This is a genomic window from Chitinophaga sedimenti (assembly GCF_023156195.1).
GTDB classification, from domain to species: domain Bacteria; phylum Bacteroidota; class Bacteroidia; order Chitinophagales; family Chitinophagaceae; genus Chitinophaga; species Chitinophaga sedimenti.
Map to the genome: position 1 here is coordinate 393867 of NZ_JAKUKA010000001.1, position 57671 is coordinate 451537.

Here is a 57671-nt window from a genome sequence, read left to right on the forward strand (position 1 = left end):
AATGAGATTGGCAGCTATACTGGTTTGCATTCAAAGGCGCACATTTCATTGTTCCGGTCGGAGTTTCCTGACCGCTACGAAGAGACCTTTACGCGTATGCTGGATAAGTTATCAAACGAGCTTTCTGCGTTCACGATCTATACCTCAAGAGTAGATCATTTTAAACATGGCGATCATAAGCGCACCATTTACGTTAACGTGGCGAACCCCAGGCCTGTAGAGGAGTTGCATCGCCGGATCGTGCAGTTGTTTGAATTGAAAGTGAACAGTTTTAAGCCGCATATTACCCTGGCGCGGGCAATTCCTACGGAGGCTTTTAACCAGGTATATCCGCAGTTTGAGAACAAGCTGTTTGTGCGGAGTTTCCACTGTCACAGTTTCCTGTTGTTGAAACGTCCGGCAGCGGGCGGTTCATATGAAATTGCGAAGGAGTTTGTGTTTGGCAATCATGAAATGGCGGACGGTCCGTTGTTCCATCATGGTAGCGGGCATTCACAACATGCGGCTTAGCGGTACGATAGAAATAATAACAGCCATACACATATACATTGATGCAAGTTGAAGTAGGTTAACCTGGATGTAATTGTTACTTGCTCGTTTTGTAATTGTTCAATAATGAATTTATGTAGATGAAATAACTGTTATCGCAGTAGCAATGGAAACAGCAGCAACGGCGATAGTGGAGATGGGAGAGGTGTGCCCGTGGTACATCCGGCAATCCAGCGCCTATCCACCACTCATGCCGCCGAAAAGCGCCCTGTGGCCATGTATACACCGATAACAGCAAATAACCCCATGAACCAATTTAACTATTAAAAGACACAAACTATTAAACATCGTGCTGTATGGAATGGGTGTCAATTAAACCTGCGTACAACCGGGATCAAACAGCCCCCGACCCGGAAGTAACCATCTTTGCCAGGCTTGCCCAGGCAGGCTTTCACCTGGAAATGATGAGAAGAAATGTAGCCCCTGTTTCCATCGAATACTTTTACTTTCATCCAGTTCTACATATACAGGTTCATGAAGTTCAGGAGCCCGAAGGGGGAACTTCCCGGTTCTTTATCTTTTACGCGGATGGCCGCACGGATTTCCTCAAGGATACCGCGCAGCTGTACGAAAAGTTATCTGCCCTCACGCATTGAATAGGCTGTTTTCTCTGCGCACAAAGGCAGTAAGGAGAAAGCTTGTAATGGCCGGCACGGCGCGCCGTCCGGTCATTGCAAACTCCTTCCGGCGCCTGGCTTTTAAACCTGCTTTATCAATATTTTCTCCATCCATATATGTCCTTACCCTATACCTCCCATGATTGGTGAGCCGAGCATGTTTTTTCATTCCTTGATGGCCCTTCCCAATTAAAGCTGTGGCTCTTCCCCAAGGCCGTTTGCTTGATAGCCGGATGAACATTGTTTCGTCCGGCTATGTTTTTTCTTTTAGTTTTGATCCTATATGAATATCCTCCACCGCGAAATTTTGGTAAAAGGCCGTGTGCAGGGCGTCTATTTCCGGGCCTCCGCCAAATCCGCCGCCGATAAGCTCAATGTTAAAGGCCGTGTTCGCAATACGCCCGAAGGCCACGTATGGATCGCCGCCGAAGCCACGCCCGGGGCCATGTCCGCCTTCATCGAATGGTGTAAGCAAGGTCCGCCTATGGCCAACGTTACTGCCTGCGAAGTAACAGAAGGAGCACCCGAACACTACACCGATTTTGTTATCCAGCGATAGCAACAAAAAACGCCGGCCCTGCAAAGGACCGGCGCCGCAAATATGCTTTACCCTCTTATTTAAGACCCAGCTTGCTGATCAAAGCCTTGTCCAGCGAAGATTTAGGTACCACTACCGTGATCGTATTGATCGCGAAGTAAGGCTCGGAAACATAGATGTATCCGCCTTTAGGACCGGTGGTCGCTCCCCAGGAATTCTTCACAATAAAGAAATCTTTCCCCTGTTGATCTTTACCTAAACCGGTAATGTGCATCAGGTGGTCGTCCTGCGTTACCGGGCGTCGAATAATTGCTGCCTGTATGCCGGTGTCGCCTGCACTTCCACCATGCCCGGCTTAAAGCCCGTTGCTGCCGGAATGCTGTCGCCCAATGGCGAAAGCGCATAACCATCCTGTATCCGGAAGCCTTTGTTGCTGACGTCTGCGTCCCAGGTAACGGTATAACCCTTGTTCACCGACTGTTTCACTGCGCTGATAAACTCGTTCAGCGGCAGGTTGTAATAGGCACCGTTGGAAAAATTATCGGGTACTTCCACTACGAATGACTGGTAAAAGGGATGATGCGTAAAAGAAGTCAGGTTCACATAGTCGCTTTCCGCAAACTTCAATACCTCTTTTGCATAGGTTTGCGGCGTATAGGTTTTGCCTGCAAACTCGAAGTTCGCGGGAGCTTTGCCCAGCGACTCGTCCATGATTTCCTCTACATGCGCTTCCCAATTGGAAGGGAGGGGCTTTTTAAGCTTTAGAACGCTATCGAGATAAACTTTGAGCTCAGCTACCATGCGGCCATGATTATGTCCGCGCTGGCCTTCTTTTAAGCCTGAATAAGCGCTTTCCGGCATGGCGCCATAGCGGGCAATGGACCGGATCACGTCGTGCGCCAGGCCGCCTTCGTCGAAACGGGCATAACCCTGCCGTAAAACATAATTCTCCGCTTTCTCACGGTAAATATTGCGCACAGTATACATCTCTGAAATATCGGCCTGATCGGCGCCTTTACGCAAACATTCAGACTCTACCATCGAAGTAGTGGAAAAACACCAGCAGGTGCCCGTGTTTCCCTGGCTTTTTACAGCCGTGGCTTTGTTGCTTTTAACAATATTGACCGGGTCGCTTACCGGATATTCACTGGCCGCTCCTGCGCCATCGCCTGGCTTATACCGCCCAGGCACAGCGCCAGTATTATTTCTTTTCTCATAGCTGGCAATTAACTGTTTATGGATAAAGATACGGAAATACGCGGATTAGGCAGTGGGGTGCGGCACAATCACAGTACCGGGCAAAAGAAAACGCCGCATCCTTTACTGGCGCGGCGTTTCAGAATGGCGGAAGTTAAAAGTTATTGTCCGTCTCCTTTGAGGGTGATTTTATCTCCTGTCAGGTATTTGCTATATTTTTTCAGCACCTCGTCCGGCTGTTTTACGTTATTGATGTACAGCGCACCGTCTTTCTTTTCAACGAGATAGCCTTTTTTCGTATCCAGCAGCTTGTCTGCTTCCATCGCTTTCAGCATTTCATCGAGCCGTGCGCGCTGGCCCATGCTGCGGTTCATTTCGGCACGGGATTCCGAGGCGCGGCGATTGCTTTCTTCGCGGCTTTTCATGGCGCGGTCGTGGGCATCGCGGAATGCCCTGGTCACGTTTTTCACGATCACGTTCCAGCGCTTTCCGTTCCATTTCGCTAATTTTGCGATTGGCCTCATTTTCTCTTCTGGCAAGTGCGTTAGTATAGGCTTGTATGTCCGCATTTGAATGGTCTGCGAACACTTTGTACGCATCGGCCATGTTTTTATTCACTTCGGCCCAGTCCACGTTTTTGTAGGCGTCTACCATTTCTTTGTTCACTTTTTCCCAGTCAACATTTTTATAGGCGTCGGCAAGTTCTTTCTGCATCTTGCTCCAGTCCACTTTTTCAAACTCCCTTTTCATCTCGTCCTGCATTTTGGCCCAGTCTACCTGGCTGTATGCTTTCTTCATATCTTCCTGCACTTTGGCCCAGTCTACCTGGCTATAAGCCTGCTGCATTTTCGACCAGTCGATATTTTTCATGGCGGCTATTGCATTTTGCTGCGACAGCGACATGGCCTCCCGCATATGCCTCATCTGCTCGCCGTTCACTTTGAACTGCTCGCGTTGTTTTGCCAGTTGCAATTCCAGTTGTTTGGATTGCTCCTGTAATTTCACGAACTGCTCCTGCATGCGTACCCGGTCTTCTTCCGGCATTTCAGCTATGCTGTTGTATTCTTTACTTCACCCTTATCATTTATGATGGTGATTTTACCGGGTGTAGTATCAATCGCAGGTGTGACCGCAGCACCGGGCAAACAAGTTACGGATGCCAGTGTGGTAGGTGCGCAGCCTGGTGTTGCAACAGCGGGAGCGGGGGCGCAATCTTCGGTCAGCGTGGTTTGCCACAGCGAAGGTTTTGTCACCACCGGAAGGCATTCCTCTTTGGCGGCTTCTTTTTCTTTAGGATCTTTTTTGCCGGGTTCAGCCATGCAATAGAGGCTACGCCGGTGAGTATGATGAGCACGGCCAGGAATTGCTGGCTGTAGCTGCGATGGCTTGTTTTCATTTCCATGATACGTTTGATGCGGTGAAAGAGGTATTGTTTGTTGTCCGCAATCGCCATGGCCATGGGGTTGGTGGTAAGTCTGTATTCTTCCAGCGCCACCGGGGCTTTGGCGTAATGCAGCGGCTGTACGGTACTGGCAATTACCAGGTCGTCACAGCAATGTTCCCTTTCAATTCGAATGTTTTTAGAGATCCACCAGATGAAAGGATTAAAGAACAGGATGGCCTCTACGATAGATTGGAAGATATTCAACAGGTAATCATGGCGTTTGATGTGTGCCAGCTCGTGCAGCAGGATTGCTTCGAGCTGGTCGGTGTGCAGGTTGTTGACCATCGCCGCGGGTAGCAGGATCAGTGGTTTTACAAAGCCGATCATCACCGGCACCTGTATCGACGCACAAACGTGCAGCGCAACTTTTTACGGATGCCGAGGCGACCGCAAAGTGTCTTCAATTGTGTATCCCAGGCACCGCTCAGCTGCGGCAGTGCAGCTTTCCGGATGTGCTGTAATTGCGCAAGGTCCAGTACCAGTTTAATGGTCATTACTGTTACGCCCACGATATAAATGCCTACCACTACAGGAAAATAAACTTCCATACCGGGCATAATATCCGCGCTGTCTGCAACTCCCAATGCTGCCGGCGGCGCCGCCGGAACAGCCGTAAGTTGCGCATTGAGGACTAATTGCACGCTTTCGCCCGTTTCGCGTAAGGCCGACAACTGCCGCCAGAAAGTGGCGACAAACCAGGTGAAGATACCCGCCAACGACAGGAACGACAAATGATATTTGGCTGCGGAACTGGCAGCCGGCCATATTTTGAGTACGATACGCAGACAGGCAAATACGACAAATGCCTGCCAGAAAGAATGCATCAAGGTCCATCCAAAAGCGCGGATCACGTCCGAGGTAAAAGGAAGCAGCGAGGTCATGGCAAAAAGTTTAAAGGGTAGCTATTTCTGCTTTTGCTCCATGTCTGAAAGATAACGCCTGATGGCGTCCAGCTCTTCCGGTGACGAGCGATGGTTACCCAACGCCTGCATCACCAGCTGACTGGCGGATCCATTAAAAACGGTATCGATCATCTTGTTCAATAATTGTTGCTGTGTTTTTTCCTGCGAAACAAGCGCCTCGTACACATGCGTCTTGCTACTGGTGTCGCGGCTTAGGAGCCCCTTATCGTGCATGATCTGCATCAGTTTAAGGGTAGTGGTGTAACCCGCTTCCTTGCGCTGCTCCAGTATTTCATGCACCTCACGCACCGTACTGGGGCCCTTTTCCCAAAGTATGCCCAGTATATCCAATTCACTTTCCGTTGGTCTGATCGTCTTTGCAGCGTCCATGTTGTTTGTTTTTTAGTGATCCGTTCCTGCCCGGATTACTGATGTACGAATATCTTCGTAAACAAATGTACGATAGTTTTCGTAATTGCAAAATCCTGTCACATATTTTTTTGCCTTTCATCCTGTTCGAAGGGGGAAATCATCCACCATGCTATGTTCACTCCCCTTTAGCCGCCGTAAAAAAACGGCGCGTACACCTTTATTGGTATACACGCCGCTGATGCTTATCTAAATTGAAGTAATCTTAAAACCTGCCTGCCTTAATCGTTACGTGCGCCGCGGGGCCGCTCATATCGCCGTCCGAAATGCCCGGTGTATTCGATCCCCGGATAAAGCGGTAGGAGGCGCCAACGCCTACCCGCAAAAACTTGGCGATATTAATCTCCAGGTTGGCATAGGGCTCCGCTGCAAAAAAGCTGCTTTCATCTACCCAGGTATGGTTTTCTGTATCGGGTTTCCAGCGGGTGTTTTTGCCCACCATGCCGCCGCCTATCAATGCGCCGGCGCCCCAATGCAGCAGTTTGTTCGAGTTAAACGTGTATTCCGCCACAAAACCGGTATACCACATGTTCCAGTAACGGGTAGGATCGTCAATATTCGTGCGGGGTGCTTCAATGTCGTTTACCAGCGCATAAGCGCCTGCCCCGAGCATTATTTTGCTGTTCAGCATTACGCCGGCATTGCCGCCTGTCATTACCGCAAATTTGTCCGCAAAAGGAGTGAAGTGAACGGTGGGCGCACCATAACCGCCTACGCGTATTTTATTGCCGCTTTTAGGTTTGGCCAGCGTTTCCATCTGCTCCTGCGCAAAGGCATTACCAGTGCACGTAATGATGGCAAGCGCTAATATGAGTTTTTTCATATTGATTAGATTAAGTAGTTAGTGTATTTCCTTTTCTGCGATGCTTACTCCGGATACGCCGAACCAGCCCAGTAACTTGCCATCGCCGCCACTTGTATTCTTCAGGTTCGTACCCACATTTTCCAGTACCCTGGCGAACAGGCCGCCATTGTTGATCTGGCTTTCCACATGCGTCAGCCACTGGTGACTGGCCTTGGTGCATGAGGCAATGCGGACAATTACTTTTTCGCCCTTTTTAAACGGTTTATCGCCAAGGGTAATGCCTTCGCTGATCGGTGGAATGAACTTGATGCCATCTGCAATGTCTTCACCAAAACTCGCGTTGATCGGGAAGTTGTCCGTCAGTCGGGTATCGGTGTTGTTCCTGTAAGAGCGGATCCAATAGTAATCGTTCTGGCCTTCCGGTCACGGGCATGCATTTTTGCGTAGTATCCTTCTTCATTCCCGAACTCTGCCTCTTTAAATTCATAGGTGAGGGAGTCAATGACAGGCACCGGTTTAATGGTGTCTATCGCTTCGTACGCCTGTCCCGCCAGCTCCACACGCAATTTGTATGCATGTCCCACAACCGCCAGGTTTATACCGCCGGGCACCGCCAGGTTGTAATAGCCATCTGAAAATGTTGCAGGGTACACCGCGCCGGCCGTTAAATCGGTCAGCGTCACGTTTGCAGAACTAATCACATTGGCAGGTGCCGTGCCGGTATAAGGCGTGGTTTCGGTGATGCGGATCCGCTGTCCGCCAGGCCCGCCATGTATCCAGGCATCTACCACCGGGATGGTCTTGCCCTTTGGTACGTCCAGGTCAAACGTGGTTTCGCAGGCTGTGAATGATAAAGCGCCGGCAATCACCAGCAGGCTGAATATCTTGTTCATGTTCATTAGAATTTAAAGTTGTAAGTAATACCGGGAATAATGGTGCCGATGATCGACAGGCGAATCGCTTCTTTCTTCGAAGCATCGTCTTCGTTCTGGCGGAAGTAAACAGAGTAAGCGTTTTTACGCGCGTACACGTTGTACAGCGAGAACACCCATTCTCCATGCCAGCGTTTGCGCTCCTTGCCCTGCAGCGTGTAGCTCAGGTCCGGCGGTGGAAGTCAGGCAGGCGGTAGTTGTTACGTTTTCCGGTAGTGTTGTAGGGAATGTCCCATCCCTGGTATTCGAGGCGTGAGTCAGCGAAGGTAGACGGCGCACCGGAAGCGTATACGAAGTTGGCGGACAGGCTGCTCTTTTTATTGAGCTCATGCGTTACCACCACGTTTAAGTTATGTGGACGGTCGTACCTGTTTTTAAACCATTCTCCGTCACTAATGCCGGGCGTTTTACGTTCGCTGCGGCTCAGGGTGTAGCTGATCCATCCCGTTGTTTTACCCACTTCTTTTTCGCGTACAGTTCAATACCATAAGCGCGTCCGGTCGCGGCGAGCAGGTCGGCTTCAATGTACTTGTTCAGCTCCAGTTGAGCGTTGTCGATGTAGTCCAGCTGGTTGTCCATCTGTTTGTAAAATGCTTCGGCCGACACCTCGAACGTACCACCCGGTGCATTATAGAAGTAACCCAGTGCAAACTGGTCGGCCACCTGTGGTTTCACATTGTTGGAAGAAGGCGTCCAGATGTCCAGCGGGGTAGGCGAAGCCGTGTTTGACAGCTGGTGCATGTACTGTGAAGCGCGGGTATACGATGCTTTCACGGCGCTGGTGCTGTTCATTTTGTATCTCACAGACAGGCGTGGCTCCAGGTTGTAGTAGTTTTTGATGCTTTCGCCTGCGCCGAAGTGTTTTTCTGAAACAACGCGGCGGCGTACGTTTGGCGTGGTATCATTATAGTAATAAGCTGTACCCTCGCCCATATAGTTGAAGCCCGATACGCGCAAACCATATTGGATACCGAATTTATCGCCCAATTTCAGTTCATGATCGAGGTATACTGCGCTTTCCAGTGCGTGTTTGTTGTCGAGTGTAATAGCGCTAGAATTGTTTTCCTCTTTCGCCACGGTGGTGCCGGGTTTGAAGGTGTAGTATACACCCTGTACGCCAAAGTGCAGGGTATTGTTCGTATTCAGGTACCAGGTAAAGGAAGGTTTAAAACCGTAGTTGATGATGTTCGATTTCCAGCTGAAAGTCTGGTTCTCGTTGCTGTCTTCGGCGCTGGTGAACTTCAGGCTGTAGTCGTATTTGCTGTAATACGCGGTGGTATTCATGAACAGTTTGCTGTTAAATACGTGGTTCCAGCGAATGGAAGTGGTCGTATTACCCCAGTTGATGTTCGCTTCTTTCCCGAAACCGAATACATCGCGGCCAAAGTAACCACTTACAAACAGGGTGTTTTTAGGGTTCAGTTTAAAGTTTGCTTTGGCAGTAAGGTCATAAAAGTAAACCTTGCTATCCTTCATATCGCCTTTCAAAAATGGCTTCATCAGCACATCGATATAAGACCGGCGACCGGCTACGATGAAAGACGATTTATCTTTCTGAATAGGCGCTTCTACAGACAGGCGGCTGAAGATGTTGCTGATGCCGCCATTTACCTGCAATTTCTGGTTGTTCCCGTCTTTCATGCGGATGTCCAGCACCGAAGCCGTACGACCGCCAAATTCAGCCGGAAAACTGCCTTTATACAGGTTGATATTTTTTACCGCATCAGGATTGAACACGGAGAAGAAACCCATGAGGTGCGTAGAGTTGTACACCGGTGCTTCGTCCATCAGGATGAGGTTTTCATCGCTGTTGCCACCGCGTACATTAAAGCCGGAGGCGCCTTCGCCGACCGTGGTTACGCCAGGCAGGGTCTGGATAGCGCGCAGTACGTCCACTTCTCCCATCAGTGTGGGCAGCTTTTTCAGCTCCCGGATGTCCAATTTGGCCACGCTGGTGCTGATGGTGTTGATCGCTTTCTGCTGCTCTTTACCGGTGATCACCACTTCCTGCAGCTGTGCATCCGTACGTTTCATTTTTACGTCGATCGTTTTGTTGCCGGTGAGCGTGATCGTCATTTTTTGTTGGGTGTAGCCCATGTAGGAAAATTGCAGCTCGTGCGTGCCGGCGGGCAGCGTGAGAGAATAAAACCCATATTCGTTGGTCAGGGCGCCAATAGTAGTGCCGGTTTTGCCGATGGAGATGCCGATCAGGGTTTCGCCCGACTGGTCATCTTTAACATACCCGCTTACTGTGTAGCGTTGTTGCTGTGCGTTTACGAACTGGCTCTTTAATAGCAGCAGCGTAAAGAGCGCCAGCATAACTGCTTTCATTTTCATTGGTTTCAGGTTTAACTAATTTCTTGTTTGAATATATGACGTACGTAAAAGAAATCCCCCATGCGGGAGGAAATTTTATATCAATAATATTTAAAAAAAGGAGGAGCGGGTTAAGATAAACGGAGCGGAACGGCGGTTATTCGAGGGGAATGCAATGATAGCCAAGTTGTTGCACGAAGTCAGAGATCGTTTCCTCCGGCACCTCCCGGCATTCTATCCGCAATACTTTATCGCAGTCTTCCAGGTCTACAGAGCAGGCCATGGCGTCAAAACGGATCGTTAACGCCTCCAAAACCTGATTTTTATCATGTAGTGAATCTATATTTGTTTTGAATACGCCAATCATGTGTTTTAGTTATATTTTTGCAAAGTTGGTTGCATTCCTCTAAGTGAACTTGCATTTAAGGGATTAATATTTACACAAAACGGATTTTTATGGCGATCGTTATTCGAAATGCCGCCCATGATGTCATTTACCAGGATGACAAAGTTTTCCCCACACAGTCTCTCCGGTCCCCTTCACTGGTAGAGGAAGATATTTCCGTTAATGAATCTTTTGGCCGCGCTAATATGAAAGACATCTACTTCGATGGCATGTTGTTCGGCTATGGTAATATCGATGTGCATGAGGATATACACGTGGAGTCAGAAGATGAGACCCCGTCTGTCGGGTTGTTTTATACGTTGCGGGGTGGATTCAATATTCAGCTGCAAAGCGGCGAAGTCATTGCTTTCCCGGTTTTGAGCAATAACCTGATGTTTAATCCCGGCAGTATAGATACGATCAGCCTGCGCAAAACCCAGGGGATCGAATTGATCGGAATTAATTTTGATGAGGATAAGTTCGTAGAGCTGGCCGCCAACAGCAGCAGTGCGCTGGACCGGTATGTGAATGCCGTGCTGAACAAACGTGCAATCTACGATCGTAACCCGGGACAGTTGACGGACCGCATGTTGCAGGTGATACATGATATTAAAAACTGCAAATTTACGGGCGGTACTAAAAAGTTGTTCCTGCAGTCGAAAGGCATAGAACTGCTGGCGCTGCAAAGTGAACAGATGGAAGAGAAGGCGGGACGCGGAACTAAAGAAAATAAACTGTCGTCCGCCGATCGCGAGCGCATTCAACATGCCCGCGAATTGTTATTGCAACACGCGCAGGAGCCTTTGTCGCTGCACGAATTGTCGCGCCGGGCAGGTATCAACGAATTCAAATTAAAAAGTGGTTTTAAGTCGATGTTCAATAATACGGTATTCGGTTATTTGAACGACTATCGTTTAACGCAGGCCCAGCAACTGTTACAGGGAGATGTGTCGCTTACTTCCATTGCCGATGAACTGGGCTATTCATCACTGCAACATTTCAGTCACGCCTTCAGAAAGAAATTCGGCGTTAGTCCGACGAAGATGCGCAAAGCATAAAAAAGGCCTTCCGGACTGGAAGGCCTTTTCTCTTATCTTATGTCGATCTGTTTATTTGTCGGAGGCAGGAGCTTCATTCACAGGCACTGCTTGTGTAACTACGGCCACCTGCTCCTGCGCTGCTTTTGGCTTCGCATTCGCATGCTGACCGTTACCGTGTATGCCCGCCAGGGTAGGCGCAATTACAAGCGATACGATAGACATCAATTTGATGAGGATGTTCATGGACGGACCGGAAGTATCTTTAAACGGATCACCTACGGTGTCGCCGGTTACAGATGCTTTGTGCGGCTCAGATTTTTTGTAGTATACTTCGCCGTTGATTTCCACGCCTTTTTCAAATGACTTTTTCGCATTGTCCCATGCGCCACCGGCGTTATTCTGGAACATCCCCATCAGCACACCTGAAACCGTAGCACCGGCCAGGAAGCCGCCCAGTACTTCGGGGCCGAGCACAAAGCCGATGATTATAGGCGACAGGATTGCGATAGCGCCGGGCACCATCATTTTGCGGATAGAGGCTTCTGTAGAAATCGCCACGCATTTATCATATTCCGGTTTGCCGGTACCTTCCATGATACCCGGAATGGTGCGGAATTGGCGTCTTACTTCTTCCACCATGGCCATCGCCGCTTCGCCTACCGCACGAATGGCGAGGGAAGAGAAGATGAAGGGGATCATACCGCCAATAAAGAGGCCGGCGAGTACATCCGCTTTATAAATGTTGATGCCGTCCATTGCGTAACCATTTGCGCCTACAACACCAACGTATGCGGCAAACAAAGCCAGTGCCGTTAACGCAGCAGACGCGATCGCGAAACCTTTACCGGTAGCGGCAGTAGTATTACCTACCGCATCCGGGATATCTGTTTTTTCGCGTACATCTTTCGGCAGTTCGCTCATTTCGGCAATACCACCTGCATTATCCGCAATAGGACCAAAAGCATCGATAGCAAGCTGCATGGCCGTGGTTGCCATCATACCGGCAGCCGCGATAGCCACGCCATACAAACCAGCGAAGTGGTAAGAACCATAAATACCACCTGCCAGCACGAGGATCGGTAATAATGTAGATTCCATGCCTACCGCAAGGCCGCCAATAATGTTGGTGGCGTGGCCGGTAGCAGACTGACGGATGATCGACATCACCGGACGTTTGCCCATGGCGGTATAGTATTCTGTAATAATGCTCATGAGTGTACCCACTACGAGTCCCACGATAATCGCGCCGAATGCGCCTCCTTTGGTGAAGGGCAGGCCACGTAGCATCAGGGTGTCGGGCAGGATCCAGTCTACAGCAAACCAGGCTACGATGGCAGTGAGCACGATAGAGCCCCAGTTACCCAGGTTCAGCGCTTTCTGCACCGCGCTGGTGCTCAATCCGGCGCTTTCGCTGATGCGCACAAAGAAGGTACCGATAATAGATAAGATGATACCAACGCCTGCAATGAACATTGGCAGGATCACAGGGGCCAGGCCGCCGAAATTATCAGTGGATACTGTTTCAACGCCCAGTACCATCGTAGCGAGTACGGTGGCCACATAAGAACCAAAAAGATCGGCGCCCATGCCTGCCACGTCGCCCACGTTATCACCTACGTTATCGGCGATAGTTGCAGGGTTACGCGGATCATCTTCAGGAATGCCGGCTTCTACTTTACCAACGAGGTCAGCGCCTACGTCGGCCGCCTTGGTATAAATGCCGCCGCCTACGCGTGCAAACAGCGCAATGCTTTCCGCACCAAGCGAGAAGCCTGTCAGTACTTCAATTGTTTTAATCATTTCGGCGGTACCGGCTTCCGCGCCAAACATCGTTTTAAGCACGATGAAAAGGCCACCCAGGCCCAGTACGGCCAGTCCCGCTACGCCCATGCCCATTACCGAACCACCGGTAAAAGACACTTTCAGTGCTTTGGCAAGGCTGGTACGCGCTGCCTGAGCGGTACGCACATTCGCTTTGGTCGCGATGCGCATGCCAATAAAACCCGCAAGGGCCGAGAAAATAGCGCCAATCACGAAAGCTACGGCGATGGTCCAGTCGGAGTTAGCATGGCTGGCGCCCATATATCCGAGCAGCAGGGCTGCAATAATCACGAAGTAAGTGAGGATCTTGTATTCGGCTTTCAGAAAAGCCATGGCGCCATCTGCAATGTGCTTCGCAATGTCGGTCATTTTTCGTTGCCGGCATCCTGTCGGCTTACCCAGGCGCTTTGTACAGCAGTAAATAACAGTGCAATCAGTCCGAAAAGTGGAATCAAATAGACAATACTCATTTTGGTTCTTTTATTAAAAATTAGGGTATCGACTAAAAATAATGTATTAAAATTATTTTTACTAGTGGACGAATATATTGATTTTAAATGGGATTTTTCGGCTGATTTGCAACAGGTTGTATAGGGGTATTGAAGCGTTTTAAATACGCTTATCGGGGCTTAGTGTGAGAAATACGCCACCAAGGCTCCCAATGATGTCTTCGGGCGACAAGGCTTCCTGCGACAGCCGGGCGGCTGCATAATCGCCGGCGGCACCGTGCAGCCATACGCCGAAAAGCATCGCGGCTTTGGGACTGTAGTCCTGCGCCAGCAGCGAGGTTAGTATACCGGTAAGCACATCGCCGGAGCCTCCTGTAGCCATGCCAGGATTGCCGGTGGTGTTGAAATAGATGGCGCCGTCCGGGCAGGCGATTGCCGTATAACGACCCTTTAGCAGGATGTACAACTGCAGGCTGCGGGCCTTTTGGGAGAGCAGCGATAAGCGCTCAAAGTCGTTGGCGGTTGGACCGAACAGTCGTTCAAATTCTTTTGGATGCGGCGTAAGCAGCGAATGTTTGGGCACCTTTTGCAATAACGCCGGGTACGTGCCCAGGATGTTCAGGGCATCCGCGTCCAACACCATCGGTGTTTTAGCGGCGTCCAGCAGGCGTTCCAGGCTGCGCGCGGTGGCGGTTTCGGTACCAATGCCCGGACCGATGCCCATGCATTTGTAGTTGGGGTTGAGTCCTTCGTGAAAGTGAATGCTGTGCTGCTCTTCTACCTCCGCAATACACATGGCCGATGGCACGGTGGTTTGAATGATGTTATACCCGCAACGTGGTACATGCACCGTCAGTAAGCCCACGCCCGTACGCAAACACGCCCTGGCGGCCAATACAGCGGCGCCCATTTTACCATAACTGCCCGCCACCAGCAACGCGTGCCCATAGGTGCCTTTGTGCGAGAAGGCTTTACGCGGCTGGTAAATGGTGTGTATAATGTCTTTGTCGATGATGTGGTTTTCCGTGATGGTGTTCGCGATATACGCGGGATGCAGGCCTATGGGCAGGATGTGTACCTCACCGCAGCGGTCCGCATTTTCGGGCATCAGGAAAGCGAGTTTATAGCACTCGAAACTGAGCGTGTAATGGGCATGCACACCCGGCGCATGCCCAGAAGAAGCATCGGCCATGAGGCCTGAAGGCATGTCGATGGCCACGATCGTGTGGCGGTCCTTGTTATCGCTGATGCGGTGCAGGATGCCGGCTACCCAGCCCTCTACCGGGCGGGAGAGACCGGTGCCGAAAATGGCGTCGATCAATATGGCGCCCGTCGGTAGTTCCGGAAAGTCTTGTTGGGCGTGGATGTGGTGGATAACATCCGGGTGTTCCTTTTCGAGGATGGCGTAGTTCGCAGCGTGATCGGCAGAGGGTTTATCGTTGTGATGCACGATGTACACATCTACAGTATAGCCCCGGAGTAATAGTAGCCGGGCGATAACGAGGCCGTCGCCGCCGTTGTTGCCTTTTCCGCAGAAGATGCACAGTGGCGTCGCCGGCATAAACCGGGCGCGGAGCCAGGAAGCGCAGGCGGCTGCGGCGCGTTCCATCAGCATAAGGCTGCTCACTGGTTCGTGCTCGATGGTGTAAGCATCGGCAGCGCGGATCTGGGCGGCGGAAAAGATTTTCATGGTATTAAAATTACCGTTTTCCTGTTAATTCATTGCTTTAAAGCAATCATCATACCGGCAGCATCCTTCGGTGTTGTTCTATCGGGACGCCGTTTAACCGAAGGCTCACCGGTCCTTCATCGATTTCAGCCCCACTTTTAAGCCATTCACCACCCCTTGCAGGGTGTCACTTTTGTGTTGAGGAGCGATAAAGCCGCTGAAGGGAGCGACGCAACTGCGGCTGAAAAGGGAAGTGGCAGCTGGTCCCCATAAAAAAATCCCGGCCTTTGTGCAAGCCGGGATTGATATTGTAAGGAAAGTAATCCTTATTTAAAGGTGTACCGTGCCGACAAACCACCAATCTGTTCGCCGAAGAAGTTACCGTCGTTCGGGGAATTAAAATGGAAGAATGGTTTGAGGTCGGCGCTCAGGTTCAGCGGGATCTTTTTAAAGGTGTATTCCACGCCAAAAATGCCATCCAGACCGGGATATGCGGTGGTACCGTCGTTTCTCCAGCGGTCGCCATCGTAATAGCGGTCCTGCCAAAGGGCGATGTGCGCACCACCACCACCGTACATGTTCCATTCGGAACGGCCGAACACGTTGAACGTGTATTCGTAAAGGCCGGTAAATGTTACGTTGTTGATATTGCTGCCATAGTAGTGGTGTACGATGCCTTCTATAGCATGCGGACCTTTAATGAAACCTTTGGCGGTAAAGCCAACGATCCAGGGATTTACTCTTAAACCCAAGCCTACTTTGTAATCTGCGGGATTACTTGTTCTTTGCGCATTTGCTCCGAGTGACAGCGCTGCAAGCATGCCACAGAGTAACACGATCTTTTTCATAGTCGTTTGTTATTGGTTAGAAAAACGTTAGTCTTTTTTCGGCCGCCAAACCGGTACCTTGCGGAAATGCCAAAGTCCGCCAGTTCGGAAGTAGTGGTGAAGTGAATCGCAGGTTTCCAGTCCAGGCTGAGGTTGAGTGGAATCGTTGGGAAGTTGTAATTCGCCCCCGCAATGCCATCAATACCGGCGAGGAACTTGGTGCTGCCGTCTATTCTACGCGTACCTAAATGTGCGCCACCACCGGCATACCAGCCAAAACCTTCGGTAGTTAATGCAGAAAGATCGAAGTGAAATTCGCCCAGCGCTGTAATGGAAGCCGTTCGGTTGTACAAGCCTACTATCGCCTCTGCTGCAAATTTGTCGCTGATATAATATCGTGCAGTAGGCCCTAATGGTAATCCAATTCTCACACCTGCTTCCAGCTGACCTGCCGTTTGTCCCTTCGCTTTAATTGCCAAACTACTGATGATTGCCACCAGTATGATGCGATACTTCATGGAGGAGGATTTACAATAACAATGCCAAACAAGATCGTTTAGCTTTTAATGAAACGTAAATAAGTAAATCCAAGTATGCCGGACAAAAGAGAAGCTGCAATAACGGAGATAATAGCAATGATCTGCGCCGCCTGTTGCGTGGCATCATGATAAGCCAGCGAAGCGATGAAGATAGACATGGTAAAGCCTATGCCCGCGATCATGCCAACGCCTATAAACTGTGACCAGCTGGTGTTTGCAGGCGCCGCGGCGAGTTTTAGCCTGGTGGCAAGGAACGAAAAAGTAAAGATGCCCAGCGGTTTACCGATGACCAGCCCAATGATGATGCCGTAACTTACGGTGTTACTGAAAACATGCAATATATCCGGCGGAAAAATGATCGCCGTATTAGCCAGTGCGAAAAGTGGCATAATGATAAAGTTGACGGGATCATGCAAGCGATGTTCCAGTGCACTTACCTTATCCAGCGGAATGGTAAAGGCAAGCAGTACGCCGGCGATAGTGGCGTGGATGCCTGAATTAAAAACGCAGTACCATAAAACAATGCCGGGGAGAATATAAAAGACGAGGCGTTTTACTTTCAGGTAATTCAGCAGGGCCAATAAGGCGATGATACCTCCGCCGGCCACTAGATGACTTACACTGATATGATCAGTGTAAAATACCGCTATCACCAGGATGGCGCCAAGGTCGTCGATGATGGCCAGGGCCGTAAGAAATATCTTTAGCGAAAGTGGTACGCGATTACCGAGCAGCGATAATATGCCCAGCGAAAAAGCAATGTCTGTTGCCATAGGGATGCCCCAGCCCTGAGCGTATTCACCGTTGTAGTTACATACGGCAAACAACAGCGCCGGAACTACCATGCCACCCAATGCAGCAATAACGGGCAGCAGCGATTTTTTAAAGAAGACAGTTCGCCGATCGTTAGCTCGCGTTTGATCTCCATCCCTACAAGGAAAAAGAAAAACGCCATGAGCCCGTCATTAATCCATAACAGTGGAGAATTAGGCAATTGAAGGCCTGCAATCTCCAGGTGGTGCGAATGATGCGGGTCGAACGGCCGTGTCCAGAACGAAGTGTAGGCGTCACTGAAAGCAGTGTTGGCAAGCACCATTGATAATAGGGTTGCAACGATCAGTATGATGCCCACTGCCCGGCTGTCGTGAAGAAACTCAAGCAGGGGAGAAAGAAATTTTCTTCTGAGTAATGATACCAACTTATTTGATTTTTAGTTACCGATCAACTCGTACCGTGATTTCGGCTTGCGTTTTATTTCCCATTTAAAATTCGACAGGAGGCGCTGGTCCGCCGGGAACTGTGTAAATGGATACAGCGCGCCTTCGTGGTCCTTGATGTTGACCACGCGATCGAGTTCACCTTCTATAAAGTGCATGTCGATAATGGCGCAGGTGGAGCGTTGTACGTTGGTAAACGCACTGTCCGAATCCTGCTGAAACAGGATACTCTCCGCATTGCCATAGATACGCATGTAAAAGAGTTTGTTTTCGCGGAAGTAACCAGTGATGGTATTGCCTTTGATCTGGTTATAGAATCCTTTATTCACCTCACTGGCCAGCAGGCCGTTCTGGTCCAGCAGCAGCCGGTCGGCTTTGCTGTTACGGGTAAACAGGAAGGCGGTGTCGCCGGACATCTGCAGGTCTTTTACCCAGATTACAGGGCTGCGGAACATGCGGAGTACGGAATCCACACTGCTGTAATAAGCGCTGTCGCATACCGCCTGCAACGAATCCGAGTAAATGCGGACATTGCGGAAAGCGCGGATATATCTTTTTCGGTGGTGTCTTTCGGTTGTTGCGCGGTCGTGTCGGTGAGTTTTGCCATAGGCAAAGTGTCAGTATTGAACTTTCGCAGGTTTTCGCGCGGAAGAGCCGTTCGTACGGGAATGGAGTCGCGTGTTGGTCTCACAACCTGTTGAATGGAATCCGGGCGTACGGCGGCAACCGTTATTGAATCCCGTTCTATGCCGATCGCTGCATCTGCACGCTGTTTGAAAGCACTGGCCACGGAATCTGCCGGAACCGTCAGTTCCGTTAGCGAATCGTTTTCCTCCGCCGGAGGAACAGTCTGCAGCAGTGAATCTTTCAGGTATACTTTAGCCGTATCGGGGCTGATCAGGCCGGAATACAGGGTGTCGCCGGTCATGAACAGGGAGTCTGCTTTGTTGTAGGTAATTGCTACCGGGTGCTGGGTCGCGAACACCGATTTGCTGGTCTGGTTTACCTGGCCGTAGTTGCCGAGCAGGATGATCTTGTTCACCGTATCGCGCCAGATCATATTGCCGGTGGCAATGGCCATACCATTACTTTTATCGATGTCGATGTGGTCTGCTGTAAAGTCGCCCGTGCTATCTGTGATCAGCGGCCTGCTTACAAAATTGCCTTTGCCGGTTTCGGTGTTATAGGTGCCGGAGGATACATATGTAATCCTTTTGCCATCGTTGATGGTGGTAGGGGCCACGATGGTGGCTATTTTGGTAGCGGTGTTGTATAACAGCGTATCCGTAGAAAGCGTATAATCCGGGTTGATGAGCACCACGTTTTGCTTAAAATACACGTCCTTGGTATCTGTATAATAGAAAGCTTCCTGGCTGGTAAGGGTTGATTTTTCGTTGACCAGTTTACCGCCGTTAACGTAGCTGCCTATTTTCGCATTCATATCGTAAATCATTTCCGGTCCGGTAATGATTACTTTCCTGTCGGTCATTTTAGCATTACCGTCCAGGGTTACGATGCGGGTATTGCCGTCGTAAAAGATGTAATCAGAATAAGTATGTACACTGTCTTTATCATTCACATGCACATTGCCATACGCCTCTACGGCGTTGGCATTCTGATCGAGGATGGCGCTGTCGCAATCCATGATCGTAAAGCCCTGTGAAAATTGCGCCTGTATAATTTTACCGTCTACAGTATCGCTTTGCACACGCAGGATGTTTTCATTTCTCAGGGATTGAAATGCACCGGAGCGAATTAGCTTTACCGGTTGCTGCTGGGCGTTGGCATAGAAAGAACCGGCCATTCCTATCAAAGTAATAAGAATAGACCGGTATATAAAACGATTGTGCATAGTGCTGGTTATTGTGCCGTATCCGACGGGATAGGCTGTATTTTGGCCTTTTGCCAAACAGGGAGAAGTGCACATAACGTTTCGGGTTATAGCGCAGATCTTCCAGCAATTTATTCAGGCTGCCCAGTGTTACCCGGAGATTATTGTATACTTTTTTATCGTTCAGCAGCAGGCCGGCGGTACCGTCGGTGCTGTTCAGTTTCGCAATGGTAGCATTGAGGTTGTTAGACATTTCCTCCGGGGACTTGAGGGTATGATCCAGTTCACCATTTGCCAGCGTACTCATAGTTTTATCCGCATTGTCCAGGATGCCGGTAATCTTTTCGTTATTGTTTTTCAGGTTCGCGGTCACCGCTTCCAGGTTTTTGAAGGTACCGTTTACAGCGCCGTTGTTGGCCAGCATGCCATTAAGCGAGTTGGTGGCGGTAGACAGGTGGCCGAGTGTACCATTCAGGTGGTGGATGGCGGAGCGCAGGTCTGTTTTGGCGGTGGTGTCAAACACGGAGTTCACAGTGATCAGGAGCGAGTCTACCTGTCCCAGTGTGCCTTCCAGTTTGGTCACCAGCGGGTTCAGTTGTTCTTTGAGCGCATCGGTGATGGAGCCGTCTACAGCTGCATAGATGGTATCGCCGTTTTTAGGAACTGGTTGGCATCGCCAAAGTCCAGTTCTACTTTTTTAGAGCCCAGCAGGTCGCTGCTGATACGGGCTACGGAGTTACTGGGGATTTCTATCTTTTTAGAGATGGAAAGCGTTACCAGGATGCGGCCGGCCCGTTGGTCCATTACCTCCAGTTCCGTTACATTACCCACAATAAGGCCGTTTACCTGTACCGGGTTAGAGGGCTGCAAGCCGTTCACCTGGGTATATACCGCGTAAATCTTTTTCTTCGAGGAAAACAATGAATTGCCCTTCAGGAAGTTAAACCCGAGGATCAATAAAGCAATTCCTGCGGCAGCCAATATGCCTACTTTAGTTTCGTTAGATATTTTCATCCAGTTATATTGTGTGTATGGTTTTGCCAGCAGCAAAAATAACAAAATACAAACGTGAGCAGTTGCAGGGAGGAAATTAATTGGGGTAAAGATAGGATAATATCTTACATGAGCGGGTTTAACCACACCCATTTTTATAGGGAACCACGAATGCATCGGGGAATCCCTGCTTCTGCGCTTTGTACATTGCCGCATGGGCCTCCGCTTCGGTGCGGTAGGCGCCCATGAGGTATTTGTATTTCTTCTTCTTGTCTATCAAAACCTGTTCCCTTTCTATTTTACTGGTGCCGAGTTTTTTGAAGATAGTAGCATTTTCCGTGTATACCTTATCCGTAATGCAAAGCTGTACGCGGTATTCTTCGGCATTATTAGCGGCTGGCATTTCTGCTTTAACCGCAGCGGGCTGTACCTGTTTTTCCACGGTTGCAGGTGGAGGAGGGGCGGGAGCGGGGGCAGGATCATTTGCCGCATCACTTTGTGCGCCGTACTTCTCCAGGTAATCTTTATAACGTTTGGTAGCTTTAAAAATCGAGTTCGCGGCTTCATTCTGGCCGGCCGCGGAGTTCAGGTAATCTTCTTCATCGGGATTGCTGATGAAGCCCAGTTCTACCAGTACGCTTGGCATGGCAGTGGCCTGCAGCACCCAGATGCCTTTTTCATCACGCTGGCGGGAACCCCGGCTGATACGGCCTGTTTGGGTAAATTCGTCTTCGATCAGGTTGGATAAACGCAGGCTGTTATCGAAAAACACGTTGCTCATGGTCCTGCGCATGATCACCGATGCGATGTCATTATCACCCATTACCTGTTTGCTTTCCTCAGAATTGGCGTCCAGTACGATCACGTTCATGTTGCGGAGCGACTCCGTTTTAGCGGCGTTTTTACTGGTAGCCCAAACGTAAGTTTCCGTGCCTTTGGCGGCGCTGGGTACGTTTTTATATATGGGAATCTTTTTCTTGCTCTTGCCTTTACGGTATCCTACTACCTTCCTGGCGTAGGCCGCATTACAGTGAATAGAGATAAACAAATCGCCGTTGGCTTCGTTGGCGATGCGTGCTTTTTCCCTGGGATCATCAAAGCGATCTGTTTTCCGGGTATACACTACTTTCACATCCGGCATTCGTTCTTCAATTAGCTTACCCAATTTGAGGGCCACGGCGAGGGATATGTCTTTTTCCGAAGAGTAGCTACCCTTCGCACCACTGTCATGACCTCCATGCCCCGCATCTATCACGATCGTTTTAATCGGTTTGTCCTGCTGGGGAGGCGCCGCTTTCACACTGATGAATAAAATCGAAACTAACGCTATACCCAATCCTTTTATCAACGGTCTTGTCCAACGCATGTTGCTTGTCTGTTTTTGTTTTAATGGGTTAGTTTAATCTTAAATAAAATATAAAGTTTTCAATCTTCACACAATGATAATGCCTGTTTGCGACTCTTTTTACATCTTTGTGTACACCTGACCGGTTTCTCACTGTTATAATTTGTGTAAAAACTTGTAGGTTTGTGCCCGCTTGACACATGTACCCTTTCTGCAAAAATAGTTATAAAAAGTTTTTCAGGCAGTCGCAATTGCCGGTGATAGCCATTTTATTGCTATCGTCTCCTGCTTTATTAGACGGTATTGGCCGCGCTTACGGTGCGCCGCTGCCCTCTTTTAACAAAAATTTAGCACGAAGTGGCGGAAATAGCCTGGATACGGTGCCGGACACGGTGCCTAACCAGAAAAGTCCCTTCCAGGATTCGCTGTTGCGACAAAGGGTACGTATGGCGCAACTGGACAGTGCCGGCCGCATCGATTCGGTACCGGCCACCGACAGCACCACCCGCCGGCCCGATGATTCCCTCAGCCTGGCAAAAGTGTCGAAGGATTCGCTGGAAGCTCCCATTTATTTTAAGGTTAAGGACTCCTCTGTAACGTTCGTTAAGCGCAAGGAAGTATTTATGTACGGCTCCGCCGACGTAAAATATAAGGAAATCCAGGTAACGGGCGACCGGATGCAGATAGACCGGGAGAAAGGTTTGCTCCGCGTAACGCCCAGCATCGATTCTACCGGGAAAAAGACCGGCCGCCCGGTATTTACGGATGGTACGCAGACCACGGACCAGGACAGTATCGTATACAGCCTGCCCTCGCAGAAAGCCAAGATTTATAATACCCGCTCTCAATACGGTGAGGGTTTTATTGTAAGCCAGCAGGTGAAAAAGGCGCCGGATAACACGGTGTTCGGTTTCAAGAACGGCTATACGACCTGTAACCTCGATACACCGCACTTTGCCTTCAGGGCGCGTAAGATTAAGGTGATTCCCAATAAAATGGTGATCTCCGGTCCGGCTAACCTCGAAATACAGGGCATTCCCACTCCATTATATATTCCCTTCGCCATTTTCCCGATTACCAGCGGGCAGCGCTCCGGCATCCTGATCCCGCAGTACACGGTGAACCAGCAAAAAGGTATCGGCCTGGAAAACGGCGGTTATTATGTTGGTTTGGGCGAGCACCGGACCTCACAATGCGCGGTAATGTGTATTCGTATGGCAGCTGGGGACTTACCATGAGCCCCACTTACCGGAAGCGTTACCGGTATAATGGTGGGCTGAATATCTCCATCGCCAATACCCGCTTCGGGGACAAAGAGGTGAAGGAGGATTTTTCGGTATCGCGCGACTTTAATGTAACCTGGAACCATAGTATGGACAGTAAGGCGCGCCCGGGAACGAACTTCTCTGCGAACGTACACTTTGGTACTTCTAACTATAACTCTTATAACGTAACCGATTACCAGACGAGGCTGAATAACATCCTCACCTCTTCGATCGCGTACAGTAAAAGCTGGCAGGGCAAACCTTATAACCTTACTTTGTCACTGAACCACTCGCAGAACACGCTTACCCGCGACGTAACTATTACGGCGCCGGAGGCGGCTTTTACGGTGAATACTATTTATCCGTTCCAGCGCGACGGTGGGGTAGGCCTAGGCAAATGGTACGAGAAAATTGGTATCAGCTACACGGGTAACCTGCGTAACACCACCACTTTTAAGGACAGCATGTTCGCGAAACCTGCCATGTTCGACCGTTTGCAAACGGGCATGCAGCACCAGATCCCGATCAGCTTTTCCATCCCGGTGTTTAAAAATTTTACCCTTTCGCCCAGTGTAAGTTATGCAGAGAAGTGGTATACGAAAAGACTGAATCAGACCTGGAATGCCGCCGATTATAAGGTGGACAGCGTATATGAAAGTGGTTTCTATTCCATGCGCGAGGTAAGTACGGGCATGTCGCTGGCAACGGCGTTGTATGGTATGTACCAGTTCAAAAAAGGTTCTAAGGTGGATGCGATCCGCCACGTGATCCGTCCGACGGCGAGCATCAGCTATAAACCAGACCTTTCTGCACAATATTATTATAATCTTCGTTACGATACCGGCGCCAATGCCATCCGCCAGGCTTCTTATTTTGATGGCTCCGTATTTGGTCCGCCCTCGCAGGGAACCTTTGGCGGTATCAGTTTTAGCCTGGATAACAACCTGGAAATGAGGATGAAGTCGAAGAAAGATACCAGCGGGTTCAAAAAAGTGAAGCTGCTGGATGGTTTCGGTCTTAACGGCAGCTACAACCTCGTAGCAGACTCGTTCCGGTTATCTACTTTCAGCATTTATGCCCGTACCAACCTGTTCGACAAGGTGAACATCTCGGCGAACGGTACCTGGACCCTTACCAGCTGGATTCTTTGGGCCGCAGGCTCGACAGGTATACCTGGCAGGGGGCAATACGAAACTGGGGCGCCTGACCAATATGAACGTGGCGATCAGTACCTCATTCCAGTCGCAGGATAAGAAGAGCAAGGAGAAGCAGCAGAAGAAAGAGGAGATCATCGAGAACGAAACTACGGATGCCCAGCTGGAAGCGCAACGCCGTCAGCTGGAGATGACCAGGGCCAACCCGGGCGAGTACGTCGACTTTGATATTCCGTGGCGGCTCGACTTATCGTACAGTCTTAACTTTTCGCGTACCCGCACGGCAGATTTCCGCCGCGACACCACTGTATTTACCCAGTACCTGAGCTTCAACGGCGACTTCAGCCTTACACCCAACTGGAAAATTGGGGTGAACAGCGGTTACGACTTCCGGTTGAACCAGATATCTTATACCACGATGTACGTTTCCCGCGATCTGCACTGCTGGCAGATGTCCATCAACCTGGTGCCGTTCGGTTCTTACCGCTCCTTCAGCATCACCATTAGTCCGAAAGCGGGTATCCTGCGCGATCTGAGGGTGAACCGTACAAGGCAGTTCTACGATTTATAGCTACTGTAGTGGTCCCACATCAGGGTAAATACTTTTTCCTTTAATGCCGGAATATCTGCCCTGGTCAGCCCTTTCGTGGGTATGGGGGCAAAAAGTGATAGTCGATAGGATGGGGCATGGCGTACAGGAACTTGCCCGACGCCGGTAAAATTTTGCGGGTATGAAACAGCAATGACGGCACCAGCGGTACCTGCGCGTCGATGGCTAAGGCAAACGCGCCATCGTAGAAGTTTTTAAGCGGATAAGCTGTTTTATTGCGGGTCCCTTCGGGGTAAAGCGACATGTGCATGCCGAGGCTGAGCGCCTTTTTCATTTCCAACACGCTGTTTTTGCGGCTTTCCTCGTCTTTTCTATCTACCATAATACCCCCGATGCGGTACAAAATGCCGAACAGGGGAATCTTTCCCATGGATATTTTTGCAAGTGTTTTACTCACGCCGGGTACGCCCGGTGTGGTGACGAGCACGTCTATCAATGAATTGTGATTGCACACCACCACGTACGATTGTCCTTTTTCGAAGTGTTCGCGTCCGCGGTGGCGTACCGGGCAACCGATCAGCCGCATGTACACCCACATCCATACGCGCCCGATCTGCAGGAACACCCGGGTGGGGGCAGGTTCTTTCAAACGGGAAGCGATCCAGACCGGAATAAAAACGATCAGCATGGTGGCGATGAACATTAACAGCACATACACCGCGTATACCCGACCAAAAATGCTTTTGAACAAGTTCATAACGTTGGAGCTTACAGCCGCCAGTCAATTGGTTCCAGGCCTTCCTTCACCAGCAGTTCGTTGGTTTTGGAGAAGTGCCTGCAACCGAAGAAGCCCTTGTCCGCACTAAATGGTGAGGGGTGGGCGGCTTTCAGAATATGATGTTTGGTAGCGTCGATCAGTATTTGTTTATCCTGTGCAAAGCGGCCCCACAGCAGGAATACAACGCCCTTTTTCTTTTCGGACACTTTCTGGATCACGGCGTCGGTGAAGTTTTCCCAGCCGATTTTGCTGTGCGAAGCCGGTTCATTGGCCCGTACGGTGAGCATGGCGTTGAGCATGAGCACCCCGTTTTTGGCCCAGGGGGTCAGGTCACCGGTTTCGGGAATGGGCAACCCGAGATCTTTATTGATTTCCTTGTAAATATTGACAAGGGAAGGAGGCGGCTTTACCCCCTTTTGCACCGAAAAACAAAGACCGTGCGCCTGTCCCGGGTTATGGTAAGGATCCTGGCCCAGCAGCACCACTTTTACCTTTTCAAAGGGCGTTTGATCAAAAGCGTTGAAAATTAAGTTACCCGGTGGGTAAATAGTTTTGTTGGAAGCCTTTTCCAGTTTGAGGTGCATGGCAATCTGCTCAAAGTAGGATTTTTGGAACTCGTCTTTCAGTACTTCTTTCCAGCTTTCTTCTATTTTTACCTCCATAATCGCTTTTCTTTTCTATTTTTTGATTTATTGAATGAAAATTGTATAAATTTGCACTCCCAAAAGATAAATGTAAATATTTATTTTTGAATGAGGATGACTCGGTAGCTCAGCTGGATAGAGCAACTGCCTTCTAAGCAGTAGGTCATTGGTTCGAATCCAATCCGGGTCACAGAAATGAGAAGCCGTCGCAGTGTGTGATGGCTTTTTTATGCGCCTCATTTTGATAACCTGCCGGGTAGCCGTACGAGTTATATTATCATATTGATAAAAAAACACTCACCCGTTTTTCCCACATCACCACTCTATTAGGAAACGACCCTCGTGGCGCTGCCCTTGCGCGTTCAGTGAAGCCTGCATCAGTAACCCAAAATATATCACATGAAACAACGAGGACCACCTGCGAAACACCTTTTCTCACACCACAAAACAACATTCCTCCAACCGCGCATAACATGGCCGCGAGGTTGGGAACAAGGTAAATTCTATTTAGAAATGGTAAAGCATTTAATGGCGGGGTTAATGCCGCCGGGAAATCATGATCCCCAATATGGCGGGGCCATCGGGCTGATATTTTATGCGTGCCGCGTATTTGCGGTCGTCAGCCTGGTACGTTTTGATCAAAATTCGATACTGTGGTGCTGGACATTACTGGCCGAAAGACCGGTAGGGGCAGTATCCAGTTAGTAGTTACGGGAAGCCGGGGCATCCCGGCTTCTTTATTCGAAATAGACCATTTCGTCTTCTTCCTCTTCCGCCGGCATTTCCAGCAAAAACGAGGTGCCTTCGCCTTCGATACTCTTTACGACCAGGTTGCCGCCGTTCTGTTCCGCAAACTCCCTGCACAGCATCAGTCCCAGTCCTGTACCACGTTCGCCGCGGGTGCCGTATGCCGGTTCCGCGCGTATGGAAAAGATGTTGGCCATCTGCTCCACGCTCATACCCACGCCTTCGTCGCGCACTTCTATGAACTGGCGGCTCCCGTCCTGGTAGGAACTGAGGTAGATCGTGCCGCCGGGGTGACTGAATTTTAATGCATTGCTGATCAGGTTGCGGAGAATTACGGCTGTCTGGTCACTGTCCGCATACAACACCGAATCCGTGGTTACCTGGTTGCTGATGCGAAGGTCTTTTTGTTTAAGGGCGGGTTCCAGCAGGTCGAGGACTTCCTGCAACAAAGGGCTCACTAAGAATTCTTCCGGCCGCGTGCGGATGCCTTTCATCTGGCCGATGCTCCAGCGCAGCAGGTTATCAAGTGTGCTGCTGAGCGGCCCGATTTTCTTATGTAAAATGCTGGCAGCCTCCCGCATTTCCTGTTCCGTGTATTCGCCTACGTTAAACATTTCCAACAGGCCCTCCAGGGTAGCGAGCGGGCTCCGGATATCGTGCGCCACGATGGAAAACATCTTTTCCTTATCGCGGTTCATAGCTGCGAGGGCTTTCCGCTGGTTTTCAGTGATTTGCTGGTAGTCTGTATGCAGCTGTTTAAAATAGCTGAGCGCAAGCGGTATAAAGATCAGCGCCATGCCCACATTGGCCCAGTGCCGCTGTGCGGGTACATCGCGGGCAAACGCTGCTTCCTGCGGTAAAAAGTGAATGATGAGGAAACAGGTGATGATCAACATGGAGATCGTCCAGCGGACCCAGGGTTTGTCGTATACCAGCAGGGTGACGATCAATATATTCAACAGAAAAAATTCTGCTCCGTTCTGAAAATAGACGCCGGCAAAGGTATACAGTACTATGCTGTAGAGGATGATGAACAGCCTTGCACTCAGATAGCGATGCGCCTTGTGCAGTATAAATGTCGCCAGGTTGCCGCCCAGGGTCAACAGGTTCACCGTTGCCAGTACATATCTTTCCTGCGTAAAATTCAGGCAGGCAAAGTAGGTCATGAAGGGAATGGTGGGGAGCGCGATCAGGTTCAGCAGCCGCGTGCGCCGTGCTTCTATAAAAGACATCCCCGGCCGCACACCTGTTCCTAAAACGGTGTGCCACCAGCTCATTAACTTCCCATAAACCTGCGATAGGCGGCGGTCAGACATAGGTACTTCAAATATAAACAGCGCAATTCAGCGGTGCAAGTTAATTGCCAGCAGGCAGTCTTATCAGATATCTTTTTTAATATTTATTTTGACGCTGATAATAGCCATGGGCGCTACCTGACGCTTAGTGGCCCATCAAGTTAAAAAAATAGTGGTTGTTCCGCTTGTAATGAGGATATAATTTTCCGGCAGATCGCTGCCGGAAACGGGCAGGCATGCCGGAGTATGCTGCTATTACTATCCCAAACTGTACGGTTTTATCAACAGCCTTACCCGGTGCCGGCCGTCATGAAAGAACTTATGCGGGCATCTTCACCGCCTGTGGGAGCAACGCGAAAGCGTGGCCGGTAAAGGATATCTGCCCCTGGCGCTTCCGCGTCGTTTCCAATCCCGCGTATAATTCTCTCAAAAACAGCGCCAGCTGCATGATGCAAGCGTGGTAAGACGGAACGGAGGGCGTTTTGTTTTTCCGCTTCTCGCAAATACTTTTCCCGATTAGATAAACGGTACCGCCCCGGCTCCCTATACCTTTGCGATCTGTTTTTAACATTTCATTAATAGTCTCCCATGCGCATAAAACTTCGTATAGTAAGGCTGATCGCGGTATGCCTTTTCGCGATTGCCATATCTTCCCCTGTACTCGCCAATGTTGATCCTTTGTCTGCCATTAAAGGTAAAGTAGTAACCAGCGACGGTTCTCCCGCTGCCTATGTTAGCGTGCAGGTCAAAGAAAAGAACCGTGGCACGATGACCAATGAAAAGGGAGAATTCGTCTTCCGTAAACTGCCTGCGGGCCGCTATACCGTACAGGTATACCTGATCGGCTACAAAATGTCGTCGCAGGAAGTGGAAGTGAATGAAGACCAGATCACAACCGTGGAGATCCAGCTGGAAGCGACCAACGCGCAGCTCCGGAAGTGGTGATCAATGGCGAAAAGAATAAATATAAAATGGATAATGTGTCCGGCTCCTTGCGTTTGCAGACGCCGATCCTGAACGTGCCGCAGAACATTAAAGTGGTTTCTGCCGAACTGATGGCCGATCAGCAGGTGTTTGACCTGGTAGACGGTATTACCCGCAACGTCAGCGGTGCTACCCGCGTAGGTCACTGGGATAACCAGTATGCACAGATCCGCATGAGAGGTTCTAAAATCCCGGCTTTCCGCAACGGTATGAACATCGAAGCCAGTTGGGGGCCCACTAAAGAAGATGCGGCCATGATTGACCGTATCGAGTTCGTGAAAGGTCCTGCAGGTTTCATGCTCGCAGCCGGCGAACCCGGTGGTTCCTACAACGTGGTAACTAAAAAGCCTACCGGCCAGACCCGCCAGTCTGCCAGCCTGAGCATGGGCAGCTTCTCCACTTACCGTGCTGCGCTCGACTTCGATGGTAAACTAAGCAAAGACGCCAAATGGCTCTACCGCCTGAACGTAGCACTGCAAGACAACGACTACTACACCAAATACAATTACAGCAAACGTTTTATGATCGCCCCGGTATTGAAATACCTGCTGGACGATAAAACATCTGTAACACTGGAATATACCTACCAGACATCCACCTACCTGGGTAATGGTAACTACCAGTTCTCCGGCCGCAAGCTGCTGGACGAAGGCATCAAAAACAACTTCTTTTACCGGGACCCGGCTATGGAGCCCAGCACCCTGAAAGACCATAGTGCTTACGTATACCTCGATCACCAGATCAACGATAAGTGGAAAGCGCATGCACAGGTTGCCTACTTCAACTTTGCGATGGAAGGTAACAGCATGTGGGCGAGCAGCGTGGATTCCGCGACCGGTAACATGAGGCGTTACTATAGCCTGGGTGACGAAGCCGGCGAAAACACTTTTGGCCAGGTTTCCCTGAGCGGCGAAGAGTACACCGGTGGTATCCGTCACCGCATTCTCGGTGGTATCGATATGGGTACCAAGAAATTCTGGGGCGACTTCCGCACGCTGAAAAATGACGTGAGGCTGGCTGGCGGTGCACTGTTCAACGTGTACAATCCACAGTACGGCATTCCCTTCGATTCCTTGCCAACCCTGGATCGTACGAGGAGCGTGCGTCAGCGTGCTGCTAATTCTTCCTACATTACCGTAACCAACTACTTCTCCGCTTATATACAGGACGAACTGGCCTTCTTCAACGACATGCTGCGTATTACATTGGGCGGCCGTTACACCAGGGCGATCGTTACGGCAAGACAAGCCGCTGCTGATAAAGACGATGCGGTGTTTACGCCACGCGCAGGTTTCAGCTTCTCTGCAGACAAAAATACCAGTGTTTACGGGTTGTACGACCAAAGCTTTGTGCCGGTTACCGGTCTGGACTCCAGCCTGAGACCATTTGATCCGCTGAAAGGCAACAACATCGAGTTCGGCGTGAAAAGAGAATGGCTGAAGGGTCGCGTGACTACCACTTTTGCTGCTTACCGCATTAAACGCGTAGGTGATAAGGTGAACATGAATATTAAAGACAGCCGCGGTGTAGATGTGTTCGAACAACTGGGCGAAACCACGACTAAAGGCCACGGAACTGGACATTACCGGCCAGGTGTTGCCCGGCTTTAACGTGAACGTGAACGGCGCCATTACCGACGCTAAAATCACGAAAGAATCACCGAACGTAGTAGCAGGTAAAGAAACAGTAGGCAATATTACCCCTAACACGGCGAAATATATCTTTAACAGCTGGTTACAGTACAACGCGCAGAAAGGTTTTCTGAAAAACTTCGGCGTACAGGGCGGTGCACAATGGCAGGCAGAACGTACGGTAGGTACTTCCGGGGTGTCTAATATTCCCAATTACTTCCGCCTGGATGGTGGTATAAACTACCACACCGGCAAACTGAGTATCGGCTTCCTGGTGAATAACCTGCTGGATGATCACCAGCTGTTGACCTCGGCTTCAATGTCCGCTACGCTCTATACTTACATTGTAGAGGCACGTCGTAACTTCCGTTCAACGATCACTTACCGCTTCTAATAAAAGAAAAAACAGGTACCGTAAAGGGCTGTTGCGCAAAAGCAACAGCCCTTGCTATTGTTAGCCCTATCTTCCAATAAACAAAGAACAGCCTCCCCGATGCGCCACTGTTGGCGCTTCCATATCACGCAAAAAGTAAAAGTACGATGGCAGGGAGGGCGTTTGGGAACCAAAGTAGTGAAGCTGCATAAACAATGTAACGAGGGTGCACAAATTTCGGGCGAACCCTGCATAAGCTCGCCTTAAACCCGCTGTGGGCTTGGAATGAAAAATGTACCAAATATTTAAAATTATATAAGTTGATGATAATCAAATGGTCGTGATGTGGGGCATGCTGTTGTTATGGGTTTGTAGGAAGATCCTGTATGCATCCTATAAGGATCCTATATGCCCTGTTACGCCCAGCCTGGGTTTCAGCGGATCAGCATATAGGATGCATAGAGGATCCTTATAGGATGTGCCCTTGCAACAGCGCCTCGCTCACCCGCCGGTATGCCTTTAAGTACTTATTAAAACGCGGCACATCCTTCTCCTGCAACGCCGGTACCCGGCGGATGTCCATATTATCCGTGAGGTCATTTAGTTTTACGGCGCAGGCCAGGCGATTGGGTAAGATGCGGCCGATGAAATGATCATAATCCTCGTCGTCGGATAATTTAGTAACGCAACGCAGTGCGTCCAGCACCGTTGTACTGAAACCTTCCGCGGCAAGTTGCTCGAACGTCCACGGCGTATCTTCTACCACATCGTGCAATGCGCCGCATATTTTCTCTTCTTCCGTTTTACCGAGGTTTGTTACCCGCATCACGTGGAGGATGTATGGTGCGCCGTATTTATCGGTTTGTTGGGCGTGCGCGGCAACGGCTATTTTTATGGCTTTCTGCAGTGTCATCTTCAAATTTAAAGTTTTATGTACGCTTATCGGCGTTAAGTGGGAATTCATCGTTCAAATAATCTAGTTAGCAGAAATTAACCCGAATTTGGGGTTTAAAGGTAATATCTGCACATAAATGGTTAATTTATTTTGGTTAACTCAACTTAATAAAAAATAGTTTTGATACAGGATAATGAGTGTAAAGTTGACAAGTATAGTGCAGTAAAAGAACAAACCGAATATCGATGTAAACCGTATCTGGAAAGGAAGTGAACAAAGGAAAGCCACGGCTTTTTTTTACGAAAACGGTCATTTCCATCCATATTTTACCACGAATGGAACAAAAAATCAAAATTTCGCGCGGCTGTTAAAGTCGGGCAATAACGTATCCTTTAAGCAATCAATACAACAACACGAGTAATTGCGGGCGACATGTGCGCCGGCCAGGACAAACTATTCCTTACTTAAAACACAATTGCAATGCAACTGTCAACCAAATCGCCCACATGGCGGAACATCGCACGATGTGTATGTATGTTTCTGCTGATGTGCTGTTCGATCGCCGCCACGGCCCAGCAAAAGGCCGTGCAGGGCAGAATCACCGATGCCAGCGGTAATCCCGTTCCCGGTGTTACCGTCCGTGATAAGAGTGGTAAAGCCGCTGCCGTTTCGGCAGCAGACGGTACTTTTAAAATCGAGGTGCCTGAAAGCAGCACCCTTCTTTTCTCCAGCATTGGGTACGACAACCAGGAAATTGCCGTTTCCGGCAGAACAGATTTTAATATTACGCTTAGCAATAGCGCCGTATCGCTTACAGACGTGGTGGTAACTGCGTTAGGCGTGAAGCGTGAAAAACGGACGCTCACCTATAGCACACAGCAACTGAGTGGCGTGGAAATCGCGAAAACAAAGGAACCCAACCTGGTGAACACCCTCGCAGGTAAGGTGCCTGGTGTGCAAATCACCAGCTCGTCGGGTACCGCGGGCGCTTCCGCCTCGATCGTGATCAGGGGTATGACCTCCGTGAACGGTAGCAACCAGGCGCTGTTTGTGGTAGACGGTGTACCGGTGAATAACGATGAAACCGGCGCCATCGCTGCCGGTGCCGGCAGCAACCGTATCGTAGACATTGACCCTGCTACGATTGAGAGCATGAGTGTACTGAAAGGCGCCGCCGCTACTACTTTATATGGGTCCGCAGGCGCCAGGGGCGTGGTGTTGATTACCACGAAGAACGGCTCAAACAGGGAGCCTTCCGTAACTTTATCTTCCGAACTTTCTTTTGAAAAGCCATGGCTGCCGGAGCGCCAGACCAAATACGCACAGGGCACCAACGGCATTTTCTATGATGGGGAAGCCAATAAAAGCAGCCTGTCATGGGGGCCGCTCATGGATACGCTGATGATCAACGGCCAGAAAGCAAAGAAGTACGACCCGTACGACTTCTTCCGCACCGGTGTAACCAGCAACAGCAACATCGCGGTAGACGGGGAAACGCCAATTCAAGCTATTTTGCCAGCTACTCTTATTTTGATCAGAAAAGTACCATGCCGGAGAACTTCTTCAAGAGGCATTCCTTCTTTGTAAAATACAATACGAAGATGGGGCAGTATTTCAACTCCACCTTCCAGATCAATTACAGCAACTCAGAACAGAACAGGCTGCCGGAAGGCGCCAGCAACGGACCATTGTTCGTATTGCTTGGTCAGCCGATATCCCGGAATCCTTTCCCGATCCTGAATGCGGATGGTACCCAGCGTGGTTACCGCCTGTCGCGTAATATGCCGTACTGGACCATCAACAACATCAGCAATAATGATAAGATAAACCGCTTTATTCCCGTATATACGTTAAACGTTACTCCCACCAAATGGTTAACCATCACCGAAAGACTGGGAGCAGACCTGTACATGGAAGAAGTGAAATACACGGAAAGGCCCAGCCCGCAGATCGGGTTAACAGGTCAGATTCACCACATCAACACGAACTTCCGCCAGTTTAACAACGACCTGATGCTCAGTACCAACAATAACTTCGGGAACTTTAACCTGAATGTGCTGGTGGGTAACAACATCTATTCGCAATACACCGGCGCCATGAATACAACGGGTACCGGTCTTACGATCGATGATTTTAACAACGTTTCGGGCGCCAGCACTTACAGCGCCAGCGAGTATTACTACCGCACGCGCAAAGTTGGTTTCTACGCACAGGCTAACCTGGAATACAACCGCTTTATTAGCCTGGCACTGACCGGCCGTTACGATGGCAGCTCGGTACTGTCTGCTGATAAGCAATTTTATCCCTATGGTTCCGTGGCTACCAGCTTCATCTTCTCCGAGCTGCTGGGCGATGGTTTCCGTAACGTGATGAACTTTGGTAAACTTCGCCTGTCGTACGCCACGGTGGGTAACGATGGGGTAGGGCCATACGCGTTGAATACGCCGTATGTACGCGCCGGCCGTAACACGAATGCCGGTTATTTCGAATTTCCTTTCCAGGGACAGGGGGCTTTTTGCTCAGCACTACGCTGGGTAATCCGGGCCTGACCAACGAACGCCTGAACGAATATGAGGCAGGTCTTGAAATGAACTTCTTTAAAGACAGGCTGACGTTTGAAGGTTCTTACTTCTCCCGCAAATCAACCAACGGTATTATTCCCGGGGCCCTGATCTCTAACGCTACCGGTTACACGGGCACAACGATCAACAGCGCGGAAATAGAAAACCAGGGTATTGAATTGTTACTCGGTGCCACGCCGGTGAAAACGAATGATTTCACCTGGAGAACCAGCGCGAACTTCAGCAGTATCCGTAACAAGGTACTGGCCCTCGCACCCGGTATCAATCAGCTGGGACGTTTGATCGTAGGACAACCTTACAACATCTTCTATGGCAACCGCTACAAACGCACAGCGGACGGGCAGGTACTCATCGGCGCAAACGGCCTGCCGGTAGTAGATCCTACCCAGGGTATTGTTGGTAATGCCAATCCCGATTTCATGATGGGCCTGAACAACTCCTTTAACTACAAACAATTCACCTTCAGCTTCTTCTTCGACTGGAAACATGGTGGGGATGTGCAGAACGATGTAAACGCCTACGGTTATACCTATGGTACCGTGAAAGCCACCGAAAAACGCGGCGACATGGTGATCGAAGGCATCAGTGAAGTGGACAACAAACCCAATACGGTAGTGGTAAACGGGCAGACCTACTGGCAGTCGCGCCAATACGAAAGCACGATCCAGGACGGTACGTTCATTAAACTGAGGAACATATCACTCAGCTACGATCTGAGCCGCGCGGTACTGAACCGCACGCCGTTTAAAACAGCTTCCCTGTCGGTAACAGGCCGCAACCTATGGATTTACTCGCCGCATTTCGACGGGGCCGATCCGGAAGTGAGCTCGTATGGTACGGGCAACGGTGTGCAGTCGATTTACGCGTTCACTACACCTACTTCCCGTTCGTTTAACGTAGCGCTGAAAATCGGGTTCTGATTGTTTTCTTCAAACTGATTCAACATGAAAAAGTAATAGCAATACTATCAATGTCGGCCATCATGCTGGGCGGCTGTAAAAAGTTCCTCGATGTGAACACGGATCCGAACAATCCGACGGATGTACAGGAATCCTTGCTGCTGGCGCCGATCGAACTGAATATTTCTGATAACATCACCAGCGGTTTCGCGCAGCTGGCCACGCAGACGTTCCTGCAGAACATTGCGCCCAACCAGGCTAATCCGGGTATTTACAATTACCAGATGTTTAATGTGGATATGAATGGCGACTGGACAACGTTTTATGTGACGGTGCTCAACAACCTGAAAATCTTAAACCAGAAAGCGGAATCCGAAGCACACTGGAACTACGCCGGCATCGCCAAAATCCTGACCGCTTACACCTTAGGCACAGCCACCGATCTGTGGGGCGATATCCCGTATTCCAAAGCCTTCGATAAAACAAACTTCCTGGTAGCCTATGATTCGCAGGAAGAAATTTATAAAACGATTCAATCGCTGCTGAACAGCGGTATTGCGGATATCGCTAAAGGCGATGCCGTGAAACCCGGTGGCGACGACTACTTTTATAAAGGCAATATGGCTTCCTCGGACAAAAGCCGCTTATTCGCTGAAGGCGCGTTACTTCATTCACCTCACGAAAGCACCCGGTCACACCGCTGCAGTGCAGGCGGATAGTGCGTTACTGTCCCTGCAAAAAGGCATGACAGCGAATGCCGACGACTTGAAGTTTACCTACGAAGGCAACGCGTCTACCGAAAACATCTGGTACTATACGTTCCTGCCTGTAACTACTTATGTGCTGAACGAAACCATCATCGAAGCGCTGAAAGGCCGTAATGATCCGCGTTTGCCCGTTATCGCCAAACCAGCTGCGGCCACGGGCACCTATGTGGGCAGAAGGATCGGTACATTGCCTGCCGGCAATCTGTCTGCCTACTCTTTCCTGAACAACTTTTACGGGGCCGCGGCCTCTTCCAATTACATATTCAACTATGCGGAGGCAGTGTTTATCAAAGCAGAAGCCGTGTTCCTGAAAAGCGGTTTTGCAGCGGCCCAGCCGGTGTATCAGCATGGTATAAACAGTAACCTGCACAAGCTGGGTATTGATACATTATCCCTGGCGGCGACCACCTTTGTTGCCAGCCGTGTGCTGACGAATGCGAATGCGTTGCAGCGGATCATGGAGGAAAAAGCGGTAGCGAACTTCCTGAACCCGGAAACGTTCAATGACTGGCGCCGTACAGGTTACCCCGCCTTAACACAGGTAACCGGTGCATTGTCTGCGGTGCCACGCAGGCTGTTGTACCCGGAGAGTGAGTTGCAGAGTAACGAACAGCCGCAACAGGCGGGTGTTACACTGACCAGCAGGGTATGGTGGGATGCACAATAAAGCATTTGACAGGTATAAAAAAGAGGCGCTGGTGGTATCAGCGCCTCTTTTTTATGTAGATAAGGTTATACCCGCATATAATCCCCCTGCCAATCCTTAATAGCCTTTTTAATGTCTGTAGGAGAGAGGCGTTCTTTCACCGCGCGGCTGACGAGGGCCGGCAGCTCGAGGTCGGAGGCGAACCGCAGCGCCAATACCTGTGGTAAGGTGAGTTGCGGCTCCAGTACCTCGAAGCGGGTTTGTGTAAGTGTGTAATACCGGAAGCGCACTTCCTGGCGGGCGATACGGTCCTGCAGCGTGAGCGCGTAGTGCTGGCGCATCATAAAGCCCAGCCAGCCCGCGAGGACGAAGAGCAGGCAGATGAACAACCATTCCAGGCTGCCCTGCCGCACATATGCGATAATGCTGCAAATGATACCGGCCAGCACAACGGGATAAAACACGAAGTGATGGGGTGGATAGTATCGGATGTGGTTTTAAAAGTTTGTGGCTGCATTTGTATATGTTGATGTTCAAGTTGTTGTCTTTAGCTATTGTTGTGCCGGCAGCAGCAGGTGGAATGTGGCGCCTTCTGCGGTTCGCTTTCGGCCCAGATAGCGCCTCCGTGCGATAACACGATTTTTCTGCACAATGCCAGCCCTATGCCTGTTCCCTCATATTGCTCGCGGGTGTTGAGCCGCTGGAAAATGATGAATATCTTCTCTTTCAGGAAGTCGTCAAACCCAATGCCATTGTCTGCTATAGAAATGTGGTACCAGGTTTTGCCGGCAGATTTGTGGTGCGCCTGCAACAACTGCTCCCCGGCCTGTGTACAGGTGATGATGATCCGGGGGCTTCTCCCGGCGGTATAAACTTCAGCGCGTTGCCCAGCAGGTTATAGAATAACTGGTTCATCTGCAATGGGATGGCACTGATCACGGGCAGTTTATCGGCCGTAATAACTGCCTTTTGCTGCTCGATCATCAATTCAAAATCATGCTCCACATTGGCCAGCACCTTACCCAGGTCTACCGTCGTAAAGAGCTCCTCCTTGGCATCTACACGGGAAAAGTCCAGCAGGTCTTTGATCAGCAGGCTCATTCGGGTGGCGGATGCGCTTATCTTATTAATGTAAGTTTGAATCGTCGTGTTGCCGCTAAGCTCTTTATTGTCCTTCAGCATGCTCGAAAACATCCGGATCTTTCTCAGTGGTTCCTGCAAATCGTGCGAGGCTACGTATGCATATTGCTCCAGTTCCTCGTTGGTTTGTTTGAGTTGCAGGTTGGCCATTTGCAGTTCACGGGTGCGTTGCTGCACCATATTTTCCAGTTCCTGCGCCTGCATTCTTTCCAGGGTGATATCCCGTACGATGCCCGTCAGCAATATCGGTTCGTTTCGCTCGCCGAATATTACCTTGCCGGACATGCGCAATATCCGCAAATGGCTGTTATGCATACCTACTACGCGATACTCGTCCTCGTAGTTGCCGCCGTTCTCAAATTTAAGTGCCTTTTCCATATTGGCCACGGCGTATCCGCGGTCGTCGGGGTGGATGGCCGCAAAGCCGTCGTGCATATTCACACTTTCGCCTTCAAAGCCGTACCAGTCCTTTGCCCGCTGCGAGAAGTTGACTTCCCCGTTTTGCAGGTTGATGTTCCAGGTAGCGATTTCGGCAGATTCCACGGCCAGTCGCAGGCGCTCTTCCGCCTCTGTTAACTGCTGGCGGGCCAGTACCAGGTCGGTTACGTCGGTAGCGGTATTAATAACACCGAACACTTCGCCGTTGCCGTCGCGCAGTGGTTTATAGGTGAAGTTGAAATAATGTGTTTTGATGCGGCCGCCGACGAACAATTCAACCTTCGCTTCTTTTGCATTGTAAGGAACGCCGGTCATATAAACATCGTCCAGCAGCTGCGAGAACGGTTGGCCTTCCAGCTCCGGCAGTGCTTCCAGGAATGTTTTGCCGATAACGGACGCATCGCGGTCCCAGGTTTTTAACACCGCCTCATTTGCTGTCTGTATGCGCATTTCGCGGCCCACGTAAACAGCAATTGGGGTAGGGGCGTTGGTGACGAAGTTACGGAAACGTTCTTCGCTGGCCTGCAATTCCTTTTTGGCTTTCACCTGCGTGGTCACGTCGGTGGCGAGCATCTGTACACCCGTGGTAACGCCGTTTACGCGGAACGGGGCATATATAAAGTTAAAATAGAAGATTTCGAGCACGCCATTCCGCACCAGGGCGGCGGGTGTTTCGAATCCATAATGAGCAATGCCGGTTTCAAATACCTGTTTAAACAGTGCGGGGAATGGCTGGCCCTGTAACTCCGGCAGGGCTGTAAGCAAAGGTTGGCCAATTACTTTGCGGTCGCGTCCCCAAAGGTCGAGCAACGCATCGTTGGCCGTTTCGATGATCATATCCGCACCTTTCGTAACGCCGATGGCTACCGGCGCCTGCTCGATCATGGTACGGAAACGCTGTTCGCTTTCCGTTAGTGCTTTATTAAAGGCTTTTTCCTGCCGCAGATCGCGCGAAATGGTAGCACGGCCGATCGGTTCGCCGCTGATTTCGTCGTATACCAACATAGAGTTGCCGTATACGGGAATAGCTTCGCCGGTTTTAAAATGTTTGTACAGTATTTCGCCCGCCCAGCGGCCGGTATCCAGCAACTGCTGACGGATATCATTTTGCAGGCGCTCCACTTCTCCCTCCACTACATACTCGCTGTTGTGGCGCTCCAGTTCTTCCCGGGTTTCGATGCCCAGCATGCGGCGGCCAGCCTCGTTTACGTAGTGTACGTTGCCTTCCAGGTCGGAAAGGCTTACAAAGTCGGAGCTTTTTTCCAGCAGGGCGATGAGTTTCTGTTGCTCTTTCTGCGCTTTCAGTTCCGGGCGCATATCGCGCATGACGGCGCCGATGGCCATAGGTTCACCGGTGAGCGGATGATCGATGCGGGTAGTATTATTGTATACTGGAAAACGCTCGCCGGTTTTCAGGTTGCGCACGATCATGGTGCCTGCCCAACGACCGGTTTGCATCACCGCCGGCAATACTTCATGCTGCACCTTGTCAAAATCTTCAGGCGAATGCAGATCTGAAATCGGCGTGTTCTGCACAGCGTCCTGATCAGCGAAGCCGAGCATCTCCATGCCTGCTTTGTTAATGTAGGTGTTTTTGCCGTTCAGTCCCAGGATGGCCATCATGTCCACACTATTATCCACCAGCTTACGCAGTTTCTGTTGCTCCTGTTTGGATTCTATCTGCTGGCTGATGTCTTCGGAAATAACGATAATATGGGCTGGCTGGCCTTTTTCATCATATAATAACGAAACATTATTGCGGGCCCAAACCTGGTGGCCGTTTTTATGCGTATATCTTTTCTCAATTTCGAATTCTGCCCGCTGTCCGCCGAACAGCAGGTCCAGCATAGCTTTCTTACGTTCCCAGTCGTCGGGATGACTGATTTCGCGCATGCTCAGTGCTTTCAGCTCCTGCTCACTGTAACCGACGATTCGCTCATACGCCGGGTTTACCAGTGTATGACAACCATTCAGGTCGGTAAGTGCGATGCCCAGCGACGCGTGTTTAAAGCGACTGCAAGCGGCTTTGGAGTGCCTGCATCTCCGCATTTTTTAACTTCTCGTTGGTGATGTCGGATACGGTGCCGGATAGTGTTACGGCCCTTCCTTGCTGGTCATATTGATAGGCGCCGACGACTTTAACCCAGTGAATGGTGCCATCGTTCCAGATAAAGCGGGCCTCGTATGCCAGGTGACCGGTCTGCACCGCATCCCGGTAAGCTGCTTCCCGGATGTGGGCGTCTTCCGGATGCACATGTTTGACGAAAAGGTCGCGGTTGTGCGTATGGAGTATATCGCCGGTAAGGATGCTGGAGAGTAACCGGGAAAACTGGATGGTGTTGGTGGCCAGGTCTACCAGGAAGGTGCCTGTTCGCGACGCTTCAGCGGCCAGTTCGGCCAGGTGTTCGGCAGAAGCCGCCTTTTGCTCCGCTGCCTGTTGCAGGTTGAGCAGGCGCTTTCGTTCCTGGTCGGCCAATATATATTCTATGGCCAGTACGGTAGTGCTGCTCAGCATGCGTACCAGTTCCCGGTCACGGGCCGAGGGCGCCATAGGTTGCTTATAGTAAAGTGCGAAAGTGCCTAACAGTTTGCCGGAGCGCGATAACAGGGGCGTGCTCCAGCAGGCGAGCAGGCCAAAGCGCTGTGCGACTTCGCGGAAGGCGGCGGTGCGTGCGTCCGTTAAAGTGTTTTCAATAACGACCGGTGTTTTCAGGAAGGCAGCGGTGCCGCAACAGCCATTGCCATCTTTAATGGGCAAACCGTCGATCAATCGATTATAAACTTCCGGAAGGGCAGGTGCTGCGCCGTGTAAGAGATGTTCACCATCAGGTGCGGCCAGCAGGATGGAGGCGTGTAGATCATTGTCACTGTGCTGCTCAACCAGGGAAGTAATAGTGCCCAGAACATGGTGCAATTCGTCCCCGCTCGTAATCATCGCAATAATATCCGACTGTCCTTTTGTGATGGCGGTAGACCACGCTGCCGCTTGATTTAGACGGTAGGTATCAGGATCGGACTTCCCGGGAATAATCATACATGTTTTTTGAAAGTATACGGCTCAGGGCCGACGTACTAAGATAGCGAAATATTAGCACGGATACACCTGAGCCTGTTGATACGCACAAAAAGCAGGCCCCGCGCGCGAAAGCGCTGGATGGCACGCTGCGGCTGCATCGCTAAAAATGGTTAGCAATAAGAGTGTGGTGATTTTTCCCCGTTTGCGCTTTTATTTCGCCAATTCGAGTTCCCGTGCGGGAAACAGCGGCAGTGTCACCTTAAACTCATTGTCGGGCAGGTTTTCCTGGACCTTCACGCCGTCCATCGACATTAACGCGAACCGTTTACGCAGGTGTTGTAAACCTTTGCCGCTGGGCACCACCGTAGCCTTGCGTTGCAGGTTATTCGTGACGGTAATCTGGTGTTTGCCCGGCTGCATGCCAATACGGATGCGCAGCGGGCGGTTGCGGGTGATGATGTTGTGTTTGATGGCATTTTCGAGCAGCAGTTGCAGGCTCAGTGGCGGAATACGGTAGTTCTCAATGTGCGGGATCTCGTCTATCTCCGGTATAAACCGCTGTCGAACCGGGTTTGGAGAAGATAGAAATACGTACGGGCGAAATGGAGTTCTTCTTCCAGAGAAATCATTTCGCGTTCGCTGGCTTCGAGAAAATAGCGGTAGGTGCTGCTCAACTTCTCGGTAAATACCTTGGCTCTCGGCGGATCTACCGTAATCAGGCTGATAAGGGTGCTGAAAGTGTTGAACAGGAAATGCGGTTGGATCTGGAGTTTCAGGGCATCGAACTGCATCTGGAAGTGCAGTCTTTTCAGTACCTCGGCCTCTTTGCGGGCTTTATTCCATTCGTGGAAAAAATAGATGCCTTCGTACACGGCGATCTGTAACAGCACAAACAGCAGGCTGATGCCCGAAGATACCGAGTAATTGGTGATGCTGCCTACGCGCACGCCCCAAAGGTCGCTGCGGTCTTCGATCCAGATGCGGATCACGCCCACGAAAATAGCGTAGGGTACGAGGATAAGTACAGCAGTGAGGGTGCGTTTCTTTATCAGTTTCAGGCTGCGGTAACGTTTACGGAGGGAAAGAATCGCGAATCGCGTCACTTCCCAGATGGCCAGGCTCCAAAGAACGGTGATACCGGTGGTTTTCAGTAGCATGTTTTCATCATGCCAGGAAAAAAACATCTCCAGCATAAAAAATAAAAAGAAGGTGCAGGCCACGATAAAATATCCTGCCACCCGGATGCGGTGCTCTCTTACGGCCATTTCTCAAGCAGATTTTGGGGAAGGAAAGGTAGGAAGTCCGCCCGGCAGGCAGGTTCATGCTTAGCTGAAATGTCATATTTCCGGTTTGAAATGTCTTTTTCATCACCAGCCTGAACAATTGGGTGGTTTCTGCGGTTATATAGCTGTGTACCCCTTTCATTAACCTCTAAACCGTACCTTATGAACGTGTTAACTGTATGTACGTTATTGGCTGCTATTGCCTCGGGCGTGTTGGGCCGGATTGCCTGGTTCACGAAGGAGCAGTCGGTTTTTTTCAACTTCACCGGCGCACTGCTGCTGTCTACCGCAGTAGCCTTTTACCTGCTCACGCTTTGGTACAAGCGGGCTAAAGAAAGTTAAGGATCATATCAAAATGAAAAACCGCCCTGTGAAAGGCGGTTTTTTAACTATTCGTGTTTCAGTTTCTCCTTAAACACCTTTTTGAATTTTTCCAGTTTCGGCCGGATGACATAGTAACAGTAAGGCTGTGAGCCGTTCTGGTTAAAGTAATCCTGGTGATAGTTCTCCGCCTTGTAAAAGGCGCTTTCTTTGCTATCTCCGTTACGATCGGGTCTTTATAGGAGCCCGACTCCCCGAGTTTCTTTTTATAGAATTCGGCTTCTTCGTGTTGTTTTTTATTGTGATAGAAGATCACGGAGCGGTATTGTGTGCCCACATCGTTGCCCTGGCGGTTGAGGGTGGTAGGATCGTGGCTGATCCAGAACGCCTCCAGCAGGGTAGGGTAATCGATTTTACGAGGATCGTAGGTAACCCGGATCACTTCGGCATGGCCGGTGTTGCCGGTGCATACGTCTTCGTAGGTGGGGTTGGCTACATGGCCGCCCATATAACCGGATTCTACCTTCAGCACGCCTTCCAGGTATTGAAACTGCGCTTCCGTACACCAGAAGCATCCGCCGCCGAACGTGGCGACAGCCGTTGAGTCTGTGTCTTTAACTTCCATGTCTGCCGGTACTTTTTCTTTTTTTGATTCTTTTTCTGTGCGCAGGCGGTGAGCGAAATGGCCCATAAACAGCCTAACAATAAGTATTTTTTCATATCTCCTCCTTTATTGTATGGCGGGATTTTAAAGGTACGATACAATAAATTAACCCGCCATTTACTCAAATTACGGGATATGTGGTGGTTTAGATGAGGAAGTTAAGTAACTTTAACATTCTTTTTGGCGGCCCCTGGGACGGATGGTGCGCCCGTAACCCGGCCGCAAAGACATGGTATTAAGCTTAAAAACAGACAGAAAAATTGAAATACTTTCCAGATTCGGCGCTGGTGCAACTGGAGTTCGATAAGATCCGGAATTTGTTGGAAGAACATTGTAAAACGGAGCTGGGCAAACAGATGGCCGGCGAGTTAAGATTGCATACTCACATCGACTACGTTAAAACCGCACTTCAACAAGCACACGAATACAAACAACTTATACTGCTTCAGGAGCATTTCCCGAACGATTATGTACTTAATCTCCGGAACGAACTGCGCCTCCTGAACATCCGGGCGCTGTGCTCAGCGGCGATCAGTTTATGCAACTGCGTAAGCTGGCCGAAAGCATGCACAGCATCGTACGCTTTTTGACCACGACCGCCGGGTGACCTACATTGCCCTGTACGAGGTGATCCAGGAAACGCATTACGAGAAGAAAATTACTGCCCTCATCGATGAAATTCTCGACGAAAACGGGCAGGTGCGCGATAATGCCACACCCGAACTGGCCCGCGCATCCGCATGTCGCTTTACCGTAAGCGGAACGAGGTGCGCCGTGCGTTCGACCGCATCCTCCAAAAACTGACGAAGCTGGGGTACCTGGCAGACATTGAGGAGGCATTCCTCAATGGACGCAGGGTAGTGGCCATCTTCGCGGAAAATAAGCGCATGGTGAAAGGTATCCTGCACGGGGAGAGCGATACGCGTCGTACTTCCTTCCCGGAGCCGGAAGAGACCATTGAGCTGAACAACGATGTATTTGCGCTGGAGCGGGAGGAGAGCAAGGAGGTGTACAAGATCCTCCGTACCCTCACCGCAGATGTGGCTAAATTTTCGCCACTGCTTGAAACGTATCACAACATCCTCGGTACTTACGACTTTATCCGCGCGAAGGCCCGGCTGGCGCTCGACATCAACGGTAACTTCCCGATGCTCGTGCCGCACGCCATGTTACACCTCGTAGAGGCTTATCATCCTTTACTATTATTATACAACCGTAAAAACAGCAAACCCACCATACCCATCAGTGTAACGCTGGATAAGAATAGCCACATCCTGGTGATTTCCGGTCCTAACGCCGGTGGTAAAACGGTAACGCTCAAAACGGTTGGGTTGATACAGTTGATGCTGCAGGCAGGTTTGCTTGTACCGGTGCATCCTACTTCGCAACTGGGCATTTTTAAGCAGCTGATGATCCACATTGGTGACACGCAGTCGCTGGAATTTGAACTGAGTACCTACAGCTCGCACCTCAAAAACATGAAGTTTTTCATGGAAGAGGCGAACGGTAAAACCCTGTTTTTCATCGATGAACTGGGCAGCGGCTCTGATCCCAACCTCGGCGGCGCTTTTGCAGAAGTGATCATGGAGGAGCTGGCGCGTAAACATGCATTCGGCATTGTGACCACGCACTACCTCAACCTGAAAATCATGGCCAATAAGGTAAAAGGGATCATGAATGCCGCAATGGGCTTCGATGAAGAAACCCTGATGCCTTTGTATAAACTGCTGATCGGTAAACCCGGCAGTTCCTACACGTTCGCTATTGCGCAGCGTATTGGTCTGCCTAAGAACCTCATTGATCGTGCCCGCAAACTGGTAGACGAAGATCATTTCCGCCTGGATAAATTGCTGAACAAAGCCGAGCAGGATTTGCAGAAAGTAGAGGCCAAGGAAAAAGAACTTCAGAAACTGCTCCGCGAGAACGAGCGACTGAAGCGGGAATACGAGCATTTGTCTGATAAGGAGCGTAAGAACCAGCAATTTGCTTTACAGAAGTTGCAGAATAAAATCCGGGAAGATGAGATCAATTATCTGAAGGATATGGAGCGTAAGATGAAGCAGATCGTGATTGAATGGAAACGTACCGACGATAAACAAAAAGTGGTGAAGCAGGCGGAAGCCCTTCTCTTTAAAAAAGAAAGAGAAAGCCATTAATGAGAAGATGGAAAAGAAGGTGCAGGATAAATTCCAGGAAATTGGCGGACAGGCAAAAGTAGGCGACCAGGTAAAAATCTTAAGTAACGGACAGGTAGGTAAACTCACCGAAATAAGAGATAAAAGAGCGATCGTGTTATTGGGCAGAATGCCTTTTGATGTGAAGCTGAACGATCTGGTTGTAGTAAAAGAAAAGCCGAAAGAAAAGGCGGCAACGAAATAAATTGTATTTTTACAGGGCCGGATAATCCGGCCCTGTGTCTTAAAAAGTACAATCCATGCAAAACATCGCGATAGGAGAGAAAAAAGAGCAGAGAATGCTCTCCAAGGAGAAAATAGCCGTTTGCAAAGCCGATACTGACTTCTATATCAAGCGTTTGAGTGGCGAGGCGCTGACCAATATCACCAGCGAGGTGCCCTACCGTCACCGGGGCTTCTGTATATCGATCCTCACCAGCGGAGATATGGAGCAGTACGTGGATTTCGACCGCCAGATGGTGACAGGGCCTGCGATTACCATGCTGGAGAAGGGGCAGATCCACCAGCAGATTTTCGGGGAAGGTTGTGAATTAATCCATATATACTTTACTCCGGAATTCCTGATGACGGAAACCCAGTGTCTCCTGAATTGTTGGGGGTGTATGTTCCGCTCGTCGGTGATCCGGATGGACGAGGATCAGCTGAAGGAGGTACTGATGTATTGCCGCATGCTAATCAATGAGTTCCGTCAGGACCGCCCGCGTAAAGATGCGGTGTTAAGAAGCCTGTTGAGCGCTTTAATTATCAGCTGCGGGCGTATTGCTTCGCCGGAGCCGGTGCACCTCAAAAACGAGGAAACCCAGCCCCAAAGCATGGTGTTGCAGTTTAAAATGCTGGTAGACAAACACTTCAGCGATAAGGTGCACGTAGCCGATTATGCCGAAATGCTGTATATCACCGCCGGGCACCTGAACGATTCGGTAAAGGCCGTGTTCGGGCGTAATGCGAAAAACCTGATCGACGAGAAGCGGATTATGGAGGCGAAACGCTTGCTGTACCTGCGAAATCACTCTGTTAAAGAGATCGCGTACGAACTGAGTTTTGAAGACGACGCCTATTTTAACCGCTTCTTTAAAAAGCATACGGGCATGACGCCAGTATTCTTTCAAAAGCAAATCCGTGAAAAGTACAATTAAACCCTCAATAATGTACATGCTCGTTTGAGCATTTCGTCTTTACTTTGCATTTGTAATTATGCATCAAACTAACAACCGATGAAGCTCATTTAATTTACACGCACTCGTTTCACTTTAGCAATTTCTCTCTCAGGAAGAGTATATACACAATTTATTGAAACGGCTGCCCAAGGGTATGCGCCGCCGCCCAAAATGCGGGCATGACCCCTCATGCAATTATTTTTTCTCAGATCCATGTTGTGAGATACAGACTAACTATGCGCTAAAGCCGCTGATGGCCGCGTGCGCGGGGTTGTGTCCGTAACTCGCCAGGGGATCGTCTAACCGCTTAAAAACGCCTTATTAATGGAACCATTCGTATCTATTCAAAACAAAACGAAGTTGTCTGCAGCGTTCATCGCCGTAGCACTCACCATCATAGCCTATAGTTGCGGTACCACGTCTGCAGATGCGCCCATGGCTGGCGGAGATGCGCCGGTACTGCCTGTTGTGCAGCTGAAAGCATTACCTGCAAAGAGTTTCCGCGAGTACACCGCCGCAGTGGAAGGGAAAGTAAACGTAGAAATCAGACCGCAGGTGGATGGTTATCTCGACAAGATTTATGTGGATGAAGGCGCTTATGTAAAACAGGGCCAGCCTTTATTCCGCATCAATGACCGCCCTTACCAGGAACAATTCAGCAACGCAAAAGCCTCGCTGGAAGCCGCAAAGGCAAACCTGGAAAAAGCCAAACTGGAAGTAGACCGCCTTTCGCCGCTGGTAGCGAACAACGTGGTGAGCGATGTGCAGCTGAAAACCGCGCAGGCGCAATATTCCGCCGCAAAGGCAGCGGTAGCACAGGCGCAGAGCAGCGTGGGTAACGCTGGCATCAACGTCGGTTATACGCTGATCAGTGCACCGGTAAGCGGCTACATTGGCCGTATTCCTTTAAAGATCGGTAGCCTGGTGGGCAGGGGAGAAGCGCAGGCGCTCACCGTGATATCAGATGTAAAAGAAGTATACGCTTACTTCTCGATGAGTGAAGTGGATTTTCTGCACTTTAAAAATGATATCGCCGGTGAAACCATCGCGGATAAAATTAAGAACCTGCCGCCGGTAGAACTCGTACTGGCCGACGGTTCCATCTATACTGGTAAAGGAAAGATCGAAACCGTTGAAGGACAGTTCGATAAAACCATGGGCGCAATCAGCTTCCGTGCTGCGTTTCCGAATGCGCAAGGTTTGCTGCGCTCAGGATCTACCGGTAAGGTGCGTATTCCGCAAGACTTCCCGTCGACCATCGTAGTGCCGCAGGAGGCGACCTTTGAACTGCAGGACAAAGTGTTTGTATTCGCCGTGGGCGATAGCAATAAAGTAGTAAGCAAACCCCTGTCCATTGCGGGTAAAACAACAGGTTATTATTTCGTGGGCAACAGCCTGAAAGACGGCGAGCGTATCGTGTACAGCGGATTGGGCCGCCTGCGCGATGGCGCCGTGATTCAGCCGCAGCCTGTGCAAATCGACAGCCTGTTGAGATCCAGGCCGCTCTAATAAGCACGCCATCATTTACTATTTGCCGTACACCGGCTGCCATCGCGGCGGCCGGCCTTAAAAACCATTGCCAAAATGTTAAGAAAATTCATAGAACGACCGGTACTTGCAACGGTAGTATCCATTATCCCTGGTACTGCTGGGCACCCTGTCTCTCGTATCCTTGCCGGTAGCGCAGTTCCCGGATATTGCGCCGCCCAGTGTACAGGTAACAGCATTGTATCCCGGCGCCAACGCGGAAGTAGTGGCCCGCTCGGTAGCCACGCCGCTGGAAGAAGCCGTGAACGGTGTGGAGAACATGACATACATGACCTCCACGTCAAACAACGACGGTACCATGGCACTCAACGTATATTTTAAGCTCGGAACCGATCCCGACCTGGCCGCCGTAAACGTTCAGAACCGTGTAGCCAAGGCCACTAACCTGTTGCCAACAGAAGTAGTGTCCGCCGGTATTGCCACGCAGAAGCAGCAGAACTCCATGATCATGGTAGTGAACCTGATGGCGAAAGATACCAGCTACAACGAAACGTTTTTGCAGAACTACGCCAAAATCAACATCATCCCTGAACTGCAACGTGTACCGGGTGTAGGACAGGTAATGGTGTTCGGCGGAAAGGATTACTCCATGCGCATCTGGCTGAACCCTGACCGCCTGGCGGCGAATGGCATGTCGCCCCAGGAAGTGTTGGGCGCTATCCGCGACCAGAACCTGGAAGCGGCGCCTGGCCGCTTTGGTGAAAGCAGTAACGAGTCGTTCGAGTATGTAATCAAATACAAAGGAAAACTCAATAAGAACGAGCAATACGAAAATATCATCCTGAAAGCGAATGCAGACGGATCGGTATTACGCCTGAAAGATGTGGCGCGCGTGGAACTGGGCGCATTCAGCTACAGCACGCAAACACACATCAACCAGAAAGAAGGTATCGGTATCGCGATTTTCCAGACGGCTGGCTCCAATGCGAACGACATCCAGACGGAAATCAACCGACTGATGAAAAAAGCGGAATCGCAATTGCCAAGTGGAGTGGAGCAAACCGTGATCTACAGCACCAAAGAATACCTCGATCAATCTATTGACCAGGTAAAACATACGCTGATAGAGGCTTTCATCCTGGTATTTATCGTGGTGTTCATCTTCCTGCAGGACTTCCGTTCCACGCTGATACCCGCGATTGCAGTGCCGGTGGCGATTATTGGTACGTTCTTCTTCATGCAGTTGTTTGGATTCTCCATCAACCTGCTTACCCTGTTCGCGCTCGTGTTAGCGATCGGTATTGTGGTGGATGATGCGATCGTGGTCGTGGAGGCGGTCCATTCTAAAATGGAGCGCGTGAATATGAATGCAAAAGATGCCACCGTTGAATCGATGAGCGAAATATCCGGCGCGATCATTTCCATTACACTGGTGATGTCTGCCGTGTTTTTACCGGTTGGTTTTATGCAGGGGCCTGTGGGCGTGTTCTACCGCCAGTTTGCCTTTACACTGGCTATCGCGATCCTGATCTCGGCGCTGAACGCATTGACGCTGAGTCCTGCACTGTGTGCGCTGTTCCTGAAGAACCCGCATCACGAGGAAGAACATCATGAAGGCGCGAAACCAGCTAAAAAGAAACTGGTACTGCAAGGCTTTGGATCAAGGTTCTTCGCAGCATTCAATACCGCGTTTAACGCGATGACGAATAAATACCTGCGCAGCGTACAGTTCCTGGTAAGGAGAAAATGGATCGCTATTGCGGGTCTGCTGGTAATTACCGGCGCTACCGTATGGATGGTGAAGAAAACGCCTACCGGCTTTATTCCGTCTGAAGACCAGAGCTTCTTCGTATACGCAGTAAACATGCCGGCCGGAACTTCCCTGCAACGGACCAAAGAAGTAGTACACCAGATCGATTCTATCGTACAGAAAAAAAAGAAGGCGTGTACCGGACCTGAGCGTCGCCGGTTTGAATATCATTACGAACTCCAACAGTTCCTCGTACGCGGTAGGTTTCGCCAAAATGAAACCACATGCGGAACGCGGTGAGATCAAAGACATGAACGCCATCCTGGCGCACATGAACGGAGAGTTGTCTAAAATAACCGCAGCAAATGTATTTCTCTTTACCATGCCAACCGTACCAGGGTTCAGTAACGTAGACGGCTTTGAGGTGATCCTTCAGGACCGTACCGCAGGTGAACTGGGTAAACTGGGCGAAACAGCGTATGGATTTATAGGAGAATTGATGAAACGTAAAGAGATTGCATTTGCTTTTACCACATTTAACACGGGCAACCCGCAGTACTCTGTGGAGATTGACGAGCAAAAGGCAAAACAGCTGGGCGTTTCCATCAGCGATCTGCTTTCCACCATGCAGGTGTATTACGGCAGCACGTTCGCTTCTGACTTTAACCGCTTCGGTAAATACTATCGCGTGATCATGCAGGCAGACGTACCGTTCCGTGCAGAGCCATCTTCCTTAAATAATATTTTTGTGAAGAACAATCTCAATGAAATGGTGCCCGTAAACGCCCTGGTAACGCTTAAAAAGGTATACGGCCCGGAAACCGTGACGCGCAACAACCTGTTTAACGCCGTTACGATCAACGGTCAGCCTAAGCCTGGTTACAGCACCGGCGATGCGATCCGCGCGGTAAACGAAGTGGCGGCGCAATACCTGCCCCGTGGTTATACCCACGAATGGGTAGGTATGACCAAGGAAGAAATTGACGCGGGTGGCCAGTCGACCGTGATCTTCCTGCTCTGTCTCATTTTCGTGTACTTCCTGCTGGCGGCACAGTACGAAAGCTACATCCTGCCTTTCTCGGTGATCTTAACCATTCCTACCGGCATCTTTGGTGCGTTTGCATTCATTAACCTGGCAGGCATCGAAAACAATATTTATGTGCAGGTAGGTTTAATTATGTTGATAGGATTGCTCGCTAAAAACGCCATCCTGATCGTGGAATATGCCGTGCAAAGGCGTCGTAATGGGATGGGATTGTTGAACGCGGCGTTGCAGGCAGCACAACTGCGTTTGCGCCCGATCATCATGACATCGCTTGCCTTTATCGCGGGTCTTATTCCTTTGATGCGTGCTACCGGCGCTTCGGCGAAAGGAAACCAGAGCATCAGTATCGGCGCGGCCGGCGGTATGCTGTCCGGCGTAGTACTCGGCCTGTTCATCATCCCGGTATTGTACATCATATTCCAGTATTTACAGGAGAAAGTGAGCGGTAAAAAACCTGTTCCCGTTAATCTCCAAAATGTTTAAACGAACGACAGATGACTAAGTATATTCATTTTATATTCCTGGCAGCGGTGCTTTCTGCCTGTACTGTAGGTCGCAACTACCAGCGGCCGGAGGTAGCGCTGCCAGCTACTTTCAATCAGCAGCCGGCCGCAGATAGCAGCATTGGCAACGCCGCCTGGAAGGAGTTTTTCCGCGATCCCGCGCTGCAACAACTGCTGGAAGAAGCCGTACGCGGTAACTTCGATCTGCAGCTCGCGCTAACGAGAATCGATGAGGCACAGGCGTATTTAAAACAGTCGAAAGCGGCCTTTTTTCCATCTGTTGGCCTCAATGCCACTGCTAATACGTCCATTCCCTCCAAGAATAGTTTGAACGGCGTAAGCCTCGAAAACTTCCTGAAAACGACGCATATTGAAGACTTCACGCTGGGCGCAAGTCTTAGTTGGGAGATTGATGTATGGGGTAAACTGAGAAGGCAGAAAGAGTCCGCACTGGCCACTTACCTGCAGTCGTACGAAGGCGCCAAAGCCGTGCAAACCGGTCTGATCGCCAGTGTAGCCAATGGTTATTTTAACCTGCTGATGCTGGATGCGCAGCTGCGTGTAGCGCAAAGGAACGTATCGCTCAGCGATACGATCGTGCAGATGATCAGCATGCAGAAGACGGCGGGTGAGGTAACAGACCTCGCCGTGCAGCAGGCCATCTCGCAGCAGCAAACGGCGGAATCGCTGGTGCCGCAGTTGCAGCAGGCGATTACGATCCAGGAGAATGCCCTGCGCATACTCACGGGTAACCTGCCTGGCAACATCGCGCGCAGTGCGTCGTTGGAAACAGTGCCCTTGTGGGATAGTTTGTATACGGGCATTCCCGCTAGCGTGACGGCAAACCGTCCCGATGTGAAGGCGTCGGAGCTGGCTTTACAGGCGGCGAACGCCAATGTGGGCGTGGCACAGGCAAGCATGTACCCGGCATTGAGCATTACCGCTTCAGGTGGACTCAATGCCCTGAAAGCGAGCGACTGGTTCAGTATTCCAAATTCGCTGTTTGGTACCGTTGCCGGAAATATTGCCCAGCCTATTTTTCAGCAGCGCCGTTTAAAAACGCAGCTGGAAGTAGCAAAGGTGCAGCGTGAGCAGGCTGTGATCGGTTTTCGCCAATCGGTGGTTAATGCAGTGCGTGAAGTGAGTGATGCGTTGGTGAGTGCGGAGAAGTTGAAAGAGCAGCAGCGTATCGCGGATGCACAGGTGCAGACCACGAACAAATCGGTAAGCCAGGCCAGGATGCTCTTCCAGAGCGGGTTGGCGAACTACCTTGAAGTAATTACCGCACAGGGCAACACCCTGCAGGCCGAGCTGAACCAGGCGGCCGTGAAACGCAGTCAGCTGGCTGCCACGGTAGACCTGTACCGCGCGCTCGGCGGCGGTTGGAAATAGTTGACGGTCCGCAATACACACGTGTAGCGGATTGTTAATAGTGTAACAGTTGTAGGTTAACTATATAGCCGGGATAGTCTTATCCCGGCTTTTTTAATTTAGATTTGATATCAAAATGAAGAAAGATGAAAAGAATAACTGTCTTTTGCGCGTCCAGTCCGGGTTTTAAAGCGGTGTACATGGAAGCAGCCGCTGAAACCGGCCGGGTGCTGGCGGAGAAGGGGATAGGGCTGGTGTACGGCGGCGCAAAAGTGGGATTGATGGGCGCCGTTGCCGATGGAGCATTAACGGCCGGCGGAGAAGTGATCGGTGTGCTGCCTGATTTTTGCGCAGCAAAGAAATTGCACATACCGGGTTAACGGAACTGATTACGGTAGAAAGCATGCACGCCCGCAAAACGAAGATGAATGACCTGTGTAATGGGATCATTGCTTTACCGGGTGGCTTCGGTACGCTGGAGGAATTATTTGAAATACTTACCTGGGGACAGTTGGGGCTGCATCAAAAGCCGGTGGGCCTCCTGAATATCGACGGATTTTACGATCATCTTATAGCATTGTTGGATCATATGACTGCGGAGGGACTGCTGAAAAAGGAGAACCGCGACATGCTGCTGGTGAGTGATACGGTGACCGGTTTGCTGGCAAAAATGGATGCCTACACGCCGCCAACGACCGGAAAATGGATCACAAAAGAAGAGGTATAAAAATTTTTATCGCCTGTAACCCTTTGTAGTAAAGGTTTTTAACGCATCGTTGAACTTTTTGTTAAATAAATTTTTTCTGAAGTTGAATCCGTTTTATACTTTTGCCGCGGAGGAATGGCAGAGCGGTCGATTGCGGCAGTCTTGAAAACTGTTGACTGTAACAGGTCCGGGGTTCGAATCCCTCTTCCTCCGCTGAAAATGTCTGGTGTTGAGCATCGGACTTTTTGTTTTAATGAGGCTAGTTTGGCGGCAGTCTTTTATGTAACGATTTTGACTGTAACAGGTCCGGGGGTTCGAATCCCTCTTCCTCCGCTGAAAATGTCTGATGTTGAGCATCGGACTTTTTTGTTTTTAGGGGGCTAGGGTGCCTGGCTTATAGCCGGGCGTTTTCATTTTAATACGATCATGGAAGAGCATCTCATCTACTTAAACCGTTGTCTTGAACTGGCAAAGCAAGCCGCTGCGGCAGGCGAAAGCCCGGTCGGCAGCGTGATCGTAAAGGATGGCGCCATTATCGGCGAAGGCACGGAGCAAAGCCGCCGGCTGAAAGATGTAACCCGCCATGCCGAAGTGGTAGCCGTTCTGGATGCGGTACAGCATCACGGTTCCTGTGAGGGAGCAACGTTGTATTCCAATATGGAGCCTTGCATTCTTTGCGCCTACGTGATTAGGCATTACCGGATTGCGCAGGTGGTGTTCAGCAATTACTGCGGAGAATTAGGCGGTACGGCGCAACCTTTCAACTTACTTACTACAGATTTAATAGCGAAATGGGGCGCTGCACCGACGATTACTGTTTTGTAAACCACTGTTCCATCGCACTTTGAAGTCCGTCAACGCCTACCCAGGCAACAATTCCGTCAGGCCTTATCAGTACGGTACCCACATTTGCATCACCGGGTATGTGCTTTATGCCATAATCGTCGGCCAGGTGTTTAAGCGAAGCATCACCGAGCAATATCGCCGCCCCGTCATGCATCAAATCACCCATAACGTCACCATTTTCAAAAGTGAAATTGGGCACACTGCGGCCGACCAGCGGATGATTTGCTCCGAAATCATATTGTGTGAACATTCCCCATATCCTGCCCGCAATATATGTGGCGCCATCGCGTGTGTCGATAAGGTCGCGCATAATGGTGTTCAGCGCACGGGCTTCCGGCGTAGGTTTCATGATGGCTACCTGTGCACGTGACCAGTCAAGTACCTGTGCACCTAACGGATGCCTTTCGTTGTAATAGCTGTCCAACAGGCCTTCCGGGGCTTTGTTATGAATAGTCGCTGCGAGTTTCCAGCCAAGGTTCATCGCGTCACCGATACCCAGATTAAGTCCCTGCCCACCGAGCGGGGAGTGGATGTGCGCGGCATCGCCGGCTAATAGCACACGGCCGTTGCGGTAAGCAGTGGCTTGGCGGGAGTGGTCGGTCCAGGTAGTAGCCATGTGGACGTTGGTGATGGTTGCGTCCGTGTCGGAAATGCGGCGGATTACTTCCTGCATATGTGCTAATGTTGGTGCGTGCTGCGATTGATGAAACGCGCCGCCGTCGAAGTCCTGTATCAGCAGGTAACCAGGCTGCGATTGCAGGTACATGCCGGTTGCGGTCATATTCCTGCCCGGCTTCAATACTTCTGGATTGGCGATATCAACCTTTGCCGAATAGCCCGTAAACGTCGGCTCCGTGCCATCAAATGCGAATCCACCCAGCTTGCGGACAATACTGCGACTACCATCACAGCCGACCAGCCATTGCGCGGTAAAAGTACGGTCATCCGAATGGACCGTTACGTGATCGTTTGCCTGATGAAAACCGGTAACCGCCAACCCGCGACGGATCACGACACCCAGTGCTTCCGCGCGGCGCATCAATACGGATTCTAATTCCGCCATTTCTGACATGATATTGGGAGGCGTATCGCCGGGCAGGCGATAAGGCCATAGCGACGGATCAATTTTATCTTCATAAATAGAAATACCGGCAAAGTGCCCTACCTGGCGGCGCGTGGCTTTAGCAGGCGTGCTATGTGGCGTTTTAAAATGCTTATGTATTTCCAAGTCGTGCAGTAACCCACGCCGGTGCAGGGCTTCAATTGAAGGAGAGGTGAGGCCGCGCACGCCGAAAGGCATTTGTTTCAACGGAGAACTGGCGTTTTCCGACTTTTCTAATATTAGTACCGCACATTGTGCGAGTGCCAGCTCGCAGGCGAGAAACAAGCCAACAGGGCCTGCGCCGGCAATAATAACATCGTAAGTTGATTTCATGCGGCAAAGTTCCGCCACGGCTTGATGTCAGGCTTGTATAAACGCGACAAAATCATCTTTCGCGGATTTTTGCGCTTGCTTCGCTTTGCGGGCAAAAGCTGCAGGTGTAGCGCCGCTATATCTTTTGAATTCCCTGCTTAAATGCGATTGATCGGCGTAGCCCAACTCTATCGCGAGCCCCGCAATGTTTACATCAGGCTCCCACCATAGGCGATTGCGCACCTGCTCAAAGCGCATCAATCCCGTTACGTCTTTCACGGTATGTCCGGATGATTGTTTGAATTTTCTCTCCAGTGTACGCACGGTTGCATGCGCCGCCGCGGCTATCTGGCTTACCGGTATAGCGCCGTTTGCCTTTCGCATGGCTACTCCGGCCTTATACAGCATCGTGTCGGCCGGCACCTGCGCCCTCGTTTCTAAAAAATATTGCTGTACATGGCGAATAGCGGCTGCTATTTTATCTGCCTGGATTAGATTTTGTAAGATAGGCTGCAAGTGTGCAACAGGATGTTCGAATATACGCACACCTTTTCCCGATGGCAATCCCAGCAGATCGGCAACCGTCCAGGGAAAACATCTGACCCCAATAATTTCCAACCGGTTTTCGATATGAAAAGTAACCGGCTGATTGAGTAGTCCCATCAAAAAGGGAGAGGGAAGTGGCGTCGTATTATAGGAAAGATGGCTGAAATGGAAAATGATCTCCGCATACCCATCCGGCTCCACCTGGAAGCTGGATGGCGCGTGCTCAAATTCCCGGCGCTCATACCAGAAACATTGAATGGTATCGCGAAGGGCTTCGGGCGGCTCATATTCCTGGTGATGTCGCATGGTTATCAATTAATCCTCAATATCGTCATTCTCCGGTTCATCACTTACATTACTCAATCGCAGCGCCGACACAATAGCCTGCAGCGCGGCATTATCCTTTCCGCCTGTCCAGTAGTCAGTATGGCCGGATGGGAAAAGCAGTGCAGACTTACGTGCTATGGGAATGTCTTTCACCCCTTTGCCGAACACGCGTTGCATGTTACCGCCCACGAAATCGGAGGTGAAATAGATATTTGTCCACCGCGTAAGTGCAAAAGGAGCGGCGTTGTGCGGTGCGTTATAACCCTTTCTCTTCGCATCTGTCGGATGTTCGCGTCTGTATGCACGGAAATAAATTTTATCGTCTTTATCGTCCGGTACGGGCGGACAAACGGGTAATTCCCTTTGTTCAATTAATTTGTTGACGGTACCTTGCTCACCATAAAGT

General features: G+C 50.3%; 59 protein-coding genes, 2 tRNA genes and 5 pseudogenes (2 of these 66 cut by a window edge). 26 read left to right on the forward strand and 40 right to left on the reverse strand.

From position 1 onward, the window contains the following. The 3 genes from MKQ70_RS02285 to MKQ70_RS02295 all read left to right on the forward strand — a co-directional run. On the forward strand, positions 1–510 hold the 3' portion of the coding sequence (locus tag MKQ70_RS02285) for a 2'-5' RNA ligase family protein (protein WP_248067339.1). It extends 93 nt beyond the left edge of the window; only the last 510 of its 603 coding nucleotides appear in the window; its start codon lies beyond the left edge, outside the window; the stop codon is at positions 508–510. 335 nt (positions 511–845) lie between these two features. Continuing rightward, positions 846–1145 (forward strand): hypothetical protein, encoded by a 300-nt coding sequence (locus MKQ70_RS02290; RefSeq protein ID WP_248067354.1) that lies wholly within the window; start codon positions 846–848, stop codon positions 1143–1145. 304 nt (positions 1146–1449) lie between these two features. Next, a complete protein-coding gene (locus tag MKQ70_RS02295; RefSeq protein ID WP_248067357.1) occupies positions 1450–1725 on the forward strand; it encodes an acylphosphatase in 276 nt (91 codons plus the stop codon). Positions 1726–1780: 55 nt separating this feature from the next. On the opposite strand, the gene MKQ70_RS02300 is transcribed toward MKQ70_RS02295, so the two are convergent. The 14 genes and pseudogenes from MKQ70_RS02300 to MKQ70_RS02370 form a co-directional block, all read right to left on the reverse strand. Then, positions 1781–1978 (reverse strand): C1 family peptidase, encoded by a 198-nt coding sequence (locus MKQ70_RS02300; protein WP_248067360.1) that lies wholly within the window; start codon positions 1976–1978, stop codon positions 1781–1783. A gap of 17 nt (positions 1979–1995) precedes the next feature. Further along, the gene (locus MKQ70_RS02305; RefSeq protein WP_248067363.1) at positions 1996–2895 is read right to left on the reverse strand and encodes a C1 family peptidase; all 900 of its coding nucleotides are present in this window, start codon (positions 2893–2895) and stop codon (positions 1996–1998) included. Between the two features lie 167 nt (positions 2896–3062). Then, positions 3063–3263 (reverse strand): hypothetical protein, encoded by a 201-nt coding sequence (locus MKQ70_RS02310; protein WP_248067366.1) that lies wholly within the window; start codon positions 3261–3263, stop codon positions 3063–3065. Beyond that, entirely contained in the window at positions 3238–3945 is a 708-nt protein-coding gene (locus tag MKQ70_RS02315) for a hypothetical protein (protein ID WP_248067369.1), read from the reverse strand. The genes MKQ70_RS02310 and MKQ70_RS02315 overlap by 26 nt, the downstream gene beginning before the upstream one ends. 5 nt (positions 3946–3950) lie before the next feature. Continuing rightward, positions 3951–4157: a hypothetical protein gene (locus MKQ70_RS02320; protein ID WP_248067372.1), complete on the reverse strand. Its 207-nt coding sequence runs from the start codon at positions 4155–4157 to the stop codon at positions 3951–3953. Then, entirely contained in the window at positions 4151–4672 is a 522-nt protein-coding gene (locus tag MKQ70_RS02325; RefSeq protein ID WP_248080949.1) for a M56 family metallopeptidase, read from the reverse strand. The genes MKQ70_RS02320 and MKQ70_RS02325 overlap by 7 nt, the downstream gene beginning before the upstream one ends. Next, positions 4672–5226 (reverse strand): hypothetical protein, encoded by a 555-nt coding sequence (locus MKQ70_RS02330; protein WP_248067375.1) that lies wholly within the window; start codon positions 5224–5226, stop codon positions 4672–4674. The genes MKQ70_RS02325 and MKQ70_RS02330 overlap by 1 nt, the downstream gene beginning before the upstream one ends. A gap of 21 nt (positions 5227–5247) precedes the next feature. Next, a complete protein-coding gene (locus MKQ70_RS02335; RefSeq protein WP_248067378.1) occupies positions 5248–5637 on the reverse strand; it encodes a BlaI/MecI/CopY family transcriptional regulator in 390 nt (129 codons plus the stop codon). Between the two features lie 244 nt (positions 5638–5881). Beyond that, positions 5882–6499, reverse strand: coding sequence for an outer membrane beta-barrel protein (locus tag MKQ70_RS02340; RefSeq protein ID WP_248067381.1), 618 nt, complete (start codon positions 6497–6499; stop codon positions 5882–5884). A gap of 18 nt (positions 6500–6517) precedes the next feature. Beyond that, a pseudogene (locus tag MKQ70_RS43680) lies at positions 6518–7380 on the reverse strand (DUF4249 domain-containing protein). Further along, a complete protein-coding gene (locus MKQ70_RS02355) occupies positions 7380–7529 on the reverse strand; it encodes a hypothetical protein (RefSeq protein WP_248067388.1) in 150 nt (49 codons plus the stop codon). Before MKQ70_RS02355 ends, MKQ70_RS43680 begins: the two are co-directional and overlap by 1 nt. Before the next feature lie 47 nt (positions 7530–7576). Further along, entirely contained in the window at positions 7577–7873 is a 297-nt protein-coding gene (locus tag MKQ70_RS02360; protein ID WP_248067391.1) for a hypothetical protein, read from the reverse strand. After that, positions 7837–9744 carry a TonB-dependent receptor gene (locus MKQ70_RS02365; protein WP_248067394.1) on the reverse strand — a complete coding sequence of 636 codons (1908 nt, stop codon included), beginning with the start codon at positions 9742–9744 and terminating at the stop codon, positions 7837–7839. The genes MKQ70_RS02360 and MKQ70_RS02365 overlap by 37 nt, the downstream gene beginning before the upstream one ends. A 142-nt stretch (positions 9745–9886) precedes the next feature. Then, positions 9887–10042 (reverse strand): hypothetical protein, encoded by a 156-nt coding sequence (locus tag MKQ70_RS02370; protein ID WP_248067397.1) that lies wholly within the window; start codon positions 10040–10042, stop codon positions 9887–9889. A 143-nt stretch (positions 10043–10185) separates the two neighbouring features. Between MKQ70_RS02370 and MKQ70_RS02375 the strand changes: the two genes are divergently transcribed. Continuing rightward, positions 10186–11172, forward strand: a complete 987-nt coding sequence (locus MKQ70_RS02375) for a helix-turn-helix domain-containing protein (RefSeq protein WP_248067400.1) — start codon at positions 10186–10188, stop codon at positions 11170–11172. Between the two features lie 51 nt (positions 11173–11223). Here the strand turns inward: MKQ70_RS02375 and MKQ70_RS02380 are convergent, their stop codons facing one another. The 10 genes and pseudogenes from MKQ70_RS02380 to MKQ70_RS02430 all read right to left on the reverse strand — a co-directional run bounded on the left by MKQ70_RS02380 (position 11224) and on the right by MKQ70_RS02430 (position 21866). Beyond that, positions 11224–13344: a sodium-translocating pyrophosphatase gene (locus tag MKQ70_RS02380; RefSeq protein WP_248067403.1), complete on the reverse strand. Its 2121-nt coding sequence runs from the start codon at positions 13342–13344 to the stop codon at positions 11224–11226. Positions 13345–13584: 240 nt separating this feature from the next. Further along, a complete protein-coding gene (locus tag MKQ70_RS02385) occupies positions 13585–15114 on the reverse strand; it encodes an NAD(P)H-hydrate dehydratase (RefSeq protein ID WP_248067407.1) in 1530 nt (509 codons plus the stop codon). A 305-nt stretch (positions 15115–15419) separates the two neighbouring features. After that, positions 15420–15941 carry a hypothetical protein gene (locus MKQ70_RS02390; RefSeq protein WP_248067410.1) on the reverse strand — a complete coding sequence of 174 codons (522 nt, stop codon included), beginning with the start codon at positions 15939–15941 and terminating at the stop codon, positions 15420–15422. After that, positions 15938–16438, reverse strand: coding sequence for a hypothetical protein (locus MKQ70_RS02395; RefSeq protein WP_248067412.1), 501 nt, complete (start codon positions 16436–16438; stop codon positions 15938–15940). Before MKQ70_RS02395 ends, MKQ70_RS02390 begins: the two co-directional genes overlap by 4 nt. A gap of 38 nt (positions 16439–16476) precedes the next feature. Continuing rightward, positions 16477–17555, reverse strand: a pseudogene (nhaA, locus tag MKQ70_RS02400) (Na+/H+ antiporter NhaA). A gap of 114 nt (positions 17556–17669) precedes the next feature. Then, positions 17670–18149, reverse strand: a complete 480-nt coding sequence (locus tag MKQ70_RS02410) for a hypothetical protein (protein ID WP_248067417.1) — start codon at positions 18147–18149, stop codon at positions 17670–17672. Further along, positions 18113–19384, reverse strand: a complete 1272-nt coding sequence (locus MKQ70_RS02415) for an OstA-like protein (protein WP_248067419.1) — start codon at positions 19382–19384, stop codon at positions 18113–18115. Before MKQ70_RS02415 ends, MKQ70_RS02410 begins: the two co-directional genes overlap by 37 nt. Before the next feature lie 13 nt (positions 19385–19397). Continuing rightward, complete coding sequence (locus MKQ70_RS02420; protein ID WP_504909698.1) at positions 19398–20150, reverse strand: MlaD family protein; 753 nt, start codon at positions 20148–20150, stop codon at positions 19398–19400. Further along, the gene (locus MKQ70_RS02425) at positions 20135–20521 is read right to left on the reverse strand and encodes an MlaD family protein (protein ID WP_248067424.1); all 387 of its coding nucleotides are present in this window, start codon (positions 20519–20521) and stop codon (positions 20135–20137) included. Before MKQ70_RS02425 ends, MKQ70_RS02420 begins: the two co-directional genes overlap by 16 nt. Before the next feature lie 118 nt (positions 20522–20639). Beyond that, entirely contained in the window at positions 20640–21866 is a 1227-nt protein-coding gene (locus tag MKQ70_RS02430; protein WP_248067441.1) for an N-acetylmuramoyl-L-alanine amidase family protein, read from the reverse strand. Between the two features lie 974 nt (positions 21867–22840). Here MKQ70_RS02430 and MKQ70_RS02435 point away from each other — a divergent pair. Both MKQ70_RS02435 and MKQ70_RS02440 read left to right on the forward strand, forming a co-directional pair. Further along, a pseudogene (locus MKQ70_RS02435) lies at positions 22841–24363 on the forward strand (putative LPS assembly protein LptD). Further along, positions 24329–24835 carry a hypothetical protein gene (locus MKQ70_RS02440; RefSeq protein ID WP_248067444.1) on the forward strand — a complete coding sequence of 169 codons (507 nt, stop codon included), beginning with the start codon at positions 24329–24331 and terminating at the stop codon, positions 24833–24835. The pseudogene MKQ70_RS02435 and the gene MKQ70_RS02440 overlap by 35 nt, the downstream one beginning before the upstream one ends. 64 nt (positions 24836–24899) lie before the next feature. On the opposite strand, the gene MKQ70_RS02445 is transcribed toward MKQ70_RS02440, so the two are convergent. Both MKQ70_RS02445 and ung read right to left on the reverse strand, forming a co-directional pair. Next, on the reverse strand, positions 24900–25571 hold the full coding sequence (locus MKQ70_RS02445) for a lysophospholipid acyltransferase family protein (protein ID WP_248067446.1): 672 nt from the start codon (positions 25569–25571) through the stop codon (positions 24900–24902). Between the two features lie 11 nt (positions 25572–25582). Then, positions 25583–26254, reverse strand: coding sequence for a uracil-DNA glycosylase (ung, locus tag MKQ70_RS02450; RefSeq protein ID WP_248067449.1), 672 nt, complete (start codon positions 26252–26254; stop codon positions 25583–25585). A gap of 98 nt (positions 26255–26352) precedes the next feature. On the opposite strand from ung, the gene MKQ70_RS02455 reads away from it, so the two are divergent. Next, positions 26353–26426 (forward strand) — tRNA-Arg (locus tag MKQ70_RS02455). Between the two features lie 547 nt (positions 26427–26973). On the opposite strand, the gene MKQ70_RS02460 is transcribed toward MKQ70_RS02455, so the two are convergent. Then, a complete protein-coding gene (locus tag MKQ70_RS02460) occupies positions 26974–28299 on the reverse strand; it encodes a sensor histidine kinase (protein ID WP_248067451.1) in 1326 nt (441 codons plus the stop codon). 298 nt (positions 28300–28597) lie between these two features. Continuing rightward, complete coding sequence (locus MKQ70_RS37420; RefSeq protein WP_282456178.1) at positions 28598–28726, reverse strand: hypothetical protein; 129 nt, start codon at positions 28724–28726, stop codon at positions 28598–28600. Positions 28727–28866: 140 nt separating this feature from the next. Here MKQ70_RS37420 and MKQ70_RS02465 point away from each other — a divergent pair, with 140 nt between their 5' ends. The 3 genes from MKQ70_RS02465 to MKQ70_RS02475 are packed head-to-tail and all read left to right on the forward strand — an operon-like array spanning position 28867 to position 31287. Then, positions 28867–29223: a carboxypeptidase-like regulatory domain-containing protein gene (locus tag MKQ70_RS02465; RefSeq protein WP_248067453.1), complete on the forward strand. Its 357-nt coding sequence runs from the start codon at positions 28867–28869 to the stop codon at positions 29221–29223. Beyond that, positions 29217–30872 (forward strand): TonB-dependent siderophore receptor, encoded by a 1656-nt coding sequence (locus MKQ70_RS02470; RefSeq protein ID WP_248067456.1) that lies wholly within the window; start codon positions 29217–29219, stop codon positions 30870–30872. The genes MKQ70_RS02465 and MKQ70_RS02470 overlap by 7 nt, the downstream gene beginning before the upstream one ends. Next, entirely contained in the window at positions 30793–31287 is a 495-nt protein-coding gene (locus MKQ70_RS02475) for a type IX secretion system membrane protein PorP/SprF (RefSeq protein ID WP_248067459.1), read from the forward strand. Before MKQ70_RS02470 ends, MKQ70_RS02475 begins: the two co-directional genes overlap by 80 nt. 448 nt (positions 31288–31735) lie before the next feature. Here the strand turns inward: MKQ70_RS02475 and MKQ70_RS02480 are convergent, their stop codons facing one another. Next, positions 31736–32179 carry a phosphohydrolase gene (locus MKQ70_RS02480; RefSeq protein ID WP_248080953.1) on the reverse strand — a complete coding sequence of 148 codons (444 nt, stop codon included), beginning with the start codon at positions 32177–32179 and terminating at the stop codon, positions 31736–31738. Positions 32180–32641: 462 nt separating this feature from the next. Between MKQ70_RS02480 and MKQ70_RS02485 the strand changes: the two genes are divergently transcribed. From MKQ70_RS02485 to MKQ70_RS37430, 5 genes are read left to right on the forward strand one after another with little or no spacing between them, the layout of a single operon-like run. After that, entirely contained in the window at positions 32642–33748 is a 1107-nt protein-coding gene (locus MKQ70_RS02485) for a TonB-dependent receptor plug domain-containing protein (RefSeq protein ID WP_248067462.1), read from the forward strand. 14 nt (positions 33749–33762) lie between these two features. After that, the gene (locus tag MKQ70_RS02490) at positions 33763–34710 is read left to right on the forward strand and encodes a SusC/RagA family TonB-linked outer membrane protein (RefSeq protein ID WP_248067465.1); all 948 of its coding nucleotides are present in this window, start codon (positions 33763–33765) and stop codon (positions 34708–34710) included. After that, a complete protein-coding gene (locus MKQ70_RS02495; RefSeq protein WP_248067468.1) occupies positions 34677–35663 on the forward strand; it encodes a TonB-dependent receptor domain-containing protein in 987 nt (328 codons plus the stop codon). Before MKQ70_RS02490 ends, MKQ70_RS02495 begins: the two co-directional genes overlap by 34 nt. 50 nt (positions 35664–35713) lie before the next feature. Continuing rightward, complete coding sequence (locus tag MKQ70_RS37425; protein WP_282456179.1) at positions 35714–36361, forward strand: SusD/RagB family nutrient-binding outer membrane lipoprotein; 648 nt, start codon at positions 35714–35716, stop codon at positions 36359–36361. Beyond that, positions 36312–37076, forward strand: a complete 765-nt coding sequence (locus tag MKQ70_RS37430; RefSeq protein ID WP_308199405.1) for a SusD/RagB family nutrient-binding outer membrane lipoprotein — start codon at positions 36312–36314, stop codon at positions 37074–37076. The genes MKQ70_RS37425 and MKQ70_RS37430 overlap by 50 nt, the downstream gene beginning before the upstream one ends. Before the next feature lie 65 nt (positions 37077–37141). Here the strand turns inward: MKQ70_RS37430 and MKQ70_RS02505 are convergent, their stop codons facing one another. The 6 genes from MKQ70_RS02505 to MKQ70_RS02530 all read right to left on the reverse strand — a co-directional run bounded on the left by MKQ70_RS02505 (position 37142) and on the right by MKQ70_RS02530 (position 42914). After that, on the reverse strand, positions 37142–37519 hold the full coding sequence (locus MKQ70_RS02505; RefSeq protein ID WP_248067471.1) for a DUF6526 family protein: 378 nt from the start codon (positions 37517–37519) through the stop codon (positions 37142–37144). A gap of 83 nt (positions 37520–37602) precedes the next feature. Beyond that, positions 37603–37869, reverse strand: coding sequence for a sensor histidine kinase (locus tag MKQ70_RS02510; RefSeq protein ID WP_248067474.1), 267 nt, complete (start codon positions 37867–37869; stop codon positions 37603–37605). Continuing rightward, a complete protein-coding gene (locus MKQ70_RS02515; protein ID WP_248067477.1) occupies positions 37815–40682 on the reverse strand; it encodes a PAS domain-containing sensor histidine kinase in 2868 nt (955 codons plus the stop codon). Before MKQ70_RS02515 ends, MKQ70_RS02510 begins: the two co-directional genes overlap by 55 nt. Further along, positions 40639–41667 carry a GAF domain-containing protein gene (locus tag MKQ70_RS02520; RefSeq protein ID WP_248067481.1) on the reverse strand — a complete coding sequence of 343 codons (1029 nt, stop codon included), beginning with the start codon at positions 41665–41667 and terminating at the stop codon, positions 40639–40641. The genes MKQ70_RS02515 and MKQ70_RS02520 overlap by 44 nt, the downstream gene beginning before the upstream one ends. Positions 41668–41859: 192 nt before the next feature. Further along, positions 41860–42069: a hypothetical protein gene (locus MKQ70_RS02525; RefSeq protein WP_248067484.1), complete on the reverse strand. Its 210-nt coding sequence runs from the start codon at positions 42067–42069 to the stop codon at positions 41860–41862. A gap of 119 nt (positions 42070–42188) precedes the next feature. Next, positions 42189–42914, reverse strand: a complete 726-nt coding sequence (locus MKQ70_RS02530) for a sensor histidine kinase (RefSeq protein WP_248067486.1) — start codon at positions 42912–42914, stop codon at positions 42189–42191. A gap of 180 nt (positions 42915–43094) precedes the next feature. On the opposite strand from MKQ70_RS02530, the gene MKQ70_RS02535 reads away from it, so the two are divergent. Further along, the gene (locus MKQ70_RS02535) at positions 43095–43274 is read left to right on the forward strand and encodes a hypothetical protein (RefSeq protein ID WP_248067489.1); all 180 of its coding nucleotides are present in this window, start codon (positions 43095–43097) and stop codon (positions 43272–43274) included. A gap of 47 nt (positions 43275–43321) precedes the next feature. Here the strand turns inward: MKQ70_RS02535 and msrA are convergent. Beyond that, positions 43322–43944, reverse strand: a pseudogene (gene msrA / locus MKQ70_RS02540) (peptide-methionine (S)-S-oxide reductase MsrA). 233 nt (positions 43945–44177) lie between these two features. Between msrA and MKQ70_RS02555 the strand changes: the two are divergent. From MKQ70_RS02555 to MKQ70_RS02600, 10 genes and pseudogenes are all read left to right on the forward strand, one after another. Continuing rightward, positions 44178–46296, forward strand: a pseudogene (locus tag MKQ70_RS02555) (endonuclease MutS2). 55 nt (positions 46297–46351) lie between these two features. Beyond that, positions 46352–47248: a helix-turn-helix domain-containing protein gene (locus MKQ70_RS02565; RefSeq protein ID WP_248067522.1), complete on the forward strand. Its 897-nt coding sequence runs from the start codon at positions 46352–46354 to the stop codon at positions 47246–47248. A 345-nt stretch (positions 47249–47593) separates the two neighbouring features. Further along, positions 47594–48778: an efflux RND transporter periplasmic adaptor subunit gene (locus tag MKQ70_RS02570; protein ID WP_248067525.1), complete on the forward strand. Its 1185-nt coding sequence runs from the start codon at positions 47594–47596 to the stop codon at positions 48776–48778. Positions 48779–48941: 163 nt separating this feature from the next. Beyond that, the gene (locus MKQ70_RS37435; RefSeq protein ID WP_282456180.1) at positions 48942–50807 is read left to right on the forward strand and encodes an efflux RND transporter permease subunit; all 1866 of its coding nucleotides are present in this window, start codon (positions 48942–48944) and stop codon (positions 50805–50807) included. Then, positions 50728–52035 carry an efflux RND transporter permease subunit gene (locus MKQ70_RS37440; RefSeq protein WP_282456181.1) on the forward strand — a complete coding sequence of 436 codons (1308 nt, stop codon included), beginning with the start codon at positions 50728–50730 and terminating at the stop codon, positions 52033–52035. The genes MKQ70_RS37435 and MKQ70_RS37440 overlap by 80 nt, the downstream gene beginning before the upstream one ends. An 11-nt stretch (positions 52036–52046) precedes the next feature. Continuing rightward, positions 52047–53447 (forward strand): efflux transporter outer membrane subunit, encoded by a 1401-nt coding sequence (locus MKQ70_RS02580; protein WP_248067528.1) that lies wholly within the window; start codon positions 52047–52049, stop codon positions 53445–53447. A gap of 125 nt (positions 53448–53572) precedes the next feature. Continuing rightward, entirely contained in the window at positions 53573–53806 is a 234-nt protein-coding gene (locus tag MKQ70_RS02585) for an LOG family protein (protein ID WP_248067531.1), read from the forward strand. Then, complete coding sequence (locus MKQ70_RS02590) at positions 53773–54153, forward strand: LOG family protein (RefSeq protein WP_248067535.1); 381 nt, start codon at positions 53773–53775, stop codon at positions 54151–54153. The genes MKQ70_RS02585 and MKQ70_RS02590 overlap by 34 nt, the downstream gene beginning before the upstream one ends. A 108-nt stretch (positions 54154–54261) precedes the next feature. Beyond that, positions 54262–54345 (forward strand) — tRNA-Ser (locus tag MKQ70_RS02595). Between the two features lie 213 nt (positions 54346–54558). Beyond that, complete coding sequence (locus MKQ70_RS02600) at positions 54559–54957, forward strand: nucleoside deaminase (RefSeq protein ID WP_248067537.1); 399 nt, start codon at positions 54559–54561, stop codon at positions 54955–54957. Here the strand turns inward: MKQ70_RS02600 and MKQ70_RS02605 are convergent. From MKQ70_RS02605 to MKQ70_RS02620, 4 genes are all read right to left on the reverse strand, one after another. After that, a complete protein-coding gene (locus tag MKQ70_RS02605) occupies positions 54944–56413 on the reverse strand; it encodes an FAD-dependent monooxygenase (protein ID WP_248067539.1) in 1470 nt (489 codons plus the stop codon). The two genes, MKQ70_RS02600 and MKQ70_RS02605, sit on opposite strands and share 14 nt — an antisense overlap. A 27-nt stretch (positions 56414–56440) precedes the next feature. Then, positions 56441–57244: an AraC family transcriptional regulator gene (locus MKQ70_RS02610; RefSeq protein WP_248067552.1), complete on the reverse strand. Its 804-nt coding sequence runs from the start codon at positions 57242–57244 to the stop codon at positions 56441–56443. Positions 57245–57253: 9 nt separating this feature from the next. After that, a complete protein-coding gene (locus MKQ70_RS02615) occupies positions 57254–57454 on the reverse strand; it encodes a hypothetical protein (RefSeq protein WP_248067554.1) in 201 nt (66 codons plus the stop codon). Positions 57455–57636: 182 nt separating this feature from the next. Beyond that, a protein-coding gene (locus MKQ70_RS02620) for a hypothetical protein (protein ID WP_248067557.1) crosses the window boundary here: on the reverse strand, positions 57637–57671 show its 3' portion. 907 nt of this gene lie beyond the right edge of the window; 35 of the gene's 942 nt are visible here — the last part of the coding sequence; its start codon lies off the right edge, out of view; its stop codon occupies positions 57637–57639.

Coding starts and splice junctions, on each gene's coding strand:
- MKQ70_RS02535 (WP_248067489.1), top strand. CDS start 43,095: ATGAACGTGTTAACTGTATGTACGTTATTGGCTGCTATTGCCTCGGGC.
- MKQ70_RS02475 (WP_248067459.1), top strand. CDS start 30,793: ATGTGTTCGAACAACTGGGCGAAACCACGACTAAAGGCCACGGAACTG.
- MKQ70_RS02465 (WP_248067453.1), top strand. CDS start 28,867: ATGCGCATAAAACTTCGTATAGTAAGGCTGATCGCGGTATGCCTTTTC.
- MKQ70_RS02335 (WP_248067378.1), bottom strand. CDS start 5,637: ATGGACGCTGCAAAGACGATCAGACCAACGGAAAGTGAATTGGATATA.
- MKQ70_RS02425 (WP_248067424.1), bottom strand. CDS start 20,521: ATGAAAATATCTAACGAAACTAAAGTAGGCATATTGGCTGCCGCAGGA.
- MKQ70_RS02610 (WP_248067552.1), bottom strand. CDS start 57,244: ATGCGACATCACCAGGAATATGAGCCGCCCGAAGCCCTTCGCGATACC.
- MKQ70_RS02515 (WP_248067477.1), bottom strand. CDS start 40,682: ATGCGGAGATGCAGGCACTCCAAAGCCGCTTGCAGTCGCTTTAAACAC.
- MKQ70_RS02585 (WP_248067531.1), top strand. CDS start 53,573: ATGAAAAGAATAACTGTCTTTTGCGCGTCCAGTCCGGGTTTTAAAGCG.
- MKQ70_RS02395 (WP_248067412.1), bottom strand. CDS start 16,438: ATGAAGTATCGCATCATACTGGTGGCAATCATCAGTAGTTTGGCAATT.
- MKQ70_RS02300 (WP_248067360.1), bottom strand. CDS start 1,978: ATGCACATTACCGGTTTAGGTAAAGATCAACAGGGGAAAGATTTCTTT.
- ung (WP_248067449.1), bottom strand. CDS start 26,254: ATGGAGGTAAAAATAGAAGAAAGCTGGAAAGAAGTACTGAAAGACGAG.
- MKQ70_RS02430 (WP_248067441.1), bottom strand. CDS start 21,866: ATGCGTTGGACAAGACCGTTGATAAAAGGATTGGGTATAGCGTTAGTT.
- MKQ70_RS02525 (WP_248067484.1), bottom strand. CDS start 42,069: ATGCAGCCGGGCAAACACCAGATTACCGTCACGAATAACCTGCAACGC.
- MKQ70_RS02390 (WP_248067410.1), bottom strand. CDS start 15,941: ATGAAAAAGATCGTGTTACTCTGTGGCATGCTTGCAGCGCTGTCACTC.
- MKQ70_RS02330 (WP_248067375.1), bottom strand. CDS start 5,226: ATGACCTCGCTGCTTCCTTTTACCTCGGACGTGATCCGCGCTTTTGGA.
- MKQ70_RS02295 (WP_248067357.1), top strand. CDS start 1,450: ATGAATATCCTCCACCGCGAAATTTTGGTAAAAGGCCGTGTGCAGGGC.
- MKQ70_RS02315 (WP_248067369.1), bottom strand. CDS start 3,945: ATGCCGGAAGAAGACCGGGTACGCATGCAGGAGCAGTTCGTGAAATTA.
- MKQ70_RS02445 (WP_248067446.1), bottom strand. CDS start 25,571: ATGAACTTGTTCAAAAGCATTTTTGGTCGGGTATACGCGGTGTATGTG.
- MKQ70_RS02290 (WP_248067354.1), top strand. CDS start 846: ATGGAATGGGTGTCAATTAAACCTGCGTACAACCGGGATCAAACAGCC.
- MKQ70_RS02490 (WP_248067465.1), top strand. CDS start 33,763: ATGGGGCAGTATTTCAACTCCACCTTCCAGATCAATTACAGCAACTCA.
- MKQ70_RS37420 (WP_282456178.1), bottom strand. CDS start 28,726: ATGCAGCTGGCGCTGTTTTTGAGAGAATTATACGCGGGATTGGAAACG.
- MKQ70_RS02480 (WP_248080953.1), bottom strand. CDS start 32,179: ATGACACTGCAGAAAGCCATAAAAATAGCCGTTGCCGCGCACGCCCAA.
- MKQ70_RS02460 (WP_248067451.1), bottom strand. CDS start 28,299: ATGTCTGACCGCCGCCTATCGCAGGTTTATGGGAAGTTAATGAGCTGG.
- MKQ70_RS02580 (WP_248067528.1), top strand. CDS start 52,047: ATGACTAAGTATATTCATTTTATATTCCTGGCAGCGGTGCTTTCTGCC.
- MKQ70_RS02325 (WP_248080949.1), bottom strand. CDS start 4,672: ATGATCGGCTTTGTAAAACCACTGATCCTGCTACCCGCGGCGATGGTC.
- MKQ70_RS02340 (WP_248067381.1), bottom strand. CDS start 6,499: ATGAAAAAACTCATATTAGCGCTTGCCATCATTACGTGCACTGGTAAT.
- MKQ70_RS02365 (WP_248067394.1), bottom strand. CDS start 9,744: ATGAAAGCAGTTATGCTGGCGCTCTTTACGCTGCTGCTATTAAAGAGC.
- MKQ70_RS02600 (WP_248067537.1), top strand. CDS start 54,559: ATGGAAGAGCATCTCATCTACTTAAACCGTTGTCTTGAACTGGCAAAG.
- MKQ70_RS02380 (WP_248067403.1), bottom strand. CDS start 13,344: ATGACCGACATTGCGAAGCACATTGCAGATGGCGCCATGGCTTTTCTG.
- MKQ70_RS02530 (WP_248067486.1), bottom strand. CDS start 42,914: ATGGCCGTAAGAGAGCACCGCATCCGGGTGGCAGGATATTTTATCGTG.
- MKQ70_RS02570 (WP_248067525.1), top strand. CDS start 47,594: ATGGAACCATTCGTATCTATTCAAAACAAAACGAAGTTGTCTGCAGCG.
- MKQ70_RS02385 (WP_248067407.1), bottom strand. CDS start 15,114: ATGAAAATCTTTTCCGCCGCCCAGATCCGCGCTGCCGATGCTTACACC.
- MKQ70_RS02520 (WP_248067481.1), bottom strand. CDS start 41,667: ATGATTATTCCCGGGAAGTCCGATCCTGATACCTACCGTCTAAATCAA.
- MKQ70_RS02310 (WP_248067366.1), bottom strand. CDS start 3,263: ATGGGCCAGCGCGCACGGCTCGATGAAATGCTGAAAGCGATGGAAGCA.
- MKQ70_RS02375 (WP_248067400.1), top strand. CDS start 10,186: ATGGCGATCGTTATTCGAAATGCCGCCCATGATGTCATTTACCAGGAT.
- MKQ70_RS37425 (WP_282456179.1), top strand. CDS start 35,714: ATGTCGGCCATCATGCTGGGCGGCTGTAAAAAGTTCCTCGATGTGAAC.
- MKQ70_RS02605 (WP_248067539.1), bottom strand. CDS start 56,413: ATGAAATCAACTTACGATGTTATTATTGCCGGCGCAGGCCCTGTTGGC.
- MKQ70_RS02565 (WP_248067522.1), top strand. CDS start 46,352: ATGCAAAACATCGCGATAGGAGAGAAAAAAGAGCAGAGAATGCTCTCC.
- MKQ70_RS02485 (WP_248067462.1), top strand. CDS start 32,642: ATGCAACTGTCAACCAAATCGCCCACATGGCGGAACATCGCACGATGT.